Annotated in this window: 52 protein-coding genes and 3 pseudogenes (2 of these 55 cut by a window edge); 26 read left to right on the top strand and 29 right to left on the bottom strand. The window is 68.4% G+C overall.

Translation table 11 applies throughout. From position 1 onward, the window contains the following. Nucleotides 1-35 (top strand): annotated as a pseudogene (locus ACOQPP_RS13485) (hypothetical protein) (its annotated part extends 22 nt beyond the left edge of the window); the annotation flags it as partial. Next, nucleotides 36-1,511: a c-type cytochrome gene (locus tag ACOQPP_RS13480; RefSeq protein ID WP_420636735.1), complete on the top strand. Its 1,476-nt coding sequence runs from the start codon at nt 36-38 to the stop codon at nt 1,509-1,511. A gap of 3 nt (nt 1,512-1,514) precedes the next feature. Here the strand turns inward: ACOQPP_RS13480 and ACOQPP_RS13475 are convergent, their stop codons facing one another. The 8 genes from ACOQPP_RS13475 to ACOQPP_RS13440 form a co-directional block, all read right to left on the bottom strand. Continuing rightward, nucleotides 1,515-1,931 (bottom strand): DUF6941 family protein, encoded by a 417-nt coding sequence (locus ACOQPP_RS13475; protein ID WP_419165991.1) that lies wholly within the window; start codon nt 1,929-1,931, stop codon nt 1,515-1,517. A gap of 89 nt (nt 1,932-2,020) precedes the next feature. Then, nucleotides 2,021-2,689 (bottom strand): zf-TFIIB domain-containing protein, encoded by a 669-nt coding sequence (locus ACOQPP_RS13470; RefSeq protein WP_419165992.1) that lies wholly within the window; start codon nt 2,687-2,689, stop codon nt 2,021-2,023. Then, nucleotides 2,686-3,138, bottom strand: coding sequence for a hypothetical protein (locus tag ACOQPP_RS13465; RefSeq protein ID WP_420636734.1), 453 nt, complete (start codon nt 3,136-3,138; stop codon nt 2,686-2,688). Before ACOQPP_RS13465 ends, ACOQPP_RS13470 begins: the two co-directional genes overlap by 4 nt. Nucleotides 3,139-3,159: 21 nt before the next feature. Further along, a complete protein-coding gene (locus ACOQPP_RS13460) occupies nt 3,160-4,653 on the bottom strand; it encodes a sodium:solute symporter family protein (protein ID WP_419165994.1) in 1,494 nt (497 codons plus the stop codon). Continuing rightward, nucleotides 4,653-4,877 (bottom strand): hypothetical protein, encoded by a 225-nt coding sequence (locus tag ACOQPP_RS13455; RefSeq protein WP_419165995.1) that lies wholly within the window; start codon nt 4,875-4,877, stop codon nt 4,653-4,655. The genes ACOQPP_RS13460 and ACOQPP_RS13455 overlap by 1 nt, the downstream gene beginning before the upstream one ends. 27 nt (nt 4,878-4,904) lie before the next feature. Beyond that, complete coding sequence (locus ACOQPP_RS13450) at nt 4,905-6,023, bottom strand: hypothetical protein (protein WP_419165996.1); 1,119 nt, start codon at nt 6,021-6,023, stop codon at nt 4,905-4,907. 18 nt (nt 6,024-6,041) lie between these two features. Beyond that, nucleotides 6,042-6,278, bottom strand: a complete 237-nt coding sequence (locus ACOQPP_RS13445) for a hypothetical protein (protein WP_419165997.1) — start codon at nt 6,276-6,278, stop codon at nt 6,042-6,044. A 103-nt stretch (nt 6,279-6,381) separates the two neighbouring features. Then, nucleotides 6,382-7,680: an amidohydrolase family protein gene (locus ACOQPP_RS13440; protein ID WP_419165998.1), complete on the bottom strand. Its 1,299-nt coding sequence runs from the start codon at nt 7,678-7,680 to the stop codon at nt 6,382-6,384. A gap of 133 nt (nt 7,681-7,813) precedes the next feature. On the opposite strand from ACOQPP_RS13440, the gene ACOQPP_RS13435 reads away from it, so the two are divergent. Together ACOQPP_RS13435 and ACOQPP_RS13430 are read left to right on the top strand one after the other, a co-directional pair. Then, nucleotides 7,814-8,979 (top strand): IS630 family transposase gene (locus ACOQPP_RS13435; protein WP_420636733.1). Its coding sequence is split into 2 segments (ribosomal slippage): nt 7,814-8,246 and nt 8,246-8,979, totalling 1,167 coding nucleotides; the frame shifts between segments, so codons are not numbered across the junction. Nucleotides 8,980-9,054: 75 nt separating this feature from the next. Then, entirely contained in the window at nt 9,055-9,600 is a 546-nt protein-coding gene (locus ACOQPP_RS13430) for a nuclear transport factor 2 family protein (RefSeq protein WP_419165999.1), read from the top strand. A 107-nt stretch (nt 9,601-9,707) separates the two neighbouring features. Here ACOQPP_RS13430 and ACOQPP_RS13425 read toward each other — a convergent pair. Continuing rightward, nucleotides 9,708-13,394: pseudogene (locus tag ACOQPP_RS13425) on the bottom strand (FG-GAP-like repeat-containing protein); the annotation flags it as partial. A 135-nt stretch (nt 13,395-13,529) separates the two neighbouring features. Between ACOQPP_RS13425 and ACOQPP_RS13420 the strand changes: the two are divergent. The 5 genes from ACOQPP_RS13420 (at nt 13,530) to ACOQPP_RS13400 (ending at nt 17,032) form a co-directional block, all read left to right on the top strand. After that, entirely contained in the window at nt 13,530-14,114 is a 585-nt protein-coding gene (locus ACOQPP_RS13420) for a DinB family protein (RefSeq protein WP_419166000.1), read from the top strand. Between the two features lie 154 nt (nt 14,115-14,268). Continuing rightward, complete coding sequence (locus ACOQPP_RS13415) at nt 14,269-15,210, top strand: macro domain-containing protein (RefSeq protein WP_419166168.1); 942 nt, start codon at nt 14,269-14,271, stop codon at nt 15,208-15,210. A 214-nt stretch (nt 15,211-15,424) separates the two neighbouring features. Then, nucleotides 15,425-15,811, top strand: coding sequence for a hypothetical protein (locus ACOQPP_RS13410; RefSeq protein ID WP_419166001.1), 387 nt, complete (start codon nt 15,425-15,427; stop codon nt 15,809-15,811). A gap of 410 nt (nt 15,812-16,221) precedes the next feature. Continuing rightward, nucleotides 16,222-16,647: a hypothetical protein gene (locus tag ACOQPP_RS13405; RefSeq protein ID WP_419166002.1), complete on the top strand. Its 426-nt coding sequence runs from the start codon at nt 16,222-16,224 to the stop codon at nt 16,645-16,647. Nucleotides 16,648-16,672: 25 nt separating this feature from the next. Further along, nucleotides 16,673-17,032 (top strand): hypothetical protein, encoded by a 360-nt coding sequence (locus ACOQPP_RS13400; RefSeq protein ID WP_419166003.1) that lies wholly within the window; start codon nt 16,673-16,675, stop codon nt 17,030-17,032. A 52-nt stretch (nt 17,033-17,084) separates the two neighbouring features. Here ACOQPP_RS13400 and ACOQPP_RS13395 read toward each other — a convergent pair whose 3' ends face one another. Further along, a complete protein-coding gene (locus ACOQPP_RS13395; RefSeq protein ID WP_419166004.1) occupies nt 17,085-17,471 on the bottom strand; it encodes a type II toxin-antitoxin system VapC family toxin in 387 nt (128 codons plus the stop codon). Nucleotides 17,472-17,473: 2 nt separating this feature from the next. After that, a complete protein-coding gene (locus ACOQPP_RS13390) occupies nt 17,474-17,710 on the bottom strand; it encodes a type II toxin-antitoxin system Phd/YefM family antitoxin (RefSeq protein WP_419166005.1) in 237 nt (78 codons plus the stop codon). 210 nt (nt 17,711-17,920) lie between these two features. Between ACOQPP_RS13390 and ACOQPP_RS13385 the strand changes: the two genes are divergently transcribed. Next, entirely contained in the window at nt 17,921-18,424 is a 504-nt protein-coding gene (locus ACOQPP_RS13385; RefSeq protein ID WP_419166006.1) for a DinB family protein, read from the top strand. 11 nt (nt 18,425-18,435) lie between these two features. Here ACOQPP_RS13385 and ACOQPP_RS13380 read toward each other — a convergent pair whose 3' ends face one another. The 5 genes from ACOQPP_RS13380 to ACOQPP_RS13360 form a co-directional block, all read right to left on the bottom strand. Then, nucleotides 18,436-18,786, bottom strand: a complete 351-nt coding sequence (locus ACOQPP_RS13380) for a hypothetical protein (RefSeq protein ID WP_419166007.1) — start codon at nt 18,784-18,786, stop codon at nt 18,436-18,438. 181 nt (nt 18,787-18,967) lie between these two features. Next, nucleotides 18,968-20,095 carry an amidohydrolase family protein gene (locus tag ACOQPP_RS13375; protein ID WP_420636732.1) on the bottom strand — a complete coding sequence of 376 codons (1,128 nt, stop codon included), beginning with the start codon at nt 20,093-20,095 and terminating at the stop codon, nt 18,968-18,970. A 50-nt stretch (nt 20,096-20,145) separates the two neighbouring features. Further along, nucleotides 20,146-20,904 (bottom strand): creatininase family protein, encoded by a 759-nt coding sequence (locus tag ACOQPP_RS13370; RefSeq protein ID WP_420636731.1) that lies wholly within the window; start codon nt 20,902-20,904, stop codon nt 20,146-20,148. Between the two features lie 183 nt (nt 20,905-21,087). Next, on the bottom strand, nt 21,088-21,456 hold the full coding sequence (locus ACOQPP_RS13365) for a BlaI/MecI/CopY family transcriptional regulator (protein WP_419166010.1): 369 nt from the start codon (nt 21,454-21,456) through the stop codon (nt 21,088-21,090). 59 nt (nt 21,457-21,515) lie between these two features. After that, a complete protein-coding gene (locus ACOQPP_RS13360; RefSeq protein ID WP_420636730.1) occupies nt 21,516-23,168 on the bottom strand; it encodes a M56 family metallopeptidase in 1,653 nt (550 codons plus the stop codon). 229 nt (nt 23,169-23,397) lie between these two features. On the opposite strand from ACOQPP_RS13360, the gene ACOQPP_RS13355 reads away from it, so the two are divergent. The 4 genes from ACOQPP_RS13355 (at nt 23,398) to ACOQPP_RS13340 (ending at nt 31,880) form a co-directional block, all read left to right on the top strand. Next, complete coding sequence (locus ACOQPP_RS13355) at nt 23,398-26,664, top strand: WD40/YVTN/BNR-like repeat-containing protein (protein ID WP_420636729.1); 3,267 nt, start codon at nt 23,398-23,400, stop codon at nt 26,662-26,664. A gap of 211 nt (nt 26,665-26,875) precedes the next feature. Then, entirely contained in the window at nt 26,876-29,725 is a 2,850-nt protein-coding gene (locus ACOQPP_RS13350) for a M14 family metallopeptidase (protein WP_420636728.1), read from the top strand. A 23-nt stretch (nt 29,726-29,748) separates the two neighbouring features. Further along, complete coding sequence (locus tag ACOQPP_RS13345; RefSeq protein ID WP_420636727.1) at nt 29,749-30,651, top strand: glycosyltransferase family 2 protein; 903 nt, start codon at nt 29,749-29,751, stop codon at nt 30,649-30,651. Next, the gene (locus ACOQPP_RS13340) at nt 30,648-31,880 is read left to right on the top strand and encodes a 6-bladed beta-propeller (RefSeq protein WP_419166015.1); all 1,233 of its coding nucleotides are present in this window, start codon (nt 30,648-30,650) and stop codon (nt 31,878-31,880) included. The genes ACOQPP_RS13345 and ACOQPP_RS13340 overlap by 4 nt, the downstream gene beginning before the upstream one ends. Here the strand turns inward: ACOQPP_RS13340 and ACOQPP_RS13335 are convergent. The 3 genes from ACOQPP_RS13335 to ACOQPP_RS13325 are packed head-to-tail and all read right to left on the bottom strand — an operon-like array spanning nt 31,862 to nt 35,315. Beyond that, the gene (locus ACOQPP_RS13335) at nt 31,862-32,680 is read right to left on the bottom strand and encodes a glycosyltransferase family 2 protein (RefSeq protein ID WP_419166016.1); all 819 of its coding nucleotides are present in this window, start codon (nt 32,678-32,680) and stop codon (nt 31,862-31,864) included. The two genes, ACOQPP_RS13340 and ACOQPP_RS13335, sit on opposite strands and share 19 nt — an antisense overlap. Continuing rightward, nucleotides 32,677-33,636 carry a sulfotransferase domain-containing protein gene (locus ACOQPP_RS13330; protein WP_419166017.1) on the bottom strand — a complete coding sequence of 320 codons (960 nt, stop codon included), beginning with the start codon at nt 33,634-33,636 and terminating at the stop codon, nt 32,677-32,679. Before ACOQPP_RS13330 ends, ACOQPP_RS13335 begins: the two co-directional genes overlap by 4 nt. Beyond that, a complete protein-coding gene (locus ACOQPP_RS13325) occupies nt 33,624-35,315 on the bottom strand; it encodes a sulfotransferase (RefSeq protein ID WP_420636726.1) in 1,692 nt (563 codons plus the stop codon). The genes ACOQPP_RS13330 and ACOQPP_RS13325 overlap by 13 nt, the downstream gene beginning before the upstream one ends. 48 nt (nt 35,316-35,363) lie before the next feature. Here ACOQPP_RS13325 and ACOQPP_RS13320 point away from each other — a divergent pair, with 48 nt between their 5' ends. After that, a complete protein-coding gene (locus ACOQPP_RS13320) occupies nt 35,364-35,978 on the top strand; it encodes a hypothetical protein (RefSeq protein ID WP_419166019.1) in 615 nt (204 codons plus the stop codon). A gap of 31 nt (nt 35,979-36,009) precedes the next feature. Here ACOQPP_RS13320 and ACOQPP_RS13315 read toward each other — a convergent pair whose 3' ends face one another. The 4 genes and pseudogenes from ACOQPP_RS13315 to ACOQPP_RS13300 form a co-directional block, all read right to left on the bottom strand. Further along, nucleotides 36,010-36,324 carry a GPP34 family phosphoprotein gene (locus tag ACOQPP_RS13315; protein ID WP_419166020.1) on the bottom strand — a complete coding sequence of 105 codons (315 nt, stop codon included), beginning with the start codon at nt 36,322-36,324 and terminating at the stop codon, nt 36,010-36,012. After that, nucleotides 36,270-37,589, bottom strand: coding sequence for a thioesterase domain-containing protein (locus ACOQPP_RS13310; RefSeq protein ID WP_419166021.1), 1,320 nt, complete (start codon nt 37,587-37,589; stop codon nt 36,270-36,272). The genes ACOQPP_RS13315 and ACOQPP_RS13310 overlap by 55 nt, the downstream gene beginning before the upstream one ends. Continuing rightward, nucleotides 37,567-38,202: an acyltransferase domain-containing protein gene (locus ACOQPP_RS13305; protein WP_419166022.1), complete on the bottom strand. Its 636-nt coding sequence runs from the start codon at nt 38,200-38,202 to the stop codon at nt 37,567-37,569. Before ACOQPP_RS13305 ends, ACOQPP_RS13310 begins: the two co-directional genes overlap by 23 nt. Nucleotides 38,203-38,279: 77 nt before the next feature. Next, nucleotides 38,280-38,471 (bottom strand): annotated as a pseudogene (locus ACOQPP_RS13300) (acyltransferase domain-containing protein); the annotation flags it as partial. Nucleotides 38,472-38,522: 51 nt separating this feature from the next. On the opposite strand from ACOQPP_RS13300, the gene ACOQPP_RS13295 reads away from it, so the two are divergent. The 10 genes from ACOQPP_RS13295 to ACOQPP_RS13250 all read left to right on the top strand — a co-directional run bounded on the left by ACOQPP_RS13295 (nt 38,523) and on the right by ACOQPP_RS13250 (nt 48,999). Then, entirely contained in the window at nt 38,523-39,452 is a 930-nt protein-coding gene (locus tag ACOQPP_RS13295) for a sulfurtransferase (protein WP_419166023.1), read from the top strand. A 52-nt stretch (nt 39,453-39,504) separates the two neighbouring features. After that, nucleotides 39,505-41,043, top strand: a complete 1,539-nt coding sequence (locus ACOQPP_RS13290; RefSeq protein ID WP_419166024.1) for an FG-GAP-like repeat-containing protein — start codon at nt 39,505-39,507, stop codon at nt 41,041-41,043. Between the two features lie 14 nt (nt 41,044-41,057). Further along, nucleotides 41,058-41,441 (top strand): peptide-methionine (R)-S-oxide reductase MsrB, encoded by a 384-nt coding sequence (gene msrB, locus ACOQPP_RS13285; protein ID WP_419166025.1) that lies wholly within the window; start codon nt 41,058-41,060, stop codon nt 41,439-41,441. A 68-nt stretch (nt 41,442-41,509) separates the two neighbouring features. Continuing rightward, nucleotides 41,510-43,711, top strand: coding sequence for a multicopper oxidase family protein (locus tag ACOQPP_RS13280; RefSeq protein WP_419166026.1), 2,202 nt, complete (start codon nt 41,510-41,512; stop codon nt 43,709-43,711). Between the two features lie 54 nt (nt 43,712-43,765). Continuing rightward, nucleotides 43,766-44,014 carry a ChpI protein gene (locus ACOQPP_RS13275; protein WP_419166027.1) on the top strand — a complete coding sequence of 83 codons (249 nt, stop codon included), beginning with the start codon at nt 43,766-43,768 and terminating at the stop codon, nt 44,012-44,014. Nucleotides 44,015-44,181: 167 nt separating this feature from the next. Continuing rightward, the gene (locus ACOQPP_RS13270; protein WP_419166028.1) at nt 44,182-45,624 is read left to right on the top strand and encodes an amidohydrolase family protein; all 1,443 of its coding nucleotides are present in this window, start codon (nt 44,182-44,184) and stop codon (nt 45,622-45,624) included. A gap of 67 nt (nt 45,625-45,691) precedes the next feature. Then, a complete protein-coding gene (locus ACOQPP_RS13265) occupies nt 45,692-46,426 on the top strand; it encodes an ATP-binding cassette domain-containing protein (protein ID WP_419166029.1) in 735 nt (244 codons plus the stop codon). A gap of 37 nt (nt 46,427-46,463) precedes the next feature. After that, on the top strand, nt 46,464-47,114 hold the full coding sequence (locus tag ACOQPP_RS13260) for a hypothetical protein (protein WP_420636725.1): 651 nt from the start codon (nt 46,464-46,466) through the stop codon (nt 47,112-47,114). A 414-nt stretch (nt 47,115-47,528) separates the two neighbouring features. Next, nucleotides 47,529-47,990, top strand: a complete 462-nt coding sequence (locus ACOQPP_RS13255; RefSeq protein ID WP_419166031.1) for a hypothetical protein — start codon at nt 47,529-47,531, stop codon at nt 47,988-47,990. A 1-nt stretch (nt 47,991) separates the two neighbouring features. After that, entirely contained in the window at nt 47,992-48,999 is a 1,008-nt protein-coding gene (locus tag ACOQPP_RS13250) for an SDR family oxidoreductase (protein WP_419166032.1), read from the top strand. 54 nt (nt 49,000-49,053) lie between these two features. Here ACOQPP_RS13250 and ACOQPP_RS13245 read toward each other — a convergent pair whose 3' ends face one another. The 4 genes from ACOQPP_RS13245 to ACOQPP_RS13230 form a co-directional block, all read right to left on the bottom strand. Beyond that, nucleotides 49,054-49,461, bottom strand: coding sequence for a type II toxin-antitoxin system VapC family toxin (locus tag ACOQPP_RS13245; protein WP_420636854.1), 408 nt, complete (start codon nt 49,459-49,461; stop codon nt 49,054-49,056). A gap of 5 nt (nt 49,462-49,466) precedes the next feature. After that, nucleotides 49,467-49,709, bottom strand: coding sequence for a type II toxin-antitoxin system Phd/YefM family antitoxin (locus ACOQPP_RS13240; RefSeq protein ID WP_420632477.1), 243 nt, complete (start codon nt 49,707-49,709; stop codon nt 49,467-49,469). Between the two features lie 125 nt (nt 49,710-49,834). Continuing rightward, nucleotides 49,835-51,802, bottom strand: a complete 1,968-nt coding sequence (locus tag ACOQPP_RS13235; RefSeq protein WP_420636724.1) for a DUF5916 domain-containing protein — start codon at nt 51,800-51,802, stop codon at nt 49,835-49,837. A 329-nt stretch (nt 51,803-52,131) separates the two neighbouring features. Then, nucleotides 52,132-53,118: a threonine ammonia-lyase gene (locus ACOQPP_RS13230; RefSeq protein ID WP_419166035.1), complete on the bottom strand. Its 987-nt coding sequence runs from the start codon at nt 53,116-53,118 to the stop codon at nt 52,132-52,134. Between the two features lie 356 nt (nt 53,119-53,474). On the opposite strand from ACOQPP_RS13230, the gene ACOQPP_RS13225 reads away from it, so the two are divergent. Continuing rightward, nucleotides 53,475-54,299, top strand: a complete 825-nt coding sequence (locus tag ACOQPP_RS13225; protein ID WP_419166036.1) for an ATP-binding protein — start codon at nt 53,475-53,477, stop codon at nt 54,297-54,299. Between the two features lie 218 nt (nt 54,300-54,517). Here ACOQPP_RS13225 and ACOQPP_RS13220 read toward each other — a convergent pair whose 3' ends face one another. Both ACOQPP_RS13220 and ACOQPP_RS13215 read right to left on the bottom strand, forming a co-directional pair. Then, nucleotides 54,518-55,414 (bottom strand): hypothetical protein, encoded by an 897-nt coding sequence (locus ACOQPP_RS13220; protein ID WP_420636723.1) that lies wholly within the window; start codon nt 55,412-55,414, stop codon nt 54,518-54,520. A 66-nt stretch (nt 55,415-55,480) separates the two neighbouring features. Next, nucleotides 55,481-57,081, bottom strand: partial view of a hypothetical protein gene (locus ACOQPP_RS13215; RefSeq protein ID WP_420636722.1) — the 3' portion only. 100 nt of this gene lie beyond the right edge of the window; only the last 1,601 of its 1,701 coding nucleotides appear in the window; the start codon falls outside the window, past its right edge; its stop codon occupies nt 55,481-55,483.

Here is a 57,081-nt window from a genome sequence, read left to right as displayed (position 1 = left end):
TCGAGACGGGTGAAGAGAGGTGGCGCTTCTTCACCGTGCCCGGGAACCCGGCGGACGGTTCCGAGCATCCCGAACTGGAGGTCGCCGCTGAGACGTGGGACCCGAACTCCGCCTGGGAGGGCGGTCTCGGGGGCACGGTATGGGGGGAGATGGCCTACGACCCGGTCCTCGACCTCCTCTACGTGGGGACGGGGAACTCCTATCCCTATCCGATCTGGCACCGGAGCCCTTCCGGCGGCGACAACCTGTACCTCGTCTCGATCCTCGCGATCGACCCGAAGAGCGGGCGGCTCGTGTGGCACTACCAGACGGTGCCCGCCGAGATCTGGGACTACACGGCGACCCAGAACATCATCCTGAGCACCGTCATGATCGATGGCCAACCGCGAGAGGTTCTCCTCCAGGCGCCGAAGAACGGCTTCTTCTACGTGCTGGACCGCGCCACGGGAGAGTTGCTGCGGGCGGAGAACTTCGTCACGGTGAACTGGACGCTCGGGATCGACATGGAGACGGGCCGGCCCGTCCCGAACCCCGCCGCGGACTACCGGGACGAGCCCCGGGTCGTCTTTCCGTCCTCGGCCGGTGGGCACAACTGGCAGCCGATGTCGTTCAACCCGGAGACCGGCATCGCCTACATTCCGGCCCGTGAACAGGCCATGCTGTGGCGTTCGCTGGACGAGTTCGACCACCGTCCCGAGGTGGCGTACGAGGGGTTCGAGGCGAGCTGGCCCCCGTTCCCGGGGGAGTACGCGCACCTCGCCGAGGGCCTCCCCGACATCGGACCCAACGAGTTCCTCCTCGCGTGGGATCCCGTCGCGGGTCGCGAGCTGTGGCGGGTTCCGCGGGGAAGCATGTGGAACGGCGGCACGCTGGTCACGGCCGGGAACCTCGTCATCCAGGGGACCGCCGCCGGCACGCTCGACTTCCACCAGGCCGACGGCGGGGAACGCCTCCACAGCATCCATCTCGGCAGCGGCGTGATGGCGGGACCCATGACGTACGAGGTCGACGGCGTGCAGTACATTGCGGTCATGGCGGGCTACGGAGGGCCGCGGGGGTCGGCCTATCCGCTCGGCTCGGCGGCGTACGACTACGAGAGCACGGGACGGCTGCTGGTGTTCAGACTCGACGGCGGGGAGGTACCGCTACCTTCCGCGCAGATCACGCCCGCGACGCCGGAACCGCCGGATCTCTCGCTCGACGCGGCCCGCGTCCGACGGGGGGCGGAACTCTTCGGCGTCTACTGCAGCATCTGCCACCGGGCCTCGGACGAACACCTCTCCGCCTATCCCGATCTCCGCAGGATGGATGGCGGCGCGTGGGAGAGCTTCGACGCCGTGGTCCTGGGCGGCGCGCTGGCCGTGAACGGCATGGCCGGCTTCGGCGACCTGCTCACGATGGAGGACGTGACCGCCATCCGGCACTACCTGACGAGCGAACAGCGCCGCCTGTGGGAAGCGGAGTCAGCCGCCGCCGCCGCGCCGGACGCCGGGGCTGTTCCGGGCCGCTGACCCTCAGTCGGCCGCCGGCCGCGCGCGCTGCTCGGCCTTCGCGACCTCGAATTCGAGCGTCTCCTTGAGGTCCCGGTTGACGAAGATCGAGACCGTGTGCCCCCCGTACTTCTGGAAGGTCAGGTTGTTGATCCCCACGACGTGATTGAACGTGGCCGCCCGTCCCGGCAGGGCCTGGACCGAGAACCCGCCCTTGACCTTGAACAGCTCCTCGCCATCCGCGTCCATGCAGCGGATTTCCAGCTCGTGCTGCCGGTCGATCTCGGCGGGTTCGACCCGGATCCTGAGCACCAGCTGCATCGACGGGTGGGTCACGGGCACGTTCGCCGCGTAGAGCGTGTCGAACAGCCCCATCAGGTTGAGTTTGCCGTCGTTCGACGTATTGGCGCAGTCGGCCAGCGTGGCCAGTACGATTTCCATTTCGTTGTGTCTCCCGGAGGGGTGCGTGTCAGGTCGGAGCGGACCCGGATTCTATCAGCCGGGGCCGTCGGGCGAACCCGGAGCCTGCGTCAGCCGAAGATGCCGGCCACGATCTCGACGATGGTCTCGAACACGCTGGCCGCGGCCTCCCCGGCGGCCTCGAGCACGGCCGGAGCGGCTTCCGCCGCGGCCGCCACCGCGTGCCCGGCGACGTGCGCCCCCACGAAGACGAGTTCCGGCGCCCAGAAGAGGGTCTCGAGGAGGATCTCCGAGCCTGTCTCCGCGCCGCGCGCGGGGCTCCCGCCCTTCCCGCGCCTCGCGACGACCCGGTCTCGTTCCAGCGCCCAGATCGCCTCGAGTTCGTGGTGGTCGAACCACACGCCCTTGCACCGCTTGCAGACGTCCAGCGTCAAATCGGACTGTCGGAGCTGGAGCATCGTGGTATCGCAGGCGGGACAGTTCAGCCGGGCCTTCGCGCCGCACGCCCCGCACCGGGCCGCGTCGCGGTCCACGAACGCGCGGCACGCGTGACACTGGGCCCGGTGCCGCTCGTCGCGGGCCGGGATCCGCGCCCACAGAGACTCGGGCCGCTCCGCGCGGAGCCGCTGCACCTCACCCAACTCGAACCACATGCCTCCGCAGCGGGCACAGTGGTCGAGTGTGAGCGCGCCCTCGCCGCCTCGGCCCCCCGCTCCCAGCGAAGCCTTCTCCATCTTCACCCCGAGACAGACGGGGCACGGCCAGCGCGTCTCGCTCACGACTCCAGCAGTCCGCGGGCCGACTCCTTCTCGGACAGGTGTCGTACGTCGGGGAAGGTGTAGACGAGCAGACCCGAGTCGGTGATCTCGATGTCGGCCATTTCCCGCGCCATCAGCTCGTTCAGCAGTTCCTCGGCCGTCGTCGTCGGAACCGCCAGTTCGCCCGCGACTTCGACTGCGGTGAGCCGCCCGTCGTGCCGCCCCGCCATCCGCAGGATCTCGGCCTCGAGCGTGTCGCGGCGCAGTTCCTCGCGCCGGCCTTCGATCCGGCGTCCGACTCCGAAGTGGCGCGCCAGCAGCCAGACGCCCCCCGCCGCCGGCAGCCCGGCCGCGATGAGGAGCGCCACCATCGTGCGGAGCGCCAACGGGTCGACGTCGGCGCGCACGAAGCCGAGCACCATGGACAGCGCCAGCGACAGGAGGGCGAGACCTCCCACGAGCTTGCCCACCGTATCAGCCTCCGAGCGCGGTCACGCGGGATCGCCTTCGTACACGAAGCGCTCGATCGCGCCGTGGATCCGCGACACCGTGGGGTCACTCGGTGCGGGCGTGAGCCGGCTCACGACCCAGGTCACGACGAAGTTCACCGCCAGTCCCCACACGCCGCCGTGCAGTCCGAGGGGATGCGGTACGATGATGAGCGTCACGCAGAGAGTCGCCAGGCCCGCGGAGATGCCCGCGATCACGCCCCGGCTCGTCGTCAGGCGGCGTCCCGGGAAGCAGACCCCGAGTACCGCCGGCATCAGTTGCAGCGCGCCGGCACCCGAGAGTGAGACGAGCGTGACGAGGAAACCGAACGTGTTCACCGAGAGGACATATCCAACGGCGAGCAGGGCGACGACGATGAGTCGACCCACGAGGATATAGTGGTTCTGAGCAGCGTCCGTGCGGATGTAGCGCTGGTACACGTCGCGCGTGAGCACGGTCATGTTCGCGTGCAGCATGGAGTCGAGCGTGGACATCGCCGCGGCCGTCGCGCCCGCGAGGATCGCGCCGGTGAGCCAGGCCGGAGCATAGGCGACCAGCATCTCGGGGAAGATCCGATCGGGAATCGCGATGTCCGGCATCACCAGCGCGCCGCCCAGACCCACCAGCGCCGCGGGGATGTACAGGGTCATCAGGTAGATGGGCGTGGTGGCGCCGAGCCACTTGATCGTGCGCGCCGAGACCGCCGTGTAGTAGCGGATGAACAGGTGCGGCTGGAAGACGATCCCGAACGAGAGGACGACGACCATGCCGAACCACATCCCCGGCGTGAAGAACCCCTCGGGCCCCGGAAGCGTGAGGAGATCGGGGCGCTCCGCCGCCACGCGCTTCCATAGCTGGATCGGCCCGCCGAACAGCTTGAATGCGAGCACCAGCGCGCCCGCCCACACAGCGACGTACATCCACACGCCCTGGATCACGTCGGTCCAGTAGACCGCCCGCAGACCGCCCGCGATGAGGTAGCCCGCGGCGACCACCAGAAGGATCAGCGTGCCGAGTTCGAACGAGATCCGGTCGCCGGACGCGACCGAAAGGATGTAGCCGAGTCCCGCCGCCTGGACCTGGATGTAGAGGATGGTGAACAGCACCGACACGATGGCCGCCACGACCCGAACCGCATCGGACTCGTAGAAGTCCGCCAGCAGATCGGCCGGCGTGATATAGCCGAACGTCTTGCCGAGCGCCCAGATCCGGCTTCCGAGCACGTAAGTGATCGCGCCGACGAGCACCGTCCACGCGCCCGCGGCCCAGAACCCGATGCCGTGCGTGTAGAAGAACCCGCCCGATCCGAGGAAGGCGAACGCCGAGTGATAGGTGGCGACGACCGTCAGATAGAGGACGATGAACCCGGCCTTGCGCCCGTAGAGGAGGAAATCCTCGAGGTCCACCGACATGCGCCGGTTCGCGACTGCCCCCAGCACGATCGTGGCCAGGAGATAGACGAAGATGAGTCCGGTCGCGATGACCCAGGGTTCCATCAGAGTTCGCGCCTCATCATCCAGACGAGGACCCCGATGAGGAGGCAGTAGAAGACGAGAAGATAGACGTAGAGAAATGGCAGCCCGCCCAGCAACGGCTCGACGCGGTTACCGATCCAGAACACGAGTGGCGGCTGAGTGAACGCGAACAGGCCCAGGAAGACGGCGAGAATCAGCCGACCCGTTCGAGTGCGCGGCAGATAGTGCGACCGGAAGCGTTGCATGGGCCGCAACCTAGCCATCGCGAGGCATCAGCGGCCAGCGTCCTCCTCTCCGACGATGGTCACGTCGAAGCGGTCCAGCACGAGGTCGACCGGGTTGCCGATCGTGAGCCGCCCGTCGCCGGCGAAGAGCAGCGCGACCGGCTTGCGGTCGTCCGTTCCCGCGTTGCCGTCGCGGTCCAGATCGCGTGCGACGATCAGCGAGCCCGAGTCGCCCCCCGCGCTGAAATTGCAGCACACCATGATCTGACCGGTGAAGCGGCCCACCTGCGATCCGGCCGACCCGTACGTCACGTTGACCGACGCATTGACCGCCTCCACCTCCCCGACCGTGAGGCGCGTCGTGCGCCCGTACTTCTGGACCTGCAGCCCCGGCTTCGCCGCCATCGTCACGCTGCGCGGCGACCCATAGCCCCCCACCGGCGTCTCCGGCAGCACCTCGTCCGTGCGGGCGATCGCGGCGTCGATCCGGTTGGTGGCGAAGAGCGACAGGACCACCGGCTCGAACGCCGCCAGCGTGCCGATCGCGTCGGCCGGATCCGCGCCGCCGTCGACGGGGCCCGGTTGCAGCAGGATGTCGCCCACCCGCGCGTCCCCGCCGGGAACGAATACGTGCCAGTTGCTGAGTGCGTAGCGGCGCTCGCCATCGGTCACGACGGCGCCGATCGTGCCCGCCGTCGAGCGGGTGTGACCCGTGGACACCCCCATCGGAACCGGCCGCTCGAAGCGGCCCGTCGGCACCGGACCCTCATCCTCCTCGACCGCGAAGGGCTCCGGGGGCAGGACATGGAAGGGTCCCGCCGGCTGCACCGAGACCGGGAAGCTCCCCAGTTCCCGCGGGAACGCCACCGGCGGCATCGACGAGTCGACGAAGACCTTGATCGTCGGCGTGCCGGCGTCGGTGAAGCCGATCCCGACGCCGACCACGCCCGGAAGCGCGAACAGGCTCGGTTCGAAGTCGGTCTGGACCCGCATGGCCGCGCTCAGAAGCCCCTCGGGTGTCGCAACGGCCGGGGGACGGGGTGGGCGCGGGACGGGCCGCGGCGGTGGCCCGGGCGCCCAGAAGGTCGAGATCCAGTGGAGGTGCAGCGCGAGGACCGCGGCCACCGCGATCACGATCGCGAGGATCAGGTTTCGGCGAGGCGTCATCGTTCGTCCCCCCGGCGGCTATCGGCTGCCGGCCGCGGGGCCGTCGGCCTGTGCCCGGAACGGACCGCCACCGACCACGCGCACCCGGTGTCCATCGTACCGGCGGGGGATCGACCTGCGGTCGCCGCGCCCCGAGACGTACACCTTGAGGCAGGGCTCGCCGTTGTCGGCCCCGATGCCGACGGCGACAACGTCGCGACGGCGGAGCAAATCGTTCGCGAGCCGCTCCTGCGCCTGCTCGATCGACCGCTTCATGCATCTCCTTCCGGTTGCCGTTGGGCTTCGCGGCTTCAGCCGAAGCCGGCCATCGCCGCAACCCTCTACGAGGGATCCTACCGTCGGGTGTCGCCCGGGATCCCTACATCGGCCGGTGCCGGTAGACGACCCCGCCGCGCATGACCAGCACGACATGTTCGAGGGCCCCGATGTCGGCCAGCGGATTCCCCGCCACCGCGATCACGTCGGCCTCGAAGCCCGCCGCGAGCGTGCCCACGCTTTCGTCCAGTTCGATCGCCTCCGCCGCGAGGCTCGTGGCCGAGACGATCGCCGCCATCGGATCCTGACCGCCCTCTCGGACGCGGTAGGCCAGTTCCGTCCAGTTGCGCCCGTGGGCCCCGGCCACGGCGTCGGTCCCGAACACGATCTCGAGTCCCTCCACCTGAAGCGCCTCGCGGAAGACGCCCAGCGCGGTCGGCACCGCCTCGCGCATCTGCCGGAACCCCTCCTCCGTGTAGTTGCCGATCCCCAGGTAACGTTCCTGGTTGGCGAAGTAGTTCTCGAAGATCAGGTGAATGTGCGGGTCGTAGAAGAGGCCCCGTTCCGAGAGGAGGTCGAGCGTCTCGCGGTCCAGGAGCGCGCCGTGCTCGATCTGCCAGCAGCCGGCCCGGGCGGAGCGCTGCGCGCTCTCGGGCCCGTGGGCGTGGACGACGGCGCGCAGGCCGTGCTCGCGGGCCTGGCCACAGGCGGCGTCCAGCTGTTCCTGGCTCAGCGTCGGCGCGCCGCCGACCCGGATGCTGGCGGACCCGAAGATCTTGATGACGTCCGCGCCCGCCTCCGCCAGCGCGTCCACGCGCGTCCGGATCTCGTCCGGTCCGCCCGTCCCGGCCGTAATGGGCGCGATCGACGTCAGGACCCGAGGGCCCGGCAGCGACCCCCGCGCGATCGCATCCCGGAGCGGCACGTCCTCGGGTCCGCCCACGCTCTGCACCGTGGTGACGCCGCTGGACAGCATGTTCCATGCGTTCTCGGCCGCGTAGAGGATCTCGTCCTCCGCCGTGTCGGTCGATTCGGCGCCGTGCAGCCGGCCCGTCTCCGCGTCGAAGTGCCAGCCGAGGTGGACGTGCGTATCGATGAGCCCCGGCAGCAGCGTCGCACCCGGCAGGTCATACACCACCGCACCCCGCGTGGCCCCCGCCTCCGCGATCGCCTCGATCCGCCCCCCGCGCACCACCACCTCCCGACCCGTGTACGCCTCGCCCCGCCCGTCCAGGATGCGGTCCGCCCGGAGGACGATCGCCGCGGCGGCGGCCTTGCCGGCACCCGACCCCGACGCGGCCTCGCCGGTGTCCGGCGCGCATGCGGTCACCGCGCAGATGATGGCGGCGCAGCCGGCCGCGGCCCGCGTCGTCCTCCGCCGCGCGAGTCCGTATGGATTCATGGCTACCTCCGGTTCCCGGGTTCGGGTCGACCGCGGAGCGACCCAACGCGACAGACTAGTGTCATGTCACACGTGATATGTCGTAAGGATCGTGATAGACTTCTTGCCGGTTCACGATGGCGGGGAGGCTGGCATGAAACGGTATTCGGTGGAGTTGGAAGCGGGGGAGCGCGAGGCGTTGGCGGCGATGACACGCAAGGGTTCGCATCGTTCGCGGAAGGTGATCAACGCGCTGGTTCTGCTCAATTGCGACGAGGGCGAGTTCAACGAGCGGCGCACGACCGGCGGGGCGATCGCCGGGGTGTTGCGGATCAGCGCGCGCAGGGTGGACCGGGTCAAGAAGCGGTTTGTGGAGGACGGTCTGGATGCGGCGCTTGGGGGCCGGCAGGGTCGTCGCGCGAAATACCTTCGCAAGGCGGACGGCGAATTCGAGGCGCGGCTGGTCGCGCTCAGTTGCGGCGATCCGCCCGAGGGGCGCGCGCAGTGGTCGCTGCGCCTGTTGGCGGACCGCGCGGTGGAACTTGGCTATATCGACAGCGTCTCGCACGAGACGGTGCGGCGGGTGCTAAAAAAAACGCCCTCAAACCGTGGCGGCGCGTCGGCTGGGTGATCCCGCCGCGGCGCAATGCCGACTTCGCAGCGGGCATGGAGCGGGTGCTCGACGTCTACCGGCGTCCGTACGATGCGAACTTCCCGGTGGTGTGCATGGACGAGACGCCGCGCCAGCTGATCGGCGAGACGCGCACGCCCGTCCCGCCGGCACCGGGGCGGGCGGCCCGCGAAGACTACGAGTACCGGCGCCTCGGCACCTGCAACGTGTTCATGGCCACCGAACCACTGGCCGGCCGACGCCAGACCAAGGTGACCGAGCGCAGGACCAAAACCGACTGGGCCCGCTTCCTGCGCGACATCGCCGCGCAGTACCCCGACGCCACCCGAATCACGCTGGTGATGGACAACCTCAACACGCACCGCCCCGGCGCGCTCTACGAAACCTTCGAACCCGCCGAGGCCAAGGCGCTTTGGGATCGCTTCGAGTTCGTCCATACTCCCAAGCACGGCAGTTGGCTGAATGTCGCCGAGGTCGAACTCAACGTCATGATCCGCCAATGCCTCAATCGCCGCATCGACTCCATCGACACCCTACGCGCCGAAGTCGCCGCCTGGCAGGCGGCCAGAGACCGAATCCAAGCCAAGGTCAACTGGCAATTCACCACGGACGACGCACGTGTCAAGCTCAAGCGTCTCTATCCGACGTTTGATGACGTGACACTAGTTGCTCGTGCGCGGCTCAGGTAGGATCACGCAGGGTGGGTACACGAACGAAGCCCGAACACCCCACCCCCTCTGACCCGACACACTCATGAGGAACTCATGCTGAAGACCGTACGCGCGGCCCGCCGGCCGCCCCTCGCACTACGGCTCGCGCCGACGATCGTACCGCTGCTCATGCTGCGGTTCGCCGCGGCGGGACTCGCCGCCCAATCGGCCGCGGTCGAAGAGAGCCGCGCCCGCGCCGACGTTTCGGCCGTCCTCGACGCGCTCCACGAGGCGGCCTCCGAGGCGGATTTCGACGGCTACTTCAGCCTTTACGCCGGCGAGGCCGTCTTCCTCGGCACCGACGCCACCGAGCGCTGGACGCGCGAGGCGTTCATGGACTACACGAGGGCCCGCTTCGAGACCGGCACCGGCTGGACGTACCACATGCTCGAGCGTCACGTCTCCATCGCCCCCAACGGCCGCACGGCCTGGTTCGACGAGCGTCTCGAGAACGCCAACCTGGGGGAGACACGCGGCAGCGGCGTGCTCGTGCTGGAGGACGGGCGCTGGAAGATCGCCCAGTACAACCTCACGATCCCCATCCCGAACGAAATGGCCCGCGAGGTCGCTCGACGAATCCGCGCCCTGAAGGGCGGCTGAGCGTCAGCGGCGGCTGAGCGTGAGCGGCGGGCCACCAGCGCGCCGGTCGCGTCGATCGTCACCTCCAGCGGGGTCGTCGGGCCGTCCAGCGGGGTGACCGTCTCCGAGCCATCGGGCCAGCGGACGCGGACCGCGGTGGGTTCGGCCGCGAGCCCCATCACCTGAACCGGATCATCCTGCGACCAGTAGCCACCCCCGGCGCGCACCTCTCGTAGCGGGCCGAGCGTCCCGCCGCCGTACTCCAGCCGGATCGAGGCGCCGATGGCGGCCGGGTTGCCGGGGCCGCCGCGCAGCCGGACGCGCAGCCCGGGCCGGGCGCCCGCGTTCCGGTACAGCTTCGTCCCGGCCGCGTTCTGGCTCACGAGCACGTCCACGCGCCCGTCCGCGTCGTAGTCCGCGAACGCCGCCCCCCGCTGCTCGCCGTACACCGCAATGCCCGAACGCTGTCCCGGAACCGGCGCCAGCGCCCCCGTCCCATCGCCCCGCAGCCACAGGCCGCGCCCCGCGTCGTTGCGGTCCCCCTCGCCCCGGAACGCGAACAGGTTCTGGCTCAGGAAGACATCCTCGTTACCGTCCCCGTCCATGTCCGCCACGCCGGCGTGGAAGGCGGGCGCCAACTGCGCCTCCCGCGGCAGGTCGAAGGCCTCGAACGACCCCCCCCGGTTGATGAAGACGGTATGCGCGAGCGTCGTCGCCTCGACCGTCGGGAGGAGATCGACCGGCTGCCCCAGGATCTCGCCGACCGCCAGCCGCCCGTAGTGCTCGTGACCCTGGATCTGACCCCGGAGGAAGGGCAGACCGCCGGCGAGCGTGAGGAGTCCCCGGATCGGGACCATCGAGCGCGTGAACTCGTCGTAGCGCGCCTCGATCACGTCCCGGAACCCGTCGTTGTCGATGTCGGCGTGATACGCGGTGGCCGGCTGCTCCGGGCTCGCCGTGTACTCCGAGTTGAGTCCCCGGTTGGTGGCGATCAGGTCCGGCAGTCCGTCCTCGTTGAGGTCTCCCGCCGTCACGCCGTTCCACCAGCCCGCGAGGGATTCGAGGCCGAAGTTCGCCGTCGCGTCCTGGAACCGCCCGTCCTCGTTGAGGAAGAGACGCAGGGACCCCCACTCGAGGGCCAGCACAAGATCGGGGTCGCCGTCGGCGTCCACGTCGCTGAACGCGGCGCCCGACACCAACCCCACGTCGGTCAGCGGGCCGGCGTTCGCCTCGTCGAGGACGTAGCGGCCGCCTTCGTCGAGGAAGAGCCGGGAGGTCGCCGGGACGGGATATTGGCCGGGGACCACCCGGCCGCCGACGAAGAGGTCGACGTCGCCGTCCCCGTCGTAATCCGCCGCCGCGAGCGGGCCCGAACTCGATGCGTGCGCCGGCAGGGTCCGAGACTCGCCCATCCCCGAGGCGGTGGCGCGGAGGACGGAGGCCGAGGGGGCCGCCCGGTCGGTGCCGTCGTACGTCGCGGTCCCCACGACCACGGCGGTGCCGGCCCGGCCCGGGACGACGACGAGGCCCGTCTGGTCGCCCGGGGCTCGCGCCGGCCCGGCCGCGCCGCCGCCCAGCGCCCCCCGGTCCGGGGAGAAACCCCCGGCGCCGTCGTTCCGGAACACCGAGAGGCCGGACCCGCCGCCTCCGCCCACCAGGGCGTCCGCGTCGCCATCACCGTCGACATCGCCCCACGCGACGCCGGGCCCGCCCTGGCTCAGCCGCCACGTGATGAGCGGTTGCTGCGAGAAGTCGTCAAACTCGTTCTCCCGGTGACGGTGCCCGAGCAGCCCGGACACATCTTCGAACAGGGGGTCGTAGGACGCCGCCTCCGAATCCGACGCTCCGACCGCCGCCGAACCGGCCCCGGCCGGAGTGGCCCCGCCCTCCGCGGGTTCGTCGATCTCGTACACCCGGTTCGCGCGCACCCCGTCCACCCGGCTCACGGCCCCGCTCCGCCAGACGACCTCGACCGACATCTCCCCCTCGCCAGCCGCGAAGCTGGCCATCGCCTCGGAACCGGAGAGGTAGGCGCCTCCAGCGACGATCTCCTTCGTCTGCGGCGGCAACTCGCCCCCCGACACCCGGATGCGCGCTCCGATCCCCGACGTGTTCGGCGTCCGCCCCCGCAGTCGCACGGCCACCCGGGGCGCCCGTCCCGCATTCCGGTACACCCCGGCCGGCGCCAGCAACCGGTTGGTGACGATGTCCAGATCCCCATCCTCGTCGAGGTCCGCGGCCGCCATCCCGTGCGAGATGTCCTCGTCCCCCGCGAACCCCCACGCCTCCCCGACCTCCTCGAAAGTCGCGTCCCTCCGGTTGCGGAACGCGACGTTCGAGAGCCGCAGCGGCGGGAAGACGAGGAGCCGCTGGCGCCAGTCGACGGACCCCATCCGCTGGGCCGCGTCCTTGTCCATCGCATCGTAGAAGTGGCCCGTCCCGATGAGGAGGTCCTCGTAGCCATCGAGATCGACATCGACGAAGGTGCTGCCCCACGACCACCCCGACGCGTCGACCCCGGCGTACTGCGCCGCCTCCGCCCACGTCCCGTCCCCGCGATTCAGATAGAAGGTGTTGCGCGGCTTCTGCGGCCGGTTCTCGATCCGCCCCGCGAACTGCGGGTCCGGCACCCCCCCGCTGGCCTGCTTCATCCGCAGCCGCTGCTCGCGGCTCAGCATCTCGACCACGAAGAAGTCCATGCGCTCGTCGCGGTCGACGTCCGAGAAGTCCACCCCCATCGAGGCGAAGCTCGTGCTCCGCATGGCGAGCGGCGGGAGCATCCGGAAGCGCCCGCCCCCGTCGTTGATCCAGATGTGGTCCGGGCTGTGGAAGTCGTTGGCCACGTAGAGGTCGGGGTCCCCGTCCCCATCCATGTCCTGGAAGCGGGCCGCCAGCCCCCATTCCCGCGGTGCCTCGGTCAGCGGGTGCCCCTGCTCGTCGAGGAACGCGCCGTCCGTATACGAGAGGGGCGTGAAGCGTCCCGACCCGTCGTTCAGGTACAGCCGGTCGGGCTCGGCCAGTTCGAGCCGCGGCACCATGCCGCCCTGGACCTCCCCGAGCGTGTAGTGCTCCTGCCACTCCGGCAGAACCTCGAATCCGTCCTCCGTCCGGCGGTAGATGTTCCGCGGCTGCAGGACTTCAGGCGGGAAGAGATCCTGCACCGTGGCGACCTTGTTATTCACCACGTACAGGTCGAGGTCCCCATCCCCCTCGATGTCGGCCAGCGTCATCGACATGCTGCCGAGCGAGGAGGAGAGCCCGGCCGCCTCCGTCCCGTCCGTGAAGTGGCCCGCCCCGTCGTTCAGGTACAGCGAGTTGGGCCCGCCGAGCGCGTTCGCGAGGAGGTCCAGGTCCCCGTCGCCGTCCACATCCGCGAACACGGCACCCGTCGAGAAGCGCCCCGCCGCGGCAACCCCCGCCTCCTCGGCGATCTCCTCGAACTTCCAGCCCCCCAGATTGCGCCAGAGTTCGTTGGCTCCGTCCATCCCCGCGAAGTAGATGTCGACCCTGCCGTCGCCATGCACGTCGCCCACGGCCACGCCCGACCCGTTCAGGTAGTGGCTGTTCTCGATGAACTGTTCCTGCGTGACGACGTTCTCGAACGAAATCCCGGTCTCCGAAGGATCCAGCCGCTCGAAGCCCGGCTCGTCCTCGCCCGACACCCGCAGTTCCGCCCAGCGGTAGCCGTCCTCCTCGACCCAGTCGAGCGTCCCTGGCCCGCACCCCGCCCACACTGCCGCCCCGCCGAGCAGCGCGGCGTAGACCCAAAGCCCGGGGCGACGGGAGTCGATGTGTGGTGGATGACGGTCGGACATTCGCCTCGTTCGAGTTACCTGAATGCGTCTCACCCCGTCCATAACGGGTGAGGGGGCTGTATCATATCAGTCGGCTACGTCGCGGGAACGCGCCGCGCCGTCCACCCCGAGCCAGTAACCGCAGGAGGTAGTCGGATGAGGCGGGAATTCCTCGCAGCTCTCGTCATCGCCGCGGCCCTCGCGCCCGCGACTCTGCTCGCGCAGATCCCCATCACCGCCGCTCCCGTGTCCCATGAGCTGACGCTCGCCCCCGGGACGGATCCGATCGCGGTCCGGGACGAGATCCTCGGCCACTTCCAGGGCTCCAGCCGCAAGATCTCCGAACTCGCGCGCGTGATGCCCGCGGAGAAGTTCTCGTGGGCGCCCGCCGAGGGCGTGATGGAGGTGGGCGAGGTTTACATGCACATCGCGCGCTACAACTTCATGTACCTCGACCAGAACCTGGGCATCGCGCCTCCCGATGGGTTCGACTACGCGGACATCGAGTCGATCCGGGACAAGGACAAGGTGCGTGAGATCCACGAGATGTCCGTCCGCCACGTGATGGAGCAGGTCGGCGCGCTCGGCGAGGCCAGCCTCGCCGGCGAGACGGAACTCTACGGCCGCCGCGTCCAGGGCTGGACCGTACTCCTGCAGCTGGTCTCGCACATGAACGAACACGTCGGGCAGTCCGTAGCCTACGCCCGCATGAACGGCATCGTCCCCCCCTGGTCCAACTGACGGCACTCGCGAGCGATGCCTCTGCACCCGGTACCTGCGCGGCCCAAGGTATACCACATCGTTCATGTCGACCGTCTTATCTTGATCGTAGGTGACGGAGGACTCTCCTGTGACACCGAGATGATGAAGCGACCGAAGGTTGGCCTATGCCGCTATGTGTAAGCGGGGGGAGATGAAGCCGGGGCGCGTCTTCGTCTTCGAGACCGGTTCGGGGGTGCCGCCACGATACATCATTAACTTCCCCAGCAAGCGTCACTGGCGTGGGAAGAGTCGCCTTGAGGACATCGAATCCGGGTTGCGATCTCTCGTCAAGGAGATCCGCGACCGAGACATCCGCTCCTTAGCCATCCCGCCGCTCGGCAGTGGCCTGGGTGGCCTCGACTGGTCGCTGGTGCGGCCTCGCATTCTTGAGGCGTTCAAGGATCTTGGCAACGTGGAGGTAACGGTCTTCGAGCCGGGAGGCGGTCCGGTGGACGCAAGAGCCAACCGCTCAAGCGATGTTCCTCGCATGACACCGGGACGCGCCGCTCTCGTCGGACTGCTCGACCGATACCTGCGAGGTCTGCTGGATCCGTTCGTCACGCTCCAGGAGGCGCACAAGCTGATGTACTTCATGCAGGTTGCGGGAGAACCGCTGAAGCTCAGGTTCAAGAAGGGGCACTACGGGCCTTACGCAGAGAATCTTCGCCATGTGCTTCATGCCATGGAGGGGCACATGGTTTCGGGCTACGCGGACGGAGGTGACCGGCCCGACAAGCGGCTGAGATTGGTTCCAGGCGCGATTGATGACGCGCAGGCGCTTGTGACGACCACGACGGATACGCAAGCCCGGTTCAACCGCGTCGCAGACCTTGTAGCCGGGTTCGAGTCACCGTTCGGTCTGGAGTTGCTGTCCACGGTTCACTGGGTCGTCACGCGGGAAGACGCCGGTAGCGTCGATGACGTGGTCGACCAAGCATACGCCTGGAACGAGCGTAAGCGGGATTTTTCGGAGCGGCAGATCGAACTTGCCTGCCGTCTACTCCGCGAGAAGGGCTGGCTAAGAGGTCGCTTCGTTCCTTGCATCGAGACAATACCGGTCACCGAGAACGAATAGGTCCCGGAGGCGGAGGAGTTTGCACGTGTGACCGGAGAGCCACCGGTCCTGAAGGAATCATGAGGCAATTCCGTTATCGATTCACCGTAGGGGGAGCATCGACCAACGTTTCTTCTCAGCCATCGTGACCTGCATGCAGCGGTCGAGCGTCTTGCGACCGGAGGCGTCTGGGTCGTGGGAATGTGCCGCGCGCTTTGCGGTCTCGATCGTCCTGTTGGCGGCGATCGCCGACTGCCGCTACACGACGGACCCGTCCGAAATGCCCCTCACGGGGACGTGGCTCGGGCACGTGACTCTCATTGACGGGGGCGTGGCTTGGCAGCTGTGGCTGCGGGAAGACGGGGAAGGCAACGTCTCGGGCACGGTCAGCCGAACCGATTTCCGCCGCATCCCCACTCCGATTGAGACCATATCCCGCGGAACCGTGAGCGGCGTGCAGGTCTTCTCGGACATATCCTTGACTCTCGACTACGAGACATCCTCCGAGGACTATCAAGGTCGCTTCAGATCCGAAGATCATATCAGCGGTTTCATACGACGCGGCACGGTCGTGCACGACATCGGCACGCTGGAATTCAGGCGTATCCCACCAGGTCCTTGAGGCGAGGGTCCTCAACCACCGCACGAGTCGGCTGTCGGCGCAAACTTGCAATCAGCCGCAACTCAAACTTGCAATCAGCCGAGGTTTGAACTTTCAATTGGCCGGAGCTGATGCCCGCACCGATCTTCTACCCCCGATACGTGGAGTCCCGTCTTGTCGAGGCGCTCGATGACTCCCCGGTCGTCCCCATCCACGGCCCGCGGCGTGCGGCAAGACCACTCTCGCCCAGTACACCTGTTAACTCAGCTACCTCAAGTCGCCAGCTGTGGGAGAGAGACTGATGGGTCGCGAAAGATCGGGCCCCCAGCGGGAGGCTACCCTCCGCACTCCTTTTCCGAGATTCGGTGTCGGCGTAGGCTTTGCCCCGTCGCCCGGCCTCCCGGCGATATCGGATCGGAAGTGGAGACGAGATGAGAAAGCTGGAAGCGACCCCGAAGACGCGATCGGCAGGTGCGATCATTGTGCTCGCGGCGACGCTCGCCGGCTGCGGGGACGGCCCGTCCGAGCCGATCCCGCCGGACATCACCGGCCACTGGGTCGGGCAGGTCGTCGACGAGTCGTCGGTGGTCAGCTTCGACTTCCGGCTGTCCGCGAACGACCGCGGCGCGGTCACGGGTACGGTCACCCTGCAGGAGGAGGAGGACACGCTCTCCGGGACGGTGATCGGACTGCACGAGCACCCGAGCGTGTCGCTGCTCCTCGAGCTGCGGGGGGCAGGCCGGATCACCAGCATTGCCTACTCGGGTAACCTGTTCGGGGCAGACGAGATTCGCGGGACGATCCGGTTCGGGGTCGACGCCACGCTCACGCTGGACCTGAGCCGCGTGGGCGGGTAGGCGTCGCGCGCGGAGGATGCCGGAGATGACAGACGCAGGGCGGAAGCCGGACATCATGGAGTTGATCGCTCGCGCCCCGTGGCGCGAGGCCGTCACCTACCGCGACACGTGGCCCCACGAATACGTCGTCAGCCAGAAGCACGGGCAGCAGGAACTCCTCGCCGCCTTCTGCGAGCGCATCGGGCGGGGCGAGGGCGTCACCTGCCGTTTCTTCCATCAGACGCGCGAGTACCTGTTCCTGGGCGAATACAAGTACTGGACGATGACGGAGTGCCCGGACATGGACCTGGAGGCCGGAGACTACGTCCTCAACCGCGCGCTCTTCTACCGCGACCGCCGCGACTTCGAGATCCGCCGCGGTGACACCGGCAAACGGGACGGCTGACCGTGCGGCGGCGGAGGATCACCGGTGCCTCGGGACGCCGAGGGGCGATCGCCTACCAGAGGCGATCCAGCCCGTAACGGTCGAAGACCCCATCGGTCGAGACGATGGGCAGACCGCGCGCCAAGGCTTGTGCCGCGAGCATTCGGTCAAAGGGATCCCGATGGGGTCCGGGCAGGCGCGCGGCGCGCGCGGCGTCGGCAACCGTGATCGGTAGTTCGTCGAAGCCCTGAGCGGCTATGTGCCCAGCGATGTCGAGAGCCACGGCTTCGCAGCCCGGCAACTTCCGAACCCGGTATTTCGTTGCGATCTCCCAGGCTGTCGCGGCGCTGATCACGACGCGGTTCGTTTCGTCGCCGATCAACAGACGTGCCTTACCGGAGAGGTAGCTACTGTCTCCGAGCCACCAGAGGAACGCGTGGGTGTCCAGCAACAGCCGCACCCTTATCCACCCTCCCAGGCCGCCAGTTCTTCCTCCGGCAGTTCGTCGAAGAAGCTGTCGGGAATGACGATCTCTCCCTTGAGGACGTCAGGCTGCCGCCTGCCAGGAGGCTTGCAAAGAACCAGCCGCGCCACCGGTTTCCCCCGGCGGGCGATCACGATTTCCTCCCCCGCCTCCACCTGCGCGAGCAGGCGGGACAGCTGTGTCTTGGCTTCGTGGACATTCACGACCACGGTCATCTTTCCCCCGACGCCTGGAGCTATCTAGCTAGAAATCTAGTCAGGTTGCGATTCAGGTCAATGAGCCTGGCGTTCCGGGTGTTCCGGCGAAGATCCGAACCCAGGCGCGCGGCCGGTGGTTCCATCCGCCGGTCGAACATCGCAGCTTGTGCCGCCGACCGCGCAGCAAGACCCGTAGACCGAAACCACGCCCTCACACCGGAGTCTCACATGTCTGCTCAAGGAACTCTCAACGCGTTCGACCACGTCGTGGCCGGGTGCCGCTCCGTGCTCGAGGCCGTCCCCGGCGACCGCCTGGACTGGCGTCCGCACGAGAAGTCCTGGACGCTCGGGGAACTCGCGACCCACGTCGCGATGATCCCGAACTGGACCATGCCCACGCTGACGATGTCCGAGTTCGACATCGGCGCGGGGGACGGACCGCCGCCGAACCCGGAACTCACGTCTTCCGCCGAGTTGGTCGCCGCGCTCGACCAGAATGCCGCCGCAGCCCGGCAGACGATCGAGGCGACCTCGGATGAGGTGTTGGCGAGTTCCTGGACCATGAAGGTCGGTGGCGAGACGCGCTTCAAGATGCCCAAGGCCGTCGTGCTGCGGAGCTTCATCCTCGACCACCTGATCCACCACCGGGCGCAGTTGGGGGTCTATCTGCGGCTTCTCGACGTGCCGGTGCCTCAGACGTTCGGGCCCACGGCGGATTTTCCGGATATGTGAGGTCGGCCGGGTCAGCTCAACAGCTTGATCCACTGCAGCAGAGAGGTCGCCTTGGCGGCCTGGCGGCCGATGGAGCCGCGGTTCGCCGCGCTCAACTCGGTGGGTGCCGGCTCGGAGATCGCGCCCTCGGCCGCGCGGTAGGCGACCTCCGCTCTCCTCTCCGCATCGACGAAGACCGCGGCCGCCTCATGCACCTTCGCGGCGGCGCGGGTCCTCGCATCCCGCGCCTCCTCGAGACGCTCCTCGGCCTTCTTCAACACGCCTGAACTATGAGCGAGCCCCCTGTAGGCCGCGTCGTAGGCCTCTTCCTTCGCATGCGCCAGTTTGTAGGCGTCGAGGGCCCTTTTCGCCCGCCCGTCCACTGAGGGTAATAGACAAGCCCATGACAAAAGCCCTGCTGCATTCGAGCGGCGATCCATCTCGCGTGAACGCTGCGCTCATCGTTGCTCCTCGGTCAAATAGCGCTGCTATTCTCCCTCGTCGCGCCTTGTCACGCGAGCGCCTCGCCGCTCGCGTTGCGACGCAGCGTCTTGCCACGGACTGCTAGGGGAAACGGCTTCTGTCGATGCCGGGGATGATCCGGAGCGCGTTCTCGAAGTAGACCTTGCGCAGGGCCTCGTCCGGGAGGTCGAGGCCGTACATGCGCCAGAACGCATGGTACTTCCGGTAGTAGGGGAAGTACTCGTCCGAGGTCTCCAGCACGCGGAAGTAGGTGGCGTACTCGTCCGGAGCCCAGGAATCCTTCCCCATCAGGAGCCGGTCCTGATAGTTGATGAAGAACTTGCGCGCGAAGCGCGGCTGCCGCCCCGGCTCGTAGATCACCGCTCCCAGCCCGACGTTCATGTTGGGGATCTCGTCCAGGGTGCGCCCGAGGCGGTCGAGGTCGTGGCCGAGCCACGCGAGGTGCGCCGCGATGAACGTCGTCTCCGGGTGGCGGCGGAACATGTTGAGCTGCTCGCCCAGCACCTGCTCGAAGGACGGCGGTCCCGTCTGGCGGCGCCGCGGCCGCAGGCGAAGCTCGAGCCAGCGCTCGTTGTTCTCGTCCATCGGTTCCCAGAACTCCGCCGGGTCCGCCGAGTGGATGAGGACGGGAATGCCGAGTTCGCCCGCCCTGGCCCAGATCGGATCGAGGCGGGGGTCGTCGACCGGGACCCGCTCTCCGGCCGCGTCGGTGATCCACAGCCCGAGGCTCTTGAAGATCTTGAGCCCGCGGGCGCCGGCCTGAACGTCGGCCTCGAGCCGGGCTGCGGCGAGCGCCCCGAACTCGGGGTCGTCGATGTCGCCGAAATTGACGTTCGCGAACACGACGAAACGACCGGGATACGCCGCTTCGAAGGCTTCCACCTGCCGCGCGAGCCGGGGTCCGCTGCCGCCGCTGAGGTTCACGCCGACGGCGAGGTTGAGCGCGTCCATGTCGCGGACGAGTTGGTCCATCTGCGCCCGGGGCATCGTCGCGTTGAGGTGAAGGTGAACGTCCACGAACGGAAAACCGGCGCGCGTGACCGAGTTCTCGGGCACGACGAGCGTCGAGTGCGGGTCGTACGCCTCGATCGTCATCGGCGGAGAGTTGTCCGGAGGCACGGGCGGCGGGCCGCGCCGCTCCTGCGCCGCGACGGATCCCGCGGCTCCCAGCATGATCGCGACCGTCGCTCCCGTTCGCGCGAACCTCATCCCGTCGTCTCCCTCGTCACAGTCGCGCCCCCGTTGACCCGGAAGCTGGTCTACGCCCTGAAATGCGCGGCGATCCGGTCCGCCAGCGCGGTGATCATCTTCTCGCCCATCTCGGCGGTCGCGCCCCGCGCGTCGCCCAGGATGCCGTTCGGCGTCACGCTCCCGAACCCCTCGCTGAGCACGCGCCGGATGAGTTCCGGTTCCTCCTCGGGCGTCGTCAACTGCCCGCACGCGACCCGGTCCTCCCGGACGAGACCGTCGTGCAGGGCCATCATGATCGAGGTCTCCGCGATATCGGCGTGGCCCCCCACCCGGGCGCCGAGACCCGCCTCCGCCTCGGCGATCTCCCGCCAGGTCCCGATGACCTCGATCAGATCCGCGTACACGTCCACGGAACAATCGGGCCCCGCCGCTTCGTTGAACGCGTCCCGCGTCTCGGCGAGCGGCGCGAAGTTGCCGCCGTGCGAGGGGACGAAGCAGACGCGCCGGAATCCGTGTCGCGCGAGGCTCACGCAATAGTCGTGGCAGACGGCGAGGAAGGTGTCCTTACTGAGGGAGAAGGTGCCCGCGAATGCCATGTGGTGGTCGGACCAGCCGACCCGGATCGTGGGACCGACGAGCGCGCCTCCGAGCCGCTGGGCGATCTCGACCGCAAGCCGGTCCCCGTGCTCGGCATCCATGAACAGCGGCAGGTGCGGTCCGTGCTGCTCGACCGCTCCGGCCGCGACGACGACGGTGGTGACCCCGGCCTCGATCGCCGCCCCGATCTCGGGCGAGGTCATCCGCTCCATCCGTATTTCCGCAGACATGGGTGGCGCTCCGGCTGGCTCAGGTGGAAGGCGGGACGGCTCGGATCCCGCAACCTGTCGCAAGCCGAAGATCCGGTGACCCGGACCAGGACGCTACCCTGACGATGAACCTCTCGCGGGAGCCGTCCTGCCGCTACCTGGACCTCACCAGTTTGCTGGTCCCGACCTGGAGGATCAGATCCGTCATCCCTCCTCCAGGATCCTCCGCAGACGCTCGATCTCCTCGGGGGCGAGTTTCCGGTCTTCGATCAACTGCGTGATCATGGGGACCAGCGAGCCTCCCGTGATCCGGTCGGCCAGCGCCTCGAGCCGCCCGGACGCGTATTCCTCCCGGCTGATCCGCGCGGAGAAGAGCTGAGTCCCGAGACTGCCGTCACGGTGGACGAACCCCTTGTCCTCCAGCCGCTGCAGGAGGCGCTGGATGGTGCCATGCGCCGACCTGGTGGCGTCCGGGTAGAGCTGTTCGCGCAGCCGGCGCGCCGTGAGGCGGCCCTCCTTCCAGAGTCGCTCCATGACCGCGAGTTCGGCGTTGGCCAGGCGCGGCGTCGTCATGCGAAACCCTTTCTCGTTCCTTCTCGACGCTGGACGTCAAACATCAGGTTACCGCACGGCTAGTCCTTCGGACGACGTCCCTTCACGCGGAGCCTTCCGGTGCTGGTCTCCGCCGTTTCGCACGTCATGGTCATAGTCATGGTGGCGGGAGTGCGCTCGTCCGAAGAGAGCATCGAGCCTTCAGCACCCGCACACTCCAAATGCGTCCCTTGGAGTAACGACTGGAATAACGGGTTCGAGTTCTGGGCCACCCGGAGGTGCCGGGCTAGTTCGGCATGGAGGGCTTCCGGCGAGACAGGGCCTTCCGAGAGCGTGGACCGAAGGCCGGCGAGGTCCAGCATAACCGTCTTGGAATCTCCGGTCCCGTCGTCCGGCGTCACGGCCAGGAACAGGGCGGGGGTGCGGACGGGTTCATCGACTTCGTCCTCCGACAGGCGCCGGGAGACGGAGAGGACGCGGTCCCCGGCCGCGCGAAGGGCCTCCGCGAGGTGTACGGGGAGTGCGTGCTCCGTTGCGAGTGCCTCGATCCGGTCCCCGAGCGTGCGCGCCACCTGCAGGGATCGGGCCGCAGCCGGATCGTCTCCCCGGCCATCGAGCCGCGCGACCGCCTCCTCCTGGTCCAGGCGCGGGTAGAAGCCGCTCGGCGCGAGGTCCAGATCGCCGAAGCGCGTGTCCACGTTCGCTGGCGCGAAGGCCGGGTCGACGGAGGTGAGGTCCGACTGGTCAGTGCAGTAGATCAGGCCGCCCGCGAGCAGGCATACGGCGCCGCACCGCAAGGCGACGCGGAGCCAGCGCGGGGTGTGGGTCGGTGTTCGGTTCGTCATGATCACGCCAAATCTCCTTTCCAGCCGCGACGCTCGGCCGCAGCGATCGATCGTACTCGCGAAGGTAAGCGGGCCCGGAGTCCCCGCCGTCGACATGAAGTCGATCACCCGGAGCAGCGCTCCGGCGTACGCGCGGGGTTCGGCCCTGATCGAGGCGACGGCGAGCGCGTCGCAGCACAACTCCTCGGACGCCCGCAGCCTCCGGCGCGCCCACCAGGCGACCGGGTTCCACCAGAAGGCCGCGCACGCGAGCCACTCAAGCCAGCGGACGACGTGATCGCGGCGTCGGACATGGGCGAGTTCGTGCGCCAGGATGCAGCGCAGTTCGGATCCATCCATGTCGGCCAGCAGGGGCGAGGGAAGGAGGACTCGGGCCTCCCCTCCGGCCCACCACACCATGGGCGACACCTGCGCGCGCGTGATATACACGGTTGGGGCCGCACCGAGTCCGAGCCTGCCTGCGATCTCCCGCGCGATGCGCTGAACGTCGGGCGGCGCGGCCGCAGAAGCTCTCAGGAGCGAGCGATGGAAGCGGAGTGTGTGAAGCAGCGTCCAGCCGAGGACGGAAGCGGTGCCCAGCAGCCAGAGCCAGACGAGCCCCTCCTTGCCGTGACTCTTGAGCCAGTCGACAAGGATGACCCCCGCCAATGTCGTCGGCTCCGCCCCCGACAAGCCCACGGCCGCGACGGGGGCGACGGGATCGGCCTCCCCCGGCCAGATTGGAATCGAGACGAGAGGAGGCACGAGCAGGGCCGCGAGCGGCAGCAACCAGAGCCCGTGGGCCAGAGACGGCCAGCCGAGGCGGCGCTGCACGATCCACGCGACTCCGGCAAGGCCGACGGACAGCACCAGCTTGCTGGCCCCGATCTGGAGGATCAGATCCGTCATTTCTCGCTCCACGATGAACATCTCACGACGCTATGTCGTAATCTTGCGACGTCATGTCGTAACACGTCAACCCCGCCCATGCTCCGGATTCCCGGGCGCTGCTGTTTCAGATTTCGGTCGGTTTGCCTACTGTATATCGGTTGTAATGGTCGTTGGGTGGGGTGGCCGGTGCCGGTTCCTTCGCCCGGACCTCCCTCCCGCGGAACCCCTGCCACAACGAGGTAGCAAGATGCGTACGCGCTCAGGGCTCCCGGTCACTCTGTCTCTCATTGCGGTGCTCGCCCTCACCGCCGCCCCCATTCCCGCGCTGGCCCAGGACGCCGACATGGCGGCGGCCGTCGCGGCGCTCGAGTGGCGCGAGATCGGCCCCACGATCATGGGTGGCCGCATCGCGGATATCGCGGCCGTCGAGTCCGATCCGTCCACCTTCTACGTCGGCGTGGCGACGGGCGGCGTGTGGAAGACGATCAACCACGGGACGTCCTTCGAGTCGGTGTTCGACGACCAGCCGATGCTGTCGGTCGGGGATGTGACGCTCGCCCCCTCGAACCCCAACGTCGTATGGGTCGGATCGGGCGAGCCGCAGAACCGGCAGTCTTCCCCGTGGGGGATGGGCGTGTTCCGGTCGACGGACGCCGGCCGCACCTGGACCCACCTGGGGCTCGAGGCGACAAACCACATCTCCCGCATCCAGGTCCACCCGCGGAATCCGGACGTCGCCTACGTGGCGGCGGTGGGCCGCCTGTGGGGCTCCAACCCCGAGCGCGGCGTCTACCGGACAATGGACGGCGGCGAGACGTGGGAGCTGGTCCTCCATGTCGACGAGCACACGGGCGCGATCGACCTCGCCATGGATCCGGGCGACCCGATGACCTTGTTCGCGGCCATGTACCAGCGGCAGCGGACGCTGTGGGGCTTCAACGGCGGCGGGCCGGGCAGCGGCATCTACCGGACGATGGATGGCGGCGACAACTGGACGAAGCTCGCCGGTGGCCTGCCGGAGGGTGACCTCGGCCGCATCGGGCTCGACATCTACCGCCGCGACGGGAACATCGTCATGGCGATCGTCGAGGCGGACGCGCGTGCGCCGGGACAGGGCGGTGGTGGTGGCGGGCAGGGACAGGGCGACCCGGACCGCAAGACGGGTATCTACAAGTCCGCCGACCGCGGCGAGACGTGGACGCAGGTCAGCACGACCAACAACCGTCCCATGTACTACAGCCAGATCCGCATCGATCCGAACGATCCGGAGCGGGTCTACCTGGGCGGCGGGAACCTGTACCGCTCGTCCGACGGCGGGAACAACTTCACGCCGGACGCGTCCTCCGAGGTACACTCCGACCACCACGCGTTGTGGATCGATCCGGGGAATTCCGACCACCTGATCCTCGGCGGCGACGGGGGCCTCTCGATCAGTTGGGACCGCTCCGACAACTGGCGGCAGCTTCGCAACCTGCCGCTGGCGCAGTTCTACGAGATCGGGGTCGACAACCGCGACCCGTACCACGTGTGCGGCGGCCTGCAGGACAACGGCTCGTGGTGCGGCCCCTCGGACACCTGGTCCAACCAGGGCATCCGGCCCCGCGACTGGTACAACGTGGGGAGCGGCGACGGCTACTTCACCGTCCTCCACCCCGACGGCGGGGAGATGCTCGCCGAGTCCCAGAACGGGAACCTGATGCGGACGAACCTGAAGACCGGCGAGCGTCTCCGGATGCGTCCGCTGGGACGCCCCGGGGAGGATGAGGAGGATCCGCCCGACTACCGCTGGAACTGGGACACGCCGGTCGAGGTCTCGCCGAGCGACCCGAATACGATCTACTACGGCGGCAACGTCGTGTTCAAGTCGACGGACTACGGGCAGACGTGGGAGCGGATCTCCCCCGACCTGACGAAGGACATCGACCGCCAGACGCTCGAGATCATGGGCGTCCTCGGCTCCGAGCCGATGATGTCGGCCAACGACGGGACGTCGACCTTCGGGAACATGATCTCGATCGAGGAATCACCGCTCGACCCGATGGTGGTCTACGCGGGCACGGACGACGGGAACCTCCAGGTCACCCGGGACGGCGGCGGCACGTGGACGAACGCGGCGCTCAACATGCCGGGCGTGCCCGACCAGCTGTACATGACGCGGATCGTCGCCTCGCACGCCGACGCCGGGACCGTGTGGGTGGCGGGCGACAACCACCGCAACGACGACATGGCGCCATACCTCTACGTGTCGAACGACTACGGCGAGTCGTGGCGGGCGATGACGAACGGGCTGCCGGACGGATGGTCGATGAACGCGCTCCAGCAGCACCCGCGCGCGGCCAACCTCCTCTTCGCCGGCAACGAGATCGGGACCTACTTCTCGGTCGACGCCGGGAACTCGTGGCACCCGCTGCGCCAGAACATGCCGCCGGTGCCGGTGGACGACATCAAGATCCAGGAACGCGAGAACGACCTCGTCATCGGCACGCACGGGCGCGGCATCTGGATCATGGAGGACGTCACCCCGCTCGAAGAACTGAGCCAGGCGGTGCTCGCCTCCGAGGTGCACCTCTTCTCGACCCAGTCGGCGGTCGCCTACAACCCGTACACGCCGCAGGGCTGGACGCCGGGCATCTTCGAGGCGGATAACCCGCCGCAGGGCGCCCGCATCCGTTACTGGCTGGGCAGCGACCTGCCGGACGCCCCGATGGCCGACGAGGATGAGGCGAACATGATGGGCCGGGTGGCCGGTTCAGGTGGTCCGTCCGCCAACGGCGGCTCGTCCGACGACGCCGGCGCCTCCATGGCCGGGAATACCACCATCACGATCCTCGATTCGGACGGCTCCGCGATCCGGGAACTCGAGGGCGGCGGCGATCGCGGCCTGAACGATGTCATGTGGGATCTGCGTTACGAGCCTCCGCCGGCCGCCCCTGGCGGCGGCGGGTTCTTCCGCGCCGGCGCCACTGCGCCCAAGGCCCTCCCGGGGACGTACACGGCCCGGCTGGAGGCGGCGGGACAGACGCTCGAGACAGCCGTCTCGGTGCGGCTCGACCCGCGGGTGAACATCAGCCGGAGCGATCTCATGGCGCGGCAGGACGCCCTCATGAGCGCCTACGCGCTGTCGAAGCCGACGAACGAGGGGCTGCAGGCGCTGGGCCGGCTGCGCGACCATCTGTCCGACATCGAGGCGCAACTGGAGGACCACGACGTGTCCGAGTCGCTGACGGCGGAGGTCGAGGCCGTGGGCGAGGAACTGGACGGGATCGGAGACGTACTCGACCGGGCCCGGGACGGTGCCGGCGTGTCCGGCGGCCTGTCCGGATACCACACCGCGCCGACCGCCGACATGCTCTACCAGCTCGAGCGCGGGTGGGACGTGCTGCCCGGCGCCATCGATCGCCTCAACGCTGTGATCGAGGACCGGATGCCGGCGCTCTTCTCGGCGGTGCAGGCGGCGGGGGTCGGTCCGGACCTCGGCGACCCGATCCGGGTGCCGCCTCCGCCCATGCGCTGACGGTCCGCTCCAGCCGGAAGCTGTCAGGGCTTCAGTAACGACCGCCCGCCGAGAGCCCGGAAGTTCGGGCTCGCCGGCGGGCGGCTTCGTTTTCGGCGGGGGGCTTGGGCTTCCGGCCACCCCGTCGCCATTATGCGCCGAAGTTCGGCATCGCGTCCGCACAGGATCTGCACAGGGTCTTCAGAGGATCTGAATAAGGAGAGTCCGGAAAATGTCGTTTCTCGCCCCCCATCGGGCCCTGGCCCGCGGCACGCTGCCCGCCATCGCGATCGTTCTGGCCCTCGTCGCGCCCCGGCCGGCACTCGCGCAGGACCTCACGACGCCGGAAGCGTTCTTCGGCCACCGGATCGGCGCCGACTACGAACTCCCGGACTACGGCGACCTCACCCGCTACTGGGAGACGCTGGCCGCCGAATCCCCGCGCATGACGCTGGAGTCGATCGGAAGGACGGCCGAGGGCCGCGACCAGCTCATGGCGATCGTCACGTCGCCCGAGAACCACGCAAACATGGACGAATACCGGCAGATCTCGGCCCGCCTGGCGCGCGCGGGAGGGGTGTCGGAGGACGAGGCGCGTGACCTCGCGAAGCGCGGCAAGGCGGTCGTGTGGATCGACGGCGGCCTCCACGCGACGGAGGTCCTGGGCGCGCAGCAACTGATGGAGACGCTGTGGCAGTTCGTGAGCGGGACGGACGACGAGACGATGCGGATCCTCGACGACGTCATCATCCTCTTTGTCCATGCGAACCCGGACGGGATGGACCTCGTCTCGAACTGGTATACGCGAATCGAAGAGAAAAGCGAGCGCTCCACGCGCGGGATCCCCGTCCTGTACCAGAAGTACGTGGGGCACGACAACAACCGCGACTTCTACTCGTCCTTCCAGCCGGAATCCGAGAACATGAACCGGCAGATGTACCGGACGTGGTATCCCCAGATCGTCTACAACCACCACCAGACGGGGCCGACCGGCACGGTCCTCTTCGCCCCCCCCTTCCGCGATCCCTTCAACTACAACATCGACCCCATGGTCATCACGGGGATCGACCTCGTGGGGGCGGCGATGCACTCGCGCTTCACGGAGGAAGGGAAGCCGGGGGCGACGCGGCGGCGCGGCGCGAACTACTCCACCTGGTGGAACGGCGGCCTGCGTACGACGCCCTACTTCCACAACATGATCGGGCTCCTCACGGAGACGATCGGGAACCCGACCCCGATGGAGATCCCGCTCATCCTCGAGCGGGTGCTGCCCAACGACAATCTGCCCGCGCCGATCGCGCCGCAGCCGTGGCACTTCCGGCAGTCGGTCGACTACTCGGTGACCGCGAACCACGCGGTGCTCGACGTCGCCTCACGCTACCGGGAGACGTTCCTGTACCGGATCTGGCGCATGGGGATGAACTCGATCGAGCGCGGGAACAAGGACAGCTGGACGATCCACCCCAAGCGCGTGGACTGGCTGCGCGAGGAAATGCGGGCGGGGCAGGGCGAGACGGACTTCGCCCGCAACGTGGGCGGCTTCGGCGGCAGCCGCGGCACACGCGAGGACTACGAAAAGCTGTTCGATGCCGACCTGCGCGACTCGCGCGGATACATCCTCCCCTCGGACCAGGCAGATTTCCCCACGGCGACGAAGTTCGTCAACGCGCTGCTCGAGACCGGAGTCATGGTGGAGCGGGCGACCTCGGACTTCTCGGTGGGGGGAACGCGCTATCCGGCCGGCTCCTACGTGGTGCGGAGCGCGCAGGCCTTCCGGCCGCACGTCCTCGACATGTTCGAGCCGCAGGACCACCCGAACGACTTCCTCTATCCGGGGGCACCCCCGACCCCGCCGTACGACAACGCGGGCTGGACGCTGGCGATCCAGATGGGCGTCGATTTCGACCGCATCCTGGAGGGCTTCGACGGGCCGTTCGAGGAGATCGAGGAATGGAACGCGAGCCCGATGCCGGGCGTCGTGGCGGACGCGGCCGGCGCGGCGGGCTTCCTGTTCAGCCACGCCGTGAACGACGCGTTCACGGCGATCAACCGGCTGCGGGCCTCGGGGCACGAGGTTTACTGGCTCACCTCCGCGCTCACCGAGGGGGGGAGGACGCACCCGGCCGGCACCTTCTACGTCAAGAGCCGGGGCGGGACCGCCGACCAGGTCGCGTCGATTGCCGGCGAACTGGGCCTCAACTTCCGCGGGCTGACGGAGGACCCGGACGCCGACGCGCTGCGGCTGCGGGCGCCGCGGATCGCGCTCTGGGATACGTACGGCGGTTCGATGCCCTCGGGCTGGATCCGCTGGATCCTCGAGCAATACGGGTTCGCAGACTACGAACTCGTCTTCCCGCAGCGCCTCAACGCGGGGAACCTGAGCGACGACTTCGACGTCATCATCTTCCCGCAGGGCGCCATCGGTTCGCAGTTCGAGGAAGTGTTCGCCGGCGTGCCCGATTCGGTCCGACAGGAGATGATGCGCCAGTTCGGGTTCGGCGCCCCGGATCCGGAGACGATTCCCGCCGAGTACCGGGACCGACTCGGCCGGGTCACGCCCGAGGCGACGATGCCGGCGCTCATCGAGTTCCTGGAGGACGGCGGATCGATCGTGGCCATCGGCGGATCCACCGATCTCGGGAAGGGGCTCGGGCTCCCGATCGAGGACCACCTCGTGAAGGGCGGGCAGCCGCTGAGCCGGGAGGAATACTACGTGCCCGGGTCGATCCTCGAGGTGACGGTGGATAACTCACGCCTCGTCGCGACGGGCGTCCCGTCGCCGCTCGCGGTCTCGTTCAACAACAGCCCCGTGTTCAGCGCCCCGGCGCTGGCGGCGGGAGCCGACGCCACGAATCAGATGACACCGCTCGCGTGGTTCGACAACGACGCGCCGCTCATCAGCGGCTGGGCCTGGGGCCAGGAGTACCTGCAGGGCGGTGTGACGATGGCGGAGGCACAGGTGGGCGAGGGACACGTTTATCTGTTCGGCCCGCTCGTCACGCGGCGCGCGCAGCCGCACGGCACCTTCAAGTTCCTGTTCAACGCCATCGCCCTCTCGACCGCGCAGCCCGACCGGCCGTAGGAGGACGTTGGCTCACGAAGCAGATGACGCGGCTGGAGACGGCTACGCCTCGCTCCATCTCCGTCGTCCTCAGCACGTACAATGCGCCGGACGAGCTGGAACTCGCCCTCTGGGGCTACTCGGCGCAGACTCGCCGCGACTTTGAGGTGGTGATCGCGGACGACGGCTCGGGGTCGGCGACGCGCGACCGGATCGAGCACATGCGGGAGTCCACCGACCTCTCGATTTCGCACGTGTGGCAGGAGGACGACGGGTTTCGGAAGTGCCGGATCCTGAACCGTGCGATTGTGGAGGCGCGCGGCGCCTACCTCGTCCTCAGCGACGGCGACTGCATCCCGCGGGCCGATTTCGTGGAGACACACGCCGCGCTGGCGAAGCGAGGGCACTTCGTCTCCGGCGGGAGAGTTCGCCTCGCCAGCGGCGTGGGGGCTGCGATCGACAGGGAAGCTGTGCTCAGGGGTTCGCTGTTCGAGGACGCTTGGCTCCGGGAGCGACAGGCGATCGTCCGGGGGAGGGACCGGCACAAGCTCACGGGTTCACGGCGCCGGGCGGCATGGCTCGATCGCCTGACCACGACCCGTGCGACATGGAACGGGCACAACGCGTCGGCCTGGAAGACGGATCTGTTGCGCGTGAACGGCTTCGACGAGCGGATGACCTACCCGGTCGAGGACCGCGAACTGGGCGAGCGCCTTCGCAACGCGGGCATCCGCCCGATACAGGCCCGGCACCGGGCGGTGTGCGTGCACGTGGAGCACGCCCGTCCGTGGCTCGACCCCGAGGTCCAGGAAAGGAACGAGCGGCTGCGGGCCGAAACCCGGGGCGTCCCCCGAGGGCTGCGCCTCTTCGAGGGCCTCGCGCGCGGACCCGACTGGACGGACCACGGCATCCACAAGGGACCGCGTCCCGCAGGAGGCTTGACATGATTCAGAGACCAACTCTTACTCTCGCCGCCCTCGCGCTCGTCCTCGGGGCCTGCGGGGACCGTGCGCCGGCCTCTACGTCGGCGGTGGAGCCGGAGTTGTCAGCTGCGCGTTCCGACCTGAGGGCGCACCTGGAGTTGCGTATCGACGAGGCCCACAACCCCGAGTGGCCGCTGACGAGGGTGGGCGACGTGGTCATCAGCGACGACGGACGCCTCTTCGTTTCGCAGCCGGAAGTGCCGGCCGTCTATGTCCTTGGCGAAGCCGGCCGCGTCATGGGCACGATCGGACGCCGTGGCGAAGGCCCGGGCGGGTTTATCCAGCTGGCGGCCATAGGCCTCCTCGGCGACACCCTGTTCGCGAGCGATCCGAGCTTGGGGCGCGTGAGCTTCTTCACGCTGGATGGCGATTTCATCCGGTCGCGCCAGTGGGTCGCCGACATGGAGCCGCAACGGATCGAAGACGGGTTCCAACTCCTGCTTCTCGGTGCCCCACCGGTCGCGCTGTTCACGAACGGATCCGCACTCGTGAGACCGAACATGATCTTCCGGCCCGAGCCCCCCGGCGAGGGGGCCAGTTGGACAACCCTTCGCATCCCGCTCCTGCAGATCGACGCCGAATCGGAAGTGGTCGACACACTGGGGTGGGAGGAAACGACGGGGGCGACCGTCGGATTGAGACGTCGTGGCACGGTGTTCCAGGTCACCGCTCCACTCCGGCGGTCTCCGCACACGGCCATCCTGCCCAACGGCGCGGGCGTCGCGGTGGCGCGCGATGCCGGACCGGACCGGTCGGAAGTCTCGGTGAGCCGGATCGGTGCGGAGGGCGACACCCTTTTCGCGCGCGACTATGCCTACCGGCCGATTCCGGTGACCGATGCGGTGCTCGACCGGGCTATCGGTGATCTCACGGTATTCCCGCAAGACATCGACGGGGCACCCGGCGGTCCCGACTTCAGGGAACCGCTGCGTGAGGCGGGGCTGGTGCCCACGATGCTGCCGCCCGTTACGGGGATCGTGGGAGGCCAGGACGGATCCATCTGGCTCCGTCGCGAGGAAGCGGAAGTGAACACGATCGACTGGACCGTACTGGAAGAGACGGGCGGCGTCCGTGGCGCGGTCAGTCTCCCCCGCGGACACCGGGTCGTGGCCGTGCGGGGCACCGTGATGGTCGCCGTGGAGGAAGATGCATTCGGAGTCCCCTCGCTGTTGCGCTACCGGCTGTCGGGATAGGCGGAGCGAAGGCGGCGCTCGAACCGTTCGCGGCTGGCGGGATCGGGCGGACGTTCCTCGTGCCATAGATGAAGGACGGGCACGGCGTAGCGTCCCTCCTTGCGCCGGACCCCGTTCCGGATGAGGCGGACGACGAGATCATTGTCCTCGAAGCCCCAGCCCTCGAAGCCCTCGTCGAACCCGTTCACCGCGAGGAAATCCGTGCGCCACACGGCGAGGTTGCAGCCCTTCACGCCTCGCCATGCGCGCGACGAAACCCGGCGCAGGGGCCCCAGCGGCAACCGCAGCAGCGGGGTGAACCGGTCCACGCGGCCGCGCAGCCGCTCGGCCAGCCACCGCGGCGAACTCCAGCGCTGGAGCGGGAACTCGCCCCGAAGTGCGAGCCGCGAAAGTTCGCGGTCGAGGCGCACCCGGCTTCCATGGACGAAGCGCCCCCGTTCGGCGAGCCGCGCGTGCCGCCGCAGGTAGTCGGGCCGCACCAGGCAGTCGCCGTCCAGGAAGATCAGATACGGCAGCTCGGTCGCGGCGGCGCCGCGATTCCGGACGGCCGCCAGGCGATATCCGCGGTCCTCCTGCCACACATGATGCAGCGGGAAGTCGACCTCTTCCGCACGCCGCGCGACCAGAGTGCGGGTGTCCGGGCCGGAACCATCGTCCGCCACGACGACCTCGAAGCGCCGATACGTCTGGTCCTCGAGACTCCGCAGCACCGCGTCCAGGGCATCGGGGCGCTCGTAGGTGGAGACGATGACCGCGACCGCGGGCCCGGTGCGCGTGGCTGGCTCGAGGGGCGAGGTCACACCGTGTATCCCGCCCGTTCCATGACCGGGCCGAACGCGGCCTCGATGCGGGATGCGACCGCGGGATCCATCTCCTCCTTCCAGCCGTCCGTCCGTCCCCGGCGGACGAACCGCCCTTCGCCCCGCGCGCGTCCGACATAGGCCTCGGCGCCGTGCCGGTCCTCCACTTCTCTCATCGACTCGAACGCCCCGCGCGTCACCGCCCTCGACAGCCGCGCCTCGAAATCCGGTGAAGACGTTCCCGCAGGCACGTTTCCGGCCGGAACGCGGCCGATGAACTCCGCTACGCGCCGCAGCGCCGCCTCCCGGTCCTCGACAAAATCCTCGTAGCGCGCGATGAGGATGCGCTCGCCTCGTTCCTGGCGGCGCAGCGCCGCCGAGACGTGCCGGTCCCAGCGTGGGAGGTGCCGGTGCCAGGCGTCGAAGGGCGCGGCGCCCGTCAGGTATCCGTCGACGAACGCCGGCAGCGCGATGTCGCGGTCGCCGAACATCGTGGCGTACATGTGCCAAAACGAGACGAGCACGGCACGCGGATCCCTCACCAGATAGAGAGTCCCGGGATAGCGCCGCTCGTGCCGGGGGTACTCGTTCCGGAACACCCTCGGATCCGGCAGGTGCCCGTAGGCGGCGATCTCGTGGTCGCGGCCGTGCACGACAGGGACGTGGTCCCCGACGTTGTAAAGGGTGACCTCGTGCTCCCGATCGTCGGTCAGGAACACCGCGAGCATGTAGGCGAGCCAGGTGTTTCCCGACTTCGGGTGGCCGACCAGAAACACGTCGCTGGGCCGGAGCGCGCGGAGGAAGCGAGGCTCCCCCAGCCGGTTCCGGAGAGCGGCCCGCAGCCGGTAGTACCCCACCCGGCGCTTGGCTCGCCCGAACCACCGCTTCAGCGCCGGTTGCGCGCCCCGGCGGGCCTTCGGGGGCGCGAGCCGCGGGGGCCGGTTCACTTCGCCCATGGCACCGGCCGTCCGATCAGTTCCGAGACTTCGTCGGCGTCGAACGTGTACGTGCGCTCGAAGTGGTCGCGCACCCAGTCCGGCATGGGGACGGGGGCGGACGCGTTCACGGGTCTCGCGAGCGAGGCGGGGTCGGGCACCGCGAGGTCCACCTCCAGGAAGCCGAGCAGGTCGCGCAGCAGGGCCTCGGGGCGCCCCCGGATCTCGTCCAGGAAACCGAAGAAGAACTGGTCGCGCGGGTAGTTCGCCAGCCACGCACGCAGGCAGCGCGCGTAGTCGCTGCGCCGGCGGACGGGGTCGCTGTCCAGATAGGCGGCGAGTTCGTCGCGCCCTACCTCTTCCAGGGGCTTTCCGCGCCACCTCGGGAAGCCGTTTCGTGCCTGGGACCACGCTCGCTCGACCGGGTCGCGCATCATGAAGATGAGCTTCGCGTCCGGCATCCACTCGGCCACGCGCCGGATCACGTCGGGTTCAAGGATGGCGTAGGCGGGCGTGATCTCTCCGCGGACTCTCCCTCCGCCCGGCGCGCGGACGAAGCGGGCGAGATATCGCAGCTGGTTGTACCGATCGCGCGCGGAGCCGGTCGCGCCGGGCGCGCGGAGCTTGCGGTCGAAGAAGTGGATCTCCTTACGGCCCATCCGGATGTCGGAGTGCGTAGCGAGGTGCGCGGCCACCCAACTCGTGCCCGCCCGCGTGGCGCCGATGCCGACGAAGCGCGGCATCCCGCGGGACAGCCCGCGCCGCCGAGGCGGCGTCCCGGGTGGCTGACCCGCGTCGCGCGGGGACGCGTCGGGCTTGCCGATCTGGTCGTCGAGGAAGGTGGTGGGCAGGCGCCGATCGCTCCCGTGAGGCCGCCCCCCGCGCAGGCGCTCGAAGCTGGCCCACTCCCGGCGCTTGCGGGGCGAGGGAAACTCCGTCGTTGACCAGTGATCGAACTCCTCCTCGTCCAGGAACTTGAGTTCGTGGAAGCAGGCCGGTGCGAAGTGGTGCGTGCGCAGCCAGCGGGGGCGGATCAACTCCTCCCAGTGTTCCCTCCAATGGAACCTGACGTCGTAGCTGAGCGGGAAGATCCGCACCTCCCGGTTCACCTCTCCCCGCGGTTCACGGAACGTCCAGTCGAGCGCCCGATACACCGTCTGTCCCGCGAGGGACCAGGCGGCGGGCCAGCCGCGGTCGAGTTCGGCGACGAGCCCCGCGAGCGCCCCGCGCCGCTCCCCGGCGAGAACCATGTCCGCGTCCCATTTGCAGACATGGCGGCGCGTGCAGCGCGACAGCGCCCAGTTCGTGAAGTAGACGAGGGAATGCAGCGAATCGGCCGGAGTCCCGGCGTGCTCGGGTCCGAACCGTCCCACCGCGAAGGGATAGGAGTGAAGGCGGATCTTCGCCCCCTCCGGACTCGACCCCCGCACATGCCGCACGATCTCGGCCGTCGCGTCCCGGCTTCCGTTGTCGATCACATGGATCTCGTCGAACACGGGGAGAATCGACCGGAGGCAGGACTCGATCTTGGATTCCTCGTCCTTCGCCCGCACGAAGGCGCTCGTCCCCGGCGTCCGACTGCGGCGCGGGAGAACGAAAGAGAACTCCGCGTCCCCTTCGCGGTTTCGGAACTCCATCTGGGCGGGGCGAAACGCGAGCAGCATGAACTCCGGTTTGGCCGACGGGTACCTGTCACCCATCCGATCCGCTCCGGGAATCGCTGTCAACCCAAGGAAAAGGAGTACAGAATGAGAAGAGTGCCACAATCAGCGTCGGTCATCGTTCTTTCGATCATCTCCACCATGCTGGCCATGCCGGGTAACGTCGCGGGACAGAAGTGTGATTGGTCTGGGAGCGCCTGGCTGTCGATCCCCGCGACCACGGTCTTGCGCGTGGAGCGACACAACACGGACCTCACCCTGGGCTGGCTCGGTCGTCTGGGGCACACATGCGGATCGGGCACCCGCCGTCACGGGTTCGATGCGGACGCGCAACGTGTCTATGGGTTCGGCGGCATGTACGTGTTCAGTCTGATGGGGAGACTGGGTCACATGTACCGGTTCGACGCGGATCCTCGCGCTCCATGGGTCGAAATCGCCGCGAACGCAGGCTTCTTCTACGCCTTCGATCCGACCGATTACGTTGAATTACTCATTGTGGATCGACCGGAGCAGATACCCGGGCGAACGATCGACCTCCCGGGCGCCGGATTGGCAGCGGGTGGCGATTTGCGGGTTGGCTTTCCCGCGAGTCCGTTCGGGTCCTTCGTCCTCGACTTCGGCCTTCGTGCCCACTACATGCCCAGCACGTCCAGCATGCGCGCCTTCACCTCCCGCTGCGCCGTGTCGTCGATCGTGGGATAGCGCGGCGACCGGAAGAGGAACAGGTGTTCGATCATCTCGTCGGAAGGCTGTCCTCGCGACGCTCCACGATGCCCCGCTCCAGCAGGCTGTTCAGCGTGCGGTCCTGGATCGTGCCCGCCTCCTCGGCGGCCAGCATCTGTATGACGGCCCGGGTGTCCTTCCCCTCGTCGATGCCCTCTCTGATGCGCCGGAAGACCGGGTCGAGCGTGGTATCTCCCGTGGGTGATGGATCGACGACCATGAAGCGTGTGAGGTCCGTATCCATGCGGTCCTCGAACGCGAGATCCATCATCACGGCGCCGACCAGAGCGTAGTCCAGCGTGACCTTCTCGACCGGTAGGAACACTCCCTCCCCGTCGTCGAGCAGGAGCAGCAGAATCTCTTCGGCGAAGGTCGGCATGGAGGTGCTCCGCGCACATGGCGCCTCAGGCACTCGTTCAACCTGTCCGCGAACACGTCCGGCCGTTCTCCTCGAAAGAGTTCGTAGTGCGTGCCCTCGATCCAGTGCACTTCGCGGCCGCCGCGAGCGACCCTCGCCCAGGATTTTCCGACTGCAAGCGAGTTGAGTGCGGGGATCCACGATCGCCGAGATCGGAAATGCGCGATGTGATCCCTGTACGGCAAGACATCGTGCTTCCGGGCCACGGTCGCGTGGGTGCGGAGCCCCTCGTCGGCGATGCCGTACAATCGCCGCCTCAGCCAGCGAATATCCGCGCGCCGGGCGAAGCGCTTCAAGCGCAACATGTTGCAGGCGCCATACAGTACCTGATACAGCGCGGCGACCCACCCCGCTATGTGCACCGGGGGATCCAGGATCGCCAGGAACTCCACCCCGTCCCCGTCCTGTCCCAATCTTCGCGACACTTCGACGGCGTAGATGCCGCCCACGGAGTAGCCGAGCACGTGGTAGGGGCCCGCCGGCTGCGCCTTCCGGATCTCATCGACATACCGCGAGATGAGCGATTCCATCGACACCTCGCGGATCCGGCCCAGGGCGCGGGCGGAGGGTGGCCGCAAGCCGTACACGGGGTGCTCGGAGGCGAGGCGCGGCACGAGGTCTCGAAACGCGAACAGATCGCCGTCGCCGGCCGGAACGAAATAGAGGGGTGGCCCCGTGCCTGACTCGCGCAGGGACACGAGCGTGGCGGAAGCGGGATCGACCGGGCGCCGGGCCGGGTCGCCGTCGGTAGCACGCCGGGCAGCGACCTCGCCGAGAAGCTGCATGCGCCGGTCGGGTGCGAGTCTCACGCTTACGTAGGCCGTCACATCATCGATCGTGAGGCGGTTGTTCAGCCGATGAACCGGCAGCCTGGCAGCCGTATCGTGTTCCACCGTCGAGATGAAGTCGAGGGCCGTCAGGGAATCCATCCCGAACCCGGCCAGCGGTCGCGCCGGATGGAAGCTCTCCGCCCGCAGTCCCGCCAGTTCGGCCACGCGGCTCCGAACGAGTCCGTCGAGCGGTGTCGAGGGCGCCGGGGGAGGACCGAGGGCGGGACGCGAGAGGGTGGCGCGGGAGGCCGCGATCGTCTCGCAATCGTCCGCTTCGGGTGTGATCGAGGGGACCCACGGGGCCGCCCCGATCTTTCCGTTAACGGCGCACTGCTGTCCCATGCCGCAGGAGCGTGGATCCCGGGCCGATCTCGACGAAGCCCGGTGGCTGCCGGGCCAGGAGCGCGCGCATCGCGGTGACGAACTGAATGGGCTCGGATACGTGCCGCAGCCAGTATTCCGGCTCGCAGATTTCCCCGTCCATCGCGGTGCCGGTGAGGGCGGAGATGTACGGAATCCGGGGCGGGTGGAAGCGCACGGAACGGACCGTCTCGCGATACTCGGCGAGTATCGGGGCGATCCTGGGCGAGTGGGTGGCCTGGGACACCTCGAGCGGAATCACGCGAATGCCGGCCTTCCGGAACTCCGTCCCGATCCGGTCGATGGCGGTCGCGCCGCCGACCAGCACGACGGTGCCGGGTGCGTTGACGGCTGCGACGGATACACCCGGGTGGCCCTCACCCAGGGTCTCGGCCACTCGCGACTCGGTCGCCTTCACGGCGAGCATCCGCCCGTCGAAGGGCAGCCCCCCGAGGAGTTGCCCCAGCTTCGAGAGCATCCGGAGTCCGTCCTCCATGCGGAAGACACCGGCCGTGACCGCAGCAGCGTATTCTCCCACGCTGTGGCCCAGAACCTGTCCCGGTGCGACGCCCCACGACACCCACAGGCGGGCCAACGCACATTGCAGCGCCAGGTGGTGGGGCAGCTGTACGGGACATCGTGAACACGCGCACGATCTTCGTGCGACCCGTAGAGTACGTCGAGAACCCCGGGGGAGAGGTCGGGCGAGAGCGCGTCGTGACATCGTTCCAGCGTGTCACGGAACACGGGTTCCGCTGCAAACAGGGCCTCGCCCATGCCTTCGTATTGCGATCCGAGGCCCGTATAGAGGAAGGCGGTCCCGGGCTCTCCCGCGCTCACCGCGGCGTTGCTCGTCGGTTCCATGCCGGAATATGCTCAACCCTCAGGCGTCCAACTACCATCGGCGGAGTTGACATGACCACATCGGTGCTTCGAACGATCCCGCGCCTCCGCATCGCGGTGTGCCTCGCCGCCATGCTTGCGGCGGGAACCACACCGGAGAGCACCGCGGCCCAGGCAAACCCCGAAATCCTGGTCAGCGCCCAATGGCTCGCCGAGCACAGGGACGACCCCGAGGTCGTCGTACTGCACGTCGGGATGGCCCGGATGGGCCCCACTACCGAGTTCGTGCAGGGCGCACACTTTCTCGAGTACCGCGACATCGCCGTGGAACGGAACGATCTCATCACCGAACTCGCGCCGGTCGAGGATCTGGTCGAGGCGTTTCGGGCTGCCGGCGTCTCCAACGACAGTCATGTGGTCGTGGTGGGCGACCTCGGCCATGTGTCGGCACGCGTGTTCATGACGCTCGACTATCTCGGGCACGGAGGCCGCACGTCCGTGCTGGATGGCGGGATGGCGGCGTGGAAGGCGGCCGGCGGCGAAGTCTCGGCCGAGTCCGCCACCCCGACGCGCGGGGACTTCGAGGCCGACGTGCGAGAAGACATGCTCGTCACCGCGGAGTGGATCGAGGCGCGCCTCGGCGATCCCGGCGTCACCCTCATCGACGCGCGGCCCGACGACGAATACACGGGCGAGCGCCCGGGCCGGGATTTCCTTCGCGGAGGCCACATCCCCGGTGCCTACAACCTGTACTGGCAGGATCTCACTCACGATGAGATCCCCACGCTGGTGGATCTGGCCGACGTGCAGGCACGCTTCGAGGAGGCCGGGGCGACCGAGGACGGGGTCGTCGTCAACTACTGCCTCATCGGCATGCGCGCGAGCTACACGTACATGATCTCGAGGTATCTGGGCTACGACGCGAAGTTCTACGACGCGTCGTGGAACGACTGGGGCCGGAGGGAGGATCTGCCGCTCGTCACCGGCCGGGACCGCCGGTAGGTTCGAACAGGTTGTGGGCTTTCGCGCTGGATGTCCTGCTGGAGGTTGTGACATGAAGACCGTCTCCGGAGTACTTGGTGCGCTCCTCATCGCTGTGATCGCGGTGCTGGTTTTCGGCAGTTCGGACCGCGGCGAGGTCGGCGCAACCGAGGCGCCGCCGGCCTTGGCGGCTATCGGTTCATCGGCGGTGGTCTCGCTCGTCACGCCGGCCCCGCACTCGCTCGAGGCCAACCCCGATTCGCCGGTCGAACTGGTGCTGACCGAGGCGTTGGATCCCGAGCGGTTCGATCCCGCCGCGCTCTCGGTGTTCGGTCGCTGGAGCGGCGTGATGACGGGTTCGGTGGAGCTGTCCGACGATGGCCGACGCCTCCGGTTCGATCCCGGCGCACCCTTCCACGCCGGCGAGTCCGTCACCGCTTCGCTGCGCGCCGGAGAGAAGCTGGCCACGGGCGGCGACATGGAGACGGGCTTCGCGTGGAGCTTCTGGATCCGGCCCCGGGCCGGCTCGCTGGACATGGTCGACCGCGGCTCGCGCGTCGTGCTCGACGACGGGGAGAAGCATGTACAGCCCTACGGGGCATACGCCGGGGACTTCAACGGAGACGGCTATCCCGACATTGCGATCCCCAACGAGGTATCGGCGGACGTCCGTGTGATGTTCAACGACGGCAAGGGGGACTACAACGAGTTCCGGGTCCTCGACATCCCGGGCGGGAGTTGGCCGAGCCCCAACGAGGGGGCGGACTTCAACGGCGACGGCCTGACCGACTTCGTCGTCGGCAACGCGGGGAACGACCTCGTGTCGGTCTTCCTGGCCGACGGAAACGGCTGGTTCGAACTGGGGAGCAACATCAACTCGGGCCAGAACGTGCGCGGCGTGTGCATCGGCGACTTCGACCAGGACGGCTGGCCGGACGTGGCCGCGGTGAACATGTCCGTCGGGCCCGAGGAGTCGCGCGGCAACGTGGCCATGCTGCTCAACAACGCGGACGGAACGGGCGACCTGAGGCGGGCCTCCGAGATCGCGTCTCCGGGCCAGGGCGAGAAGACGTGCTCGACGGCGGACGTCGACAACGACGGCCTGCCCGACCTGCTCGTCGGGGCCTACTTCACCGACGAAGTCCTCGTATACATGGGCGATGGACGCGGCAACCTGGAGCTGGGCCAGCGCGTGCGCGCCGGCGGGAAGCCGTGGATGATCGTGTCGGGCGACGTGAACGGGGATGGCAACGTCGACGTGATGTCGGCGAACCGCGAGGGCAACAACGTCGGGGTGCTGATCGGCGACGGCCGGGGCGGCTTCGCGGAACCGGTCGAGTACGAGACCGGTGAGTCGCCGCTGGCGGTCGACGTGGGCGACATCGATGGCGACGGCGACCTCGACGTGGTGACGAGCGACTTCGAGGGCAACAGCTTCACCGTGCACGAGAACGCGGGCGACGGGACGCTCGCCAACCCCCGCTCGTACGCGGCGAGCACAAACGGCTCGTGTGTCGTCATCCACGACCGCGATCTGGACGGCGACCTCGATCTGACCGGCGTGGACGAGACGGACGACATGATCTTCCTGCTGGAGAACCCCGGAAGATGACGTCGAAGTCGAAGATGAAGCCGAAAAAGGAGTGGCGTCGGGAGCTGCCCGAGCAGGCGTACAAGGTGCTGTTCCAGGAGGCGACCGAGCGCGCGGGCACGAGCCCGCTGAACGACGAGAAGCGGCCCGGCACCTTCGTGTGCGCGGCGTGTGGCGAGGCGCTGTTCACGACCGACATGAAGTTCGACAGCGGCACGGGGTGGCCAAGCTTTTTCGAGAGCATCCCCGGCACGCTGGAGACGAAGCGCGACTTCAAGCTCATCCTGCCGCGCACGGAGTACCACTGCGCCGGCTGCGGGGGGCACCACGGCCACGTCTTCAACGACGGGCCGGAGCCTACGGGCAAGCGGTTCTGCAACAACGGCGTCGCGCTCCGGTTCGTCCCGGACGAGGACTGATCCGACTCCCGGCGCTGGCGGCTGGAGTCGTCGCGTGGCTCGCGACGGCATCCGGAGCGGCGGGCCAGTTGCCGGGCTCCAGCGGCGCCTGCGAAACGCGGGCCGCGGAGACCCGCGCCGCCGGGGCCGCCCGGGCGCTCGCGGACACGCCAGCGGGCCGGGCTGCCACGGACCTCCACTGCATCAGCCTCTTCTCGACCGCCAGGGCGGGGGACGCGCAGGGCCTCGTTGAACTCGGGCGCGTTCCATCGCCGTTCGGCGTGACCGTGACGCCGTCCGGGCACCATGTCCGTGAGTTGACCGCGCACATCGAGGGCCTCCCGCCGCCTGGGAGCCTCGGGCCGTACACGGTCTACATGGCGTGGGCGACGCCGCTCGAGCTGGCTCCCGTGGTGCCGCTGGGTCCGGTCCGGAACGGCGAGCACCGGCTGGGACGCGTCGCGTTCAACAAGTTCCTCGTGATGGTCAGCGCCGAGGCGTCCGCCGAGGTCGAGGAGCGCGAGGGGCCGCTCGTGCTGCGGGGGCGGTCGCCGTCCGCGCTCATGGAGGCCCACGATCTCCTGGCCTTGGCGCCGTCGGCGACGCGGCGCGCGGCCGACCGGGCCCCGACGCGCTGGGACGCGCCGCCCGCGTACCCCGGCATCGCCATGCTGCCCGGCGTAATGGACCTCGAACCGCCCGCCCGCCCCGCGAGCCTCGGGAGCGCGGCCGACCTGCCCCCGTGGGAGACGCTCCCCGAGGCCGCGCCGCGCCAACTCGTGGATCTTCCCGACGGTGGCACGCTCGACCTCGAGGCGACCATCGTCCGGCGGGAGATCGAGGGCCGCCGCCTCGCCATGCTCGCCTTCAACGGCCAGCACCCCGGCCCGCTCATCCGGGTCCCCGAGAAGTCCACCATCTTCGTCAACTTCACGAACCGCACGCCGTACCCCACGGCGGTGCACTGGCACGGAATCCGGCTCGACAACGCGTTCGATGGCGTCCCCGGCCTCACCCAGGATCCCGTCGAACCCGGCGACTCTTTCCAGTACCGGATCTTCTTCCGGGACGCGGGCATCTACTGGTACCACCCGCACCACCGCGAGGACGTCCAGCAGGAACTGGGCCTCTACGGAAACCTCCTCGTGGACCCCGCGAACGCGGACTACTACGGTCCCGCGAACCGCGAGGAAGTGCTCATGATCGACGACATCCTCCTCGACGAGGAGGGACTCGTCGACTTCGGGGCGGAGTCGGCGAACTACATGCTCATGGGCCGGTTCGGGAACCAGGCGCTCGTCAACGGCGAGCCCGCCTATGAACTCGCAGTCGATCGCGGCGAGGTCGTCCGCTTCCACCTCACGAACGCCTCCAACACACGCACCTTCAACCTCTCCTTCGTCGACATCGAGCGCGGCGGCCTCCCCGACCCCGACCAGCGCGTCTCGGATCCCGACCTCGAGGATCCGAACCGTCTACCGATGAAGGTCGTCGCCTCCGACGTGGGCCGCTTCGAGCGCGAGGAATGGGCCCGGAGCGTCGTCCTCGCGCCGGCGGAGCGCTACGTGATCGATGTCCGCTTCGACCGCCCCGGCCACCACGCCCTCGTGAGTCACGTGCAGGGGATCAACCACCGGCAGGGCGTCTTCCGCGCGGAACTCCGTACGCTCGGCACCGTGACCGTCGCGCCCGATCCCGTGGCCCACGACCACGGGGCGTCTTTCGCCGAACTGCGCGAGAACGCGGACGTGATCGCGGACATCGACCGCTACCGGCCGCGCTTCGACGACGATCCCGATCACGAACTGGTGATGACGCTGGAGACGGAGGATCTTCCGCTCCCGATTGAACGCTCGATGGCCTACGACTGGGTCTACTTCAACCCCGTCGAGTGGACCGGGACCATGCCGCGCATGAACTGGGCCACGACCGGGCGCGAGATTCGCTGGATCCTGCGCGAGGGGGGCACCGGCCGCGAAAACGAGGAGATCGAGTGGAACTTCGCGGTCGGCGATGTGGCGAAGATCCGCGTCGTCAACGACCGCGGCGCCTTCCACGCGATGCAGCATCCGCTCCACATCCACGGCCAGCGCTTCCTCGTCCTGTCGCAGAACGGGGTGCCGAACCCGAACCTGGTCTGGAAGGACACGGTGCTGTTGCCGGCCGCATCGACGACGGACATCCTGCTGGAACTGTCGAACCCCGGTCGCTGGATGATCCACTGCCACATCGCGGAACACCTCGAATCCGGGATGAAGATGGTGATGAACGTCTCCGGCGCCCCGCCGTGACCGGCAGGCCGGGCCAGCAACTGCTCAGGGGTTGATCGTCGGTTATACTACGGTATGAAAAGCGCGGTTTCCCTTCCGGACGAACTGTTCGCCTCGGCCGACTCGCTCGCAAAGCGGATGAGGGTCTCGCGAAGCGAACTCTACGCGACTGCGGTGGCCGAATTCGTGGCGAAACATCGCAGCGAGGACATCATCGCGAGGCTGAATGCCGCGTACGCCGACCTTTCGGGCGAAGTCGATCCCGCGCTCCGTCGGGCGCAGGCCCGATCCGTCGCCGAAGAATGGTTGCGCGACGAGAGGTAAGGTGGGCGGATCTGGACGAAACGCGAGCGTCGGAACCGGAGGTGTCGTCGGCCGATTCTCGTCGTTCAGGCCGACTCCTTCAATCGAAGCAGGCTCAGGACCGTGCCGCCACATCGCGGAACCGGAAGTGCCGAGACCCGCGAAGAAGTCTTGGAAAGGACGTACCGATGACCGTCGCCCGCCGCCTTCTCCGCTCCGCCCCGCTCCTCGCCCTCGCCGCTGCGGGACTGGCCCCCAACGGCGTACAGGCTCAGCAGGAGCCCATCGAGAGCTTCATCGCGGTGCAGTCGCCGACCGTCGCGCTCACGAACGTGAGGGTGATCGACGGCACCGGCGGACCCGTCCTCGAAGGACAGACGGTCGTGATCCGTGACGGCCGCATCGCGGATCTCGGACCTTCCGACGAGGTCGCGGGCCGGATCCGGAACGCGCAGATCATGGATCTCGAGGGCCATACCGTCATTCCGGGTCTCATCGGACTCCACAACCACAGCTACTACACGGGCGGTAACGGACGGGCGGCGCAGCTCTCCTTCTCGGGGTCGCGGCTGTACCTCGCCTCCGGCGTGACGACGATCCGGACGACCGGCGCGCGCGCTCCCTACGAGGAGATCAACCTCAAGCGCGCGATCGATGAGGGGCGCGCCATCGGCCCCAACATGTTCACGACCGGTCCCTACCTGACGGGACAGGAGGGCTCGCGGACGATGGCCCAGCTCGAGGGGGCGGAGCAGGCCCGCCGTCTCGTGCGCTACTGGGCCGAGGAGGGGGTGCCCTGGTTCAAGGCGTACACCTGGATCAGTCGCGAGGAACTCGGCGCGGCGATCGACGAGGCGCACCGCCACGGCGTGAAGGTGACGGCGCACCTCTGCTCGGTCGGCTACAGGGAGGCGGTGGCCCTCGGAATCGACAACCTCGAGCACGGCCTGCTCGCGAACAGCGAGTACTTCCCTGGCAAGGAGCCGGACGACTGCCCGTCGGGGTTCCGGAACGGTTACGCCGAACTCGACGTGAACTCCGAGGACGTGCAGGCGACGTTCAGGGCCATGATCGAGAACGACGTCGCCATGACTTCGACGCTGGCCGTGTACGAGATCTCCGTCCCGGGCCGCGGTCCGATCGACGAGCGGATCTACGACATCCTGGCCCCGGAGATTGCGGCGGAAGTCCGGGAGATCGCCCAGGTGCGCCGGAACGCGACGCTGGATTCGGGGATCGGGATCCACCCCGACGTCTACCGGAAGGCACTCGAGTACGAGTACGCGTTCGTCCAGGCGGGAGGCACGCTGGCCGCGGGCGTCGACCCGACCGGCTACGGCGCCGCGCCCCCGGGATACGGCGACCAGAAGAACTACGAACTGCTGCTCGAGGCCGGCTTCACGCCCGCCGAGGTCGTGCAGATCATGAGTGCGAATGGCGCCCGGGTGCTCGGCATCGACGACGAGACGGGGACGGTCGAGGTCGGCAAGGTCGCGGACCTCGTCGTGCTCGAGGGCGATCCGGGGGCGGACGGCCACATCCGCGAGACGCGCATCGTGTTCAAGGGCGGCGTGGGCTGGGATGCCCCCAAGCTCATCGATTCGATCCGCGGCATCGTAGGCATCCGCTGACGACAATCCGCGACGAGCGACCCGACTCCCTGCCACCCGGCATTCGGCCTCGATCATCGGGAGAGCGATGATCTCCGAAGACTTCAGCGTCGAACTGCGCTCGTTCTCCGTGAAGTATCCCCTATTCGAGCTTGAACCGCTCGATCTCCGCCTCGCGGCGGGCGAGCGCGTCGCACTGGTGGGCCCCAACGGTGCCGGGAAGACGACCATCCTTCGGGCGCTCGCCGGGCGGCTGCCGGAATACGAGGGAGAGGTTCTGTTCTGCGGTACGGAGGCCCGCACGCTGCTACCAGGTCTCCGGAATCACGTTGGCGTTATGCCTGAGCTGCTCCTGAGGTATGATTGGATGACCGCGCGGCAGCACTTCGAGTTCCTGGCCCAGTTCTTCAACGGTTGGGATCGTGAGTACGAGGCCGGCCTTAGCCGAGAGTTGGAGATACCCGGGAACGCGCTTCTGGGGAACCTCTCCGGAGGTACCCGCGCCAAGGTTGCCTTCGTGACCGCAGAGGCCTTTCGACCGCCCGTGCTTCTGCTCGACGAGCCTACTGCGGGACTGGACCCGGTCATGCGCCGGCACCTCATCGATGCCGTGATCGAGAGTCTGGATTCGGACCGGCGTCGGCTCGTCCTGTTTTCCACGCACATCCTCGAGGACGTGGAGTGGCTGGCCGAGCGCGTCCTCGTGTTGCGCTCCGGACGCCTCGTGGCCGACCGACCGGTGCCCGACCTGTGCGCGGCTGGCGCGTCTTTGTCGGAGGCCCTTCTTGACCTGCTGAGTGACGATGAACCCACGCCACGTTAGAGCTCTGGTTCACCTGGAGGTCCGGCGACTGAGACCCGTGGTGAGCCGTCTGTACCTGGTTTGGGGGGGGCTGCTCGCCGCGTTCGCCGTCCTCGGGTCGGGCTCAGGGGAAATGATCCTTCCCCTGATCGTGGGCGGGACGGCGGCCGCGACCCTGCAAGTCGCCAGGACCGTGCTGCGCGACAAGGTGGAACGCACGATGGAGTTCCTGCTCTCGCTGCCCGCGTCCGTGCCGGAGTTGGTGTTGGCCCGGTTCGCCGCTGCCGCTTTGCCTCCCCTTCCCGGCTGCATCGCAAGCGGCATCGCGATCGCGCTGCTACCACTTCCTGCCGAACTCCAGTCCATGGGGGGGATCGCGGCTTTCACTCTGGCATTCAGCCTCTGGCTCTTGCTGACCCTAATGGGGTGGTGCCTGAGCGCCGCAGCCTGGGCGTTCGACCTGAAGAGCATGACGTGGCCGTTCGTGGGTCTCGGAGTGGGCGTACTCTTCATCCTGCCCTGGGCGATTCGCACCTTCGGTCCCGACGATCCTGGTCAATCGTTCCGATGGTTCCTGGGGCAGCCCTTTGCCGGTGTGGCCATCGCCGCGGCCGTAACGGTGCTTGTCACTGCGACCGCGGCTGCGGCCTTCTTGCTTGCATGTCGGGGCGTTGCACGCTACGCCGTTCGACCGGAGGAGCCTCTCTAGTGCGCCTCCCTGCCGGTCCTGGCCCCGGCTTCGACCGCAAGATCCTGCAATTGGCGCGGGCCTGCCCGGCTTTGGCTGCGTTTGCCGTTCCCGCGGACGCAACGGCCCAGTTGTCGGCTGCGGATTCGGCCGCCGTGCTCGTCGCGACCGCGGGCGTCTTCGAGGCGTGCGGCGAACTCGAGGTCGCCCGGGCACTCTACGAGGAGGTCGTCCGCCGCTACCCGGGGACGCCGGCGGCAGAAACGGCCCGGGCCCGCCTCACGGGGCTGGCGGGGGACGCCGACCTTCGGGACCGGCGCGGGGACACGGAGTTCCGGGTCTGGTCGACGCTGTACGGACTGTGGCTGGGCGCACGCGCTCGACCTGGGCGCCGACAGCGGCTGCGATTACTGCGGCCCCGACGGGAACGCGGTTGTGGCCACGGCGCTGGTGGGCGGGTTGGCCGGCATCCTCACGGGCGCCCTGCTTTCGCGCAGCGAAATCTCGGAGGGCACGGCCGCGTCGACCTATCTCGGCAGTCTGTGGGGCACGTGGTTCGGCCTCGCGGGAGCCACAGCACTCGATCTGGACGACGAGGCCATGTGGACGAGCACGCTGCTCGTCGGCAACGCGGGCCTCCTCGCCGGAGCGCTGGCCGGGAGCAAACTTGACATCTCCTCGCGCCGCGCACACATGATCGGCCTCGGAGGCCTGATCGGCGGTTTCGGGGGGATCGGCATCGTGCTCATCGCGGAACCGAGCAGCAGCAGCGGCGATTTCGCGGTTCCGCTCGCGACAAGCGCCGCGGGTCTGGTGCTCGGGGCGTTGCTGACCCGGGACCGGGCGGCGTCGCACAGCCTGGAACGTCCCGCTCCTCCGCCTCCGCTTCTGAAATAGCGTGCCGGAACGTCCGCTTCAAGATCGCGTGGCCGTCGTCGCCGGCGCGACGCGCGGCGCCGGGCGCGGCATCGCCCGCATGCTGGGCGCGGCGGGCGCCACCGTCTACTGCACCGGCCGCAGCGTACGGGGCCGCCCCGCCCCGCCCGGGCGGCCGGAGACTCTGGAGGAGACGGCGGAGATGGTCGCGGCGGAGGGGGGGCGCGGCATCGCCGTCCGCGCCGACCACACGGTCGAGTCGGAGGTCGAGCAACTCTTCGCCCGCGTCCGCACCGAAGCGGGCCGGCTCGATGTTCTGGTGAACGACATCTGGGGCGGCGACGCGCTGACGGAGTGGGGAACGCCCTTCTGGGAACTCTCCACCGCCAGGGGACAGCGGATGCTGGAACGCGCCGTCCACAGCCACATCATCACCAGCCGGCACGGCGCCCCGCTGATGATCGAGCGCAACGCCGGGCTCATCGTCGAGGTCACCGACGGGGAAACGCTCGGCTACCGCGGCAATCTCTCCTACGATCTGGCCAAGAACGCGGTCATTCGGCTCGCCTACGCCATGGCCGCCGACCTGCACGCGTACCAGGTGACGGCGCTGGCGATCACCCCCGGATTCCTGCGCTCCGAGGCGGTGCTCGACCACTTCGGAGTTACCGAGACCACTTGGCGCGACGCGATCGAGAGGGACGAGTACTTCGCCGAGTCCGAGACGCCATGCTTCGTGGGCCGCGCCATCGCCGCCCTCGCCGCCGACCCGAACGTGGCTGCCAGGAGCGGCGGGCTGTTCTCGAGTTGGGAACTGGCGAAGGAGTACGGCTTCACCGACCTGGATGGACGCCGACCGGACTGGGGCCGCTTTTTCCGGCGCAAGGTGGAGGAAATCCTCGAACGGGACACGCCGCCCGACGAGATGGACCTGTTCGTCGTTCGCAGCCGGTTCTACCAGGCGGAACTCGATCCGTCCGCCGCCGCGGAGGCCGAGCGCCTGCGCGCCTGGCTCGCGCGCCACGAGTGACGGGTCTCCCGCCACGTTCCCGCGGGAACGCGCCGGAGCCCCTTCCGGATCCAGCTACGTGACGGTCGGTACTTCGAGTCCCGCCGCTCGTGCCGCGTCGGCGAGCGCCCGGTCCAGCGTGGCAAGCGGCAATCGCATCCGGATGGCCAGTTCCAGATACGTGGCATCGTAGACGGAGAGCCCGTGCACAGAGGCATGGTCGAGGACCGTTCCGCGGATGCGGGACGTGGAAACGGGCTCGATCGTGATCGGAAGAGCTTCCAGGTTTCGCCAGATCCGCGGCCAATCGGTCTCGGCGAGGCGGCCTCGCCGCGTCGCGACAAGCAGCACGTTCGCGACCTCGATCGGCCACAGGGCCGGAACGAACGCTCGCCCCTCCCTCAGGGCATCCCGGAGCCGAGCCGTCTCCTCGGTGGCCTCGTCCGGGAACACCCAGGCCATCGTAACGGAACAGTGGAGCACGAACGTCAATGCCGGCGACCTTCGTCGATCATGTCCCGAACGGAGAGCCCGCCGAGACTGTGTGTCTCCTGGAACGCCTTCAGGTCGTCGATCGCCGCCTGAACCTTGTCGGGGTCGGTCGTTCGGAAGGGGATCAACTCGGCGACGGGACGGCCGTGTCTCGTGATGACGAAACGCTCCCCCGTCTGCACGCGCCGAAGGAGGCGGGGCAGGTGCGTCTTGGCTTCAAAGGCGCCAATGTTGGGCATGGCATGCTGCTCTCTTCGGAATCGACCCGCGAGATAAATCGGACTAGACTGATACTAGTCTAAAAAAGGGAACCCACGCAACTCTTCGCGGTGGGGCGCACACGCGGCGATTCCGGGAGGGCGGCTCAGAAGCCGATGGACTTCGACACCTTCGCGGCGAGGACGCGCTCCACCGTCATGCCGCCGGCCAGGTCTCGGCGTTCGGTATAGACGAGGAAGATGTCGCTGAGCGGAGAATACAGGTAGTTGAAGCGCACGTTCGTCACGAACTGGTCCTGCGCCGCATTGTACTGGACGAAGGCGCTCGCGAAGATCCTGGTCGAGAAGCCGTAGTCGATCCGCCCCCCGAAGACGTCCGCCGTGAAGTCTCCGTCCGGGAGCGAGATGTTGTTGTGGTTCGCCGAAAGGTCCACGGAGAGGTGATAGTTCGGCCGCCACATCACTCCCCCCGACAGCGACGTGCGCGTCCCGTCGAAGAACCCGCCCCGTTCGACCCGAACAAACCCCGATAGTGCCCGGCCCGGGGCCGACCGGTACTGCACGGACCCCCCGCCGAAGTCGTACTCCCCGACCTGGATCGTTGCGTCCGTCGTGACGCGGAACGGTTCCCGCAGGAGTTCGAACCGGTCCGTGTAGTTCAGCGTGAGCCCGCTGCCGTTGAGGAACGACACCCCGAATCCCGCCGTCCGGGTCCGCGTCACGAGGACGGATTCGAGATCCTGGACATAGTCGATTTCGAGGTAGGGATTGACCTCCTGAACGCCGGGTACCGGAGGCCGGGGATGGAGACCCACGGTGGCGTAACTCTGCCGAATGTCACGCCGGCGCACGAAGCCCACGGTCGGGTTGAAGTCGTCCCCCACGTGCCGCCACAGCGCCGACACATCCCACAGCTCGTCTCGCCAGCCCACCCACATCCGTCCCGCGAAAGAGTCGCCGTCGGTATTCGGCGAGCGCGTCCAGGCCACGAACGGGGCGAGGAGCAGCGACGGGAGCGGCCTCAGGTTCGCATCGAGCCCGAAGCTTCGGTTGAAATCGGGGTACCCCTCGATGTCGGTGCCCGTCGCCTGCCGGTTCACGAAAACCGCGCCGATGTCCGATGTCCCGAACAGGCTTCGGCGAGCCCGCAGTACCGAGAAATTCTCGGCCGGGAGCCCGGGGCTCGACTGCATCTGGAGGTTGAGGAGGCCGACCTCGACCCCGCCCATCCGCCCCGTGAGCCGCGCGCCCCCGAGGATGGGAATCGGTTCGCCGCCCCCGGTGAGGCCGATACGACGCGAGTGGAACAGCGTGAAGTCGCGCAGAGAGACGCCGGTCCGGTAGCTGCGCTCCGACTGGTCGCCGAACGAGAACGTCCCGGAGTTCTCGACGAAGAAGTCGCGTTTCTCGGGGAAGAAGAGGGGGAAGCGGGTCAGGTTGACCTGCTCCTGGTCGACCTCCACCTGGGCGAAGTCGGTGTTGTACGTCAGGTCGAGGGTCAGCCCCGGCGTGACCCCGAACTTGACGTCGAACCCGATGTCCGCCTGGGTGCCCCCGCGCCCCTCCTCGACCAGCGTCCCCGTTTGGTCCTGCGCGAGGGCGTAGGGCTTCAACCGCAAGTTGAGCCCCGGCGTCACGCCGCTGAAACCGGTGAGCGTCCCCGCCTTCGACATCTTGTGGATCTGGTCCCGCCGGTCGAGCGGCGCCCAGAAGGTGTCCTCCGCCTTGCGCCGGATGCGGCGCAGGATCTGGAGTCCCCAGACCTGATCTTCCTCCGATGGATTGAAGCGGAGCGTGGAGAACGGGATCTCGATCTCGACGGTCCAGCCCTCGCCGTTCCTGGTGGTCTCGACCCGAATCGGGCCTTCCCACGCCTGATTCTCGGAGCGGCTGTCGTCGAAGATCTGGACGTCCTTGAGCGCCCCCTCCGGGTTGACGAGAAACATGAACCCGTTCCGGCGGTCGAGGTACGTGTCGAGCGTCACGCCGAAGACGTCGGATGAGCCACTGTTGAAGTCCTGCTTGAGACTGGACACGAAGAAGCCGTCGGGCTCCGAGTCGTAGCAGATCGCGCCGATGTAGAGCGCGCGGTCGTCGTACACGAATCGGACCACCGTTTCCTCGGTGGCGGGCGCGCCCGGTGTCGGGACGGGACTGGACGAATCCGGTCAGGGGTTGAGCCTGCTGCCAGACGGGCTCGTCGAGCCGGCCGTCCACCGTGGGCGGGGCGTCCGTGCGCAGCGCCGCGGCGGTCGGGCGCGGCGCCGACTCCACCTGCGATCCTGGCCGGGCGGCACTTCTGCCCGGGCTCCTGTGCGATGAATTGCGGCCGGGACGAGCGACGTGAGCAGAACAGCGAGCTCCGAAATGCCCACAAGACGGAGGAGCCCGCGTATGCGCCGCGGGGCCGCACATACGGGGACTCCTCCGCGCCGGTCGCCGGTCAGTTCCAGCTCAGGCCCCGCAACTGTTCGACGTCGAGGTTCCCGCCGCTGAGGACGCAGGCGACCTTCGTCCCCGGGGGCGCATCGATGAGGCCGTGCAGGACGGCGGCGACGGATGCGGCCGCGGCGCCCTCGGTCACGAGCTTGGCGCGCGCCATCAGCCACAGCATGGCGTCGAAGATCTCCTCGTCGGGGAGGGTCACGACCCGCTCCACGAAGCGGCTCACGACTGACGCCGTGTTGTCGCCGACCCGCATCACCTTCAGCCCGTCGATCACGCAGTCCACGGCCTCCAGGGTGATCATCTCTCCGGACTCAACGGTGCGCTTCATCGCCGGAGCTCCCGAAGATTCCACGCCGAACACGCGGATCGCCGGGTTCACGCTCTTCAGCGCCATCGAATTGCCGGAGATGAGGCCGCCCCCGCCGATCGGGATGACGACGACCTCGACCTCCGGCCAGTCCTCGAGGATCTCGAGTCCGAGGGTGCCCTGGCCCGCGATCAGGCGGGGATTGTCGAACGGATGCACGTAGGTGAGCCCGCGTTCCTCGACGAGTCCTAGCGCCCGCTCGTTGGCCTCGTCCCAGATCGACCCGTGCAGCACGACCTCGGCCCCGTACTCCTCGGTCGCCGCGACCTTGGCCGGGGTTGCGTTCTCGGCCATGACCACGACTGCGGGGATCCCATACAGGCGCGCGGCCAGCGCGACGCCCTGCGCGTGGTTGCCGGCGGAGGAGCAGATGATCCCCCGGGCCCGCTCCTCCTCGCTCATGTGCGCCATCACGTTGAGCGGACCGCGCACCTTGTAGGACCCGCCGCGCTGGAAGAGTTCGGCCTTGAGCCGGATGTCGAACCCGGAGGCTTCGCTCAGCGAACGCGATGTCAGCAGCGGCGTATGGTAGACGTGCGGCGCGACGTGTTCCCGCGCCCGCTCGAAGTCCTCCCGGGTCAGCGTGAGTCCGGGGATCTCGACGTGTGGCGTCACTCGGGCCGTCTCTCGGCTGGGTGGTGGGCTGGCGGCCGGGCCCGCGTCGGGGCCCCGACGACGTCGAAAATCCTCCGGCGAGGGGCGGAAACGCAACGGGTAGCGCCGACTTCACGCTTGTCCCCCGCTTCGGCATGTGCGATTCCGCACTGCAAATGCAAATTTGCAGGGTGGGGGCATGACGAAGTACCCGGAGCGATCTTTGGAGCCGGTCTTGACGAGGGCCGCCGCCGAGTTCCCCGCTGTGGTCCTCACGGCGCCGAGGCAGTCGGGGAAGACGACGCTCCTGAAGCAACTGTATCGAGACGGTCACGGAATCGCTGGCCGGACGTGCCGCGATTTTCCGGCTTCTTCCGATGTCGCGACGCGAAGCCTTCGGCAACGTGACGGCCCCCCTCCCATGGGAAGCTGAGGCGGGCACCGGCATCCAGCGGACCATCGCTCCCACGGATCTTTGGCGGGAATTCCTGCGGGGCGGGTACCCGGAACTTGTGGCCCAGCCCGGGAGGGACATCCACCCTTGGCACGCCGGCTACACACAGACCTACCTGGAACGCGACATGCGGAGCCTGCGGCAGGTCGGCGACCTCACCCAGTTCCAGAGCTTTCTCCGGGCCCTGGCCGCCCGGAGCGGGCAACTCCTGAACCTGAGCACCCTCGCGCGCGACCTGGGCGTGGCCGTGAACACCGCGAAGGCGTGGCTGTCCGTCCTGGAGGCGACCCACCAGATCTTCATCGTCAGGCCCTATTTCGCCAACATCGGCAAGCGACTCGTCAAGAGTCCGAAGATCTACTTCGCGGATCCCGGCACGCTCTCCCATCTGACCGGCCTAAGGGATCCGGATCACGCGGCGGCGGGCCCCATGGCGGGATGCCTGATGGAAACGGCCGTCCTGGGCGAGATCATCAAGACGCTCACGAACCGCGGGCTGAGCCCGCAGGTGTATTTCTGGCGCACCGCCGCCGGCGTCGAAGTCGACTTCCTGGTCCAGGCCGGGACGAAGGTCATCCCGACCGAGGTCAAGAAGAGCGCAACGCCCCGCCCGGCCATGGCAACGTCGCTGAGAGCGTTTCAGCGGGATCTGGGGGACAGGATGGGCCCCGCGTACCTGTTGCACTCCGGCGACGGTCGGCCTCCCCTGGGATCAGGGGTGATCGCAGTCGGTTTCGCCAAGTTGTAACCCCCCGGTCGACGGCACCCTACCTCAACACTGAGCGGCTAGCGCGGGCAGCCTGGACGGCCACCTCCGGGCTCCTTCGGCGGAGGACGTGCCGCGCGGCTGCGGCATATCGACACGGCGAGCGAGTTCAAGGCCGGGGCGTCACGTACGACTGCACGCACGTCGCCCCCGGGCAATACGACGTGCCGGAGGCGTTCGACGCTCCGGTGCGGGCGGATTCACATGATCGCGGGGAAACAGAGCTCCTCGAACACCTCGGGATCGGGCGGATCGGCGACGTCGTCGGGCCTGCGGGGGCGGCTCGCTCCGGGCTCGTACATGAGGAACCGTCCCGCCTCGCACCACACCGATGGGTTGTAGGGTTTCGGGCACTCCGGCTGCGCGAGCCACGCCTCATGCCCCTCCTTGGAGCTAGCCGTGATCTCCCCATCCGGGCCCATGACCAACGGGACCAACCCCCGGCGGCACACCGGGGGCGGAAGCGGCTCGCTCGCCTCGAACAGGGCGCGCACGTAGTCCCGGCCCCGCCCCTCGGGGTCAGCCGAGTAAACACGGATGAGGGCCCCAACCAGTCCGGAAGCGGCGAGCGAGGGGCCCGTGCGATAAGCCTCGCGGAACGGATCGTCCCCGCCGCCGGCCAGCACCCGGGCCGCGCGCGTCTCGTACACGCGCACCAGCGCGTCAAACGCCTCCGAGTAGGGCGTGCCCCGCAGGTAGGATGCGTGGCGCTGCGCCGTCGACAGCGTGGCGCCGGCCTTGGATCGGACCAGGAACTCGTCGGACGAGAACTCCGCGTCGATCAGCAGAATGTCGACGAGGGCGTCCACCAGCGCCTCCTGCTCCGCCTGCGTGCGGGGACCGTGCTCCTCCCTGAGCAACGCGACGGCGGGCGAGTTGTCCGGGTCCGGATCGTCCAGCAGGCTCCAATCGCCGCGTAGCGCCCGCAGCGCCTCGACCGCGGTCGGCACGCGCCAGCCGCCCCCCTCGTCCAGCACCAGCCCCGGCGCCCACTCCCGCTCCCCGGTCTCCCGCTCCTGCGCCGGTAACGCGTTCGGCGCGAGAAGCCCGGCCAACGCGACCGCCGCGAACACCTTCAAAATCGCTCCCGGAGTCATGTTTCCTCCTCCTCCCACTAGGGTCCGTGTGTCGTCGGCGCCGAAGTGCCGCGCGGGGACTCTGGACTACCGGCAAGGACCCGCAAGGTGCCCGTCGATGGGGATCCCACCGAATACCCAGGCTGTCCCGCCGGCGCCGCGCTGGCCAGCCTGCAAGTTCCAATAGTCCCACACCCACTGGCTGGTGAAACCCGCAACCGCGCCGCCGGTGGAGCCCAAGACATGGTCCCTGTAATACATGCGCCACTCATCCGCCAACTCGTCTCTCAACACCGCCGGGTCGCCCATTACGAGGGTCTCCATCGCCGCCTGGTCCCCCCTCGCCGCCTGGGCGTTAAGACAGGCGGCAATGGCGTCTTGGTGGGCCCCCTCGTGCGTAAGCATACTACTCTCGAACGCATCCAGGCTTGGCTTGGACCCGCAATCCCCGTTCACCTTGACGAGGTTCGCGACGGCGGGTAGGGAAGTGGCCTGACACCACCGATCCGCGGGGACCAGGTTCGCGCCCGGGTATCCAGCGGCGCCCGAGCGGAAGTCCTGGTGGATCAGGATCGTGGCTGGAACCGCTAGGCTGCCGGCGGTGTGCTCGCCGTCCCACGGACCGCTCCCGGCGAGGACGGCGCCGGCGGTGAGCGCGGGGGTGGTGGTGGGGAGGTCGTAACGGCCGAATGTGCCGTCCGTCCAGGTACCCGTATACGAAACTACGGAACTCAGCGACACCAGCGACCTAGTGCGGGGCTCAACCGTGACGGTCCCGTTCAACGTGGTCGCCGCGATGTCCGGCCCCGAGATCGCGACCGTGAAGCTCCGAGTACTCGTCGCGGTCCCGTACCACGAGGAGAAAATGCTCCCCGTACCCGCGGGGCGCGCCACTCTCGCTCCCGTCTCCCAGGCGTACGTAAGGGCGCTGAGGGTCACCGTGACGTCCCGAGTCGTGACGCTGCAACCTCCCCTGTCACCGCGTGTTACAGATCTACACCTCAGGTCTAACTGCGGGGCTGCGGTCTCCGTGTCGTCGTCACCGTCGTCGTCACCGTCGTCGTCACGCTCTTTGGGGCCCTCTTTGGGGCCGCCCGGCGAACCACTGGGCGCGGGGACCGGAGTAGGAGTATGGGGAATGGTCTCGATTCCCTCGAGGACGAACTTGGAGAGGCTGCACGACCCCTCTACGGCATCCAGGTCGAGCCCTGGACACGTCGCCGTCGCAGTAACGACGAGTTCCTCCATCTCGGGCGGGACGCACTCCGTGGAGGGGACTGGATCGAAGCAGTCAGGGTCGATTCTCGTCTGCGCCGCGAACAATGATCGCGGAGCAGTCCAGCCCAACGCCAGCCTCCCGAGCGTGGCCCAGCGCCCGCCCCCCGGCGGCCGCGCCGACGCCCAGATCTTATCGGGAATCTCGAGCCCCAGCTCCTTGAGAATCGCCTTCACGCTCCCGTTCACCTCCAGCTTCCCGCGCTCCGTCCCGGGGAGCAGGCACACCGCCCAGATCGCCAACTGCTGGGGAAGCACCTCCTCGCTCCCGTCCGCCCTGGGACGTTTCACGGTTACCCAGATGCTGTGTAGCCGCGCCCACGCCGCCTTGGCCCCACTGTTCGCCTCCGAGCTATACTCCAACTCGTACTTGCGGGAGACGTAGCTGCCCGTCGCGCGCCGGAAATAGAACT

It is taken from the genome of Candidatus Palauibacter sp. (genome assembly GCF_965222475.1).
GTDB lineage: Bacteria > Gemmatimonadota > Gemmatimonadetes > Palauibacterales > Palauibacteraceae > Palauibacter.
This window is presented reverse-complemented; position numbering and strand designations above follow the sequence as displayed.

Coding starts and splice junctions, on each gene's coding strand:
- ACOQPP_RS13440 (WP_419165998.1), bottom strand. CDS start 7,680: ATGAATCCATACGGACTCGCGCGGCGGAGGACGACGCGGGCCGCGGCC.
- ACOQPP_RS13325 (WP_420636726.1), bottom strand. CDS start 35,315: ATGGGTGACAGGTACCCGTCGGCCAAACCGGAGTTCATGCTGCTCGCG.
- ACOQPP_RS13265 (WP_419166029.1), top strand. CDS start 45,692: ATGATCTCCGAAGACTTCAGCGTCGAACTGCGCTCGTTCTCCGTGAAG.
- ACOQPP_RS13450 (WP_419165996.1), bottom strand. CDS start 6,023: ATGACGCCTCGCCGAAACCTGATCCTCGCGATCGTGATCGCGGTGGCC.
- ACOQPP_RS13385 (WP_419166006.1), top strand. CDS start 17,921: ATGTCTGCTCAAGGAACTCTCAACGCGTTCGACCACGTCGTGGCCGGG.
- ACOQPP_RS13295 (WP_419166023.1), top strand. CDS start 38,523: ATGACCACATCGGTGCTTCGAACGATCCCGCGCCTCCGCATCGCGGTG.
- ACOQPP_RS13320 (WP_419166019.1), top strand. CDS start 35,364: ATGAGAAGAGTGCCACAATCAGCGTCGGTCATCGTTCTTTCGATCATC.
- ACOQPP_RS13475 (WP_419165991.1), bottom strand. CDS start 1,931: ATGGAAATCGTACTGGCCACGCTGGCCGACTGCGCCAATACGTCGAAC.
- ACOQPP_RS13445 (WP_419165997.1), bottom strand. CDS start 6,278: ATGAAGCGGTCGATCGAGCAGGCGCAGGAGCGGCTCGCGAACGATTTG.
- ACOQPP_RS13400 (WP_419166003.1), top strand. CDS start 16,673: ATGACAGACGCAGGGCGGAAGCCGGACATCATGGAGTTGATCGCTCGC.
- ACOQPP_RS13220 (WP_420636723.1), bottom strand. CDS start 55,414: ATGACTCCGGGAGCGATTTTGAAGGTGTTCGCGGCGGTCGCGTTGGCC.
- ACOQPP_RS13350 (WP_420636728.1), top strand. CDS start 26,876: ATGTCGTTTCTCGCCCCCCATCGGGCCCTGGCCCGCGGCACGCTGCCC.
- ACOQPP_RS13370 (WP_420636731.1), bottom strand. CDS start 20,904: ATGTCTGCGGAAATACGGATGGAGCGGATGACCTCGCCCGAGATCGGG.
- ACOQPP_RS13270 (WP_419166028.1), top strand. CDS start 44,182: ATGACCGTCGCCCGCCGCCTTCTCCGCTCCGCCCCGCTCCTCGCCCTC.
- ACOQPP_RS13420 (WP_419166000.1), top strand. CDS start 13,530: ATGAGGCGGGAATTCCTCGCAGCTCTCGTCATCGCCGCGGCCCTCGCG.
- ACOQPP_RS13460 (WP_419165994.1), bottom strand. CDS start 4,653: ATGGAACCCTGGGTCATCGCGACCGGACTCATCTTCGTCTATCTCCTG.
- ACOQPP_RS13345 (WP_420636727.1), top strand. CDS start 29,749: ATGACGCGGCTGGAGACGGCTACGCCTCGCTCCATCTCCGTCGTCCTC.
- ACOQPP_RS13330 (WP_419166017.1), bottom strand. CDS start 33,636: ATGGGCGAAGTGAACCGGCCCCCGCGGCTCGCGCCCCCGAAGGCCCGC.
- ACOQPP_RS13225 (WP_419166036.1), top strand. CDS start 53,475: ATGTCGCGACGCGAAGCCTTCGGCAACGTGACGGCCCCCCTCCCATGG.
- ACOQPP_RS13240 (WP_420632477.1), bottom strand. CDS start 49,709: ATGCCCAACATTGGCGCCTTTGAAGCCAAGACGCACCTGCCCCGCCTC.
- ACOQPP_RS13375 (WP_420636732.1), bottom strand. CDS start 20,095: ATGAGGTTCGCGCGAACGGGAGCGACGGTCGCGATCATGCTGGGAGCC.
- ACOQPP_RS13310 (WP_419166021.1), bottom strand. CDS start 37,589: ATGGGACAGCAGTGCGCCGTTAACGGAAAGATCGGGGCGGCCCCGTGG.
- ACOQPP_RS13405 (WP_419166002.1), top strand. CDS start 16,222: ATGAGAAAGCTGGAAGCGACCCCGAAGACGCGATCGGCAGGTGCGATC.
- msrB (WP_419166025.1), top strand. CDS start 41,058: ATGAAGCCGAAAAAGGAGTGGCGTCGGGAGCTGCCCGAGCAGGCGTAC.
- ACOQPP_RS13355 (WP_420636729.1), top strand. CDS start 23,398: ATGCGTACGCGCTCAGGGCTCCCGGTCACTCTGTCTCTCATTGCGGTG.
- ACOQPP_RS13275 (WP_419166027.1), top strand. CDS start 43,766: ATGAAAAGCGCGGTTTCCCTTCCGGACGAACTGTTCGCCTCGGCCGAC.
- ACOQPP_RS13415 (WP_419166168.1), top strand. CDS start 14,269: ATGTGTAAGCGGGGGGAGATGAAGCCGGGGCGCGTCTTCGTCTTCGAG.
- ACOQPP_RS13365 (WP_419166010.1), bottom strand. CDS start 21,456: ATGACGACGCCGCGCCTGGCCAACGCCGAACTCGCGGTCATGGAGCGA.
- ACOQPP_RS13360 (WP_420636730.1), bottom strand. CDS start 23,168: ATGACGGATCTGATCCTCCAGATCGGGGCCAGCAAGCTGGTGCTGTCC.
- ACOQPP_RS13455 (WP_419165995.1), bottom strand. CDS start 4,877: ATGCAACGCTTCCGGTCGCACTATCTGCCGCGCACTCGAACGGGTCGG.
- ACOQPP_RS13430 (WP_419165999.1), top strand. CDS start 9,055: ATGCTGAAGACCGTACGCGCGGCCCGCCGGCCGCCCCTCGCACTACGG.
- ACOQPP_RS13290 (WP_419166024.1), top strand. CDS start 39,505: ATGAAGACCGTCTCCGGAGTACTTGGTGCGCTCCTCATCGCTGTGATC.
- ACOQPP_RS13340 (WP_419166015.1), top strand. CDS start 30,648: ATGATTCAGAGACCAACTCTTACTCTCGCCGCCCTCGCGCTCGTCCTC.
- ACOQPP_RS13390 (WP_419166005.1), bottom strand. CDS start 17,710: ATGACCGTGGTCGTGAATGTCCACGAAGCCAAGACACAGCTGTCCCGC.